Below are 54,733 nucleotides of genomic sequence, written 5' to 3' on the forward strand. Positions count from 1 at the left end.
ACATCGCGTTGGAACTGCGGCGCTGGCAGGCCTTGCAGCTGCGCGGTCAGCTCGTCCGAGCGCTTGCCCGGTGTCGCTGGCACGGCAGGAGCTGGAGCTGCAGCTGCAGCTGTCGGTGCTGGGGCCGCTGCAGGCGCGGGCGGCGCGCTGGTGGAGCCGCTGTTGCCGGGCAGCCGGTTGCCCGGGAAGATGTTCGTAGGGGACGGGTAGCTGGGCTTGTCCTTGTCCACCTCGCCGCCTTCAGCGAAGAACATGGGCGGCTCGCCCGGAGCCTGGGCCGGCGCTGGCAGGCCACGCCCGGCGGCGGGCGTGTGGGTGGCCGCCTTCATCTGGTCCAGCGCCTGCACGCCAATGGCATGCACCTGCTCGGGCGGCATCTTGAACTCGCCATTGCTCAAGTTCACGTCCACCGGATCGCCCTTGCCCATGGCGGCCAGGGCCTGCTCGCCGATTGCCTGGGTGCTGTCGGACGGCATGATGTACGTACCGTCCTGCACCTGCTGCTTCACCTGGTCGGAAGTTCCGGTACCGGGGCCGCGCACGGGGCCGGCCGACTTCTTTGCCGGGACCTTCTTGTCCGCAGCTGGTTGAAAGCCTCGCATGGAGCCTCCTTCTGTTCACGTTGAGGGGCATTTTTCTGGCGCACCCTCACTTCGCAAAGCCCTATGCAGGCTCAGTAGTTGTAGTTGTGGTTCGTGCTTGTGCTCTCGCTCTGGCTGCGGCTGTAGCTATCGCTCTGGCTCCCCGATCCGCTGACGTTGGCCGAGACGTGCATGGCGCTCATGGCGCCGGCCGCCAACTGCGCCGCGTATTGGCCCATGGCCTTCGCCGCTTCGAGGGCGATCTGGGCCTGCTGGTGTGCCTTGTTGATGTTGGCGTTGTACTGCCCCATCTGCATCTCCGAATAGGCAATCGCCATGCGGGTGTTCATGTCCGCAAAGCGCGACTGCATTTCGGTTTCGCTGATGCTGGCCTGGGATGCCGCCCTCCAGCCGTCCACCTGGGCCTGGAACACCTGTGTGCCGTACTGCACGCGGTTCAACCCGGCCTGCAGCTTGGCCTTGAACGAGTCGGTGTCCGCCTGGTACTTCTGGATGTGGACCCGCGCTGCCTCCATGCGGAGCTGCGCGCCCTTGACCTTGATGTCCGCCTTGCTGGCCAGGCCCTGGATGGTCGATGCGTAGGCGCGAGCGTTGGCCTCGAAAACGCCGGCCTTGCCCAGCTCGCCCTTCACCTGGGAGTCGTAGGCGTCGAACTTGGCTTTCTCCGCCCCCACCTGCTCCGCATAGGCCTGCACGTCTGCGCGGTAGGCATCGAACTGGTTCTTGATGACATCGGCCCGGACCTGGGCGCCGCGCATCAGGCTGGAGAACACTTCCACCGAGGCCTGCACGGCGCCGATCTTGGCCTTGAACACCTCGACGCGCTGCTGGTTGATCTGGCCCAGGGCCACCTGGCCGTCGATGGCGGTCTTGTAGGCCTGCAGCTTCGCCAGCGCACCATCCAGCCGCGTGCGGTACACCTGCGCCAGCGTCTGGAAAGCCGCGTTCTGCGCATTGAACAGGCCGATCTGTGCATTGAACACGCTGATTTGCGCCTCGGCCTGGAAGCGGGCCACCTCGAACAGGCGCTTGCAGGCGTTGTCGTAGATGCTCGCGGTCAGCTGCTCCAGGGCAATGCCTTGGGTCACGGCAAAGCGGATGCTCTCGATCTCCCACTTCGCGGCCTCCACCAGGATGTCCCGGTTCAACTCGGCCGCGCGCATGCGGCCCTGCTCGCGCGCCACGCTGGCCTGCTTGGCCAGCATGCCGGGCGGCATTGTGAAGTTGCGCGCGGCCCATGTGTCCACGGCCTCCTGCACCGCGCGCTGCGTCTCTGCGCTGTCGCGCTCGCGTGCCCGACCGAACAGCGCATCTTCCACGGGCGCCGGCAGGCCGGTGCCGCCCGCGATCATCGAGCGCACCTTGGCCTCCAGCTCGGGCAGCAGCTCCGAGTCGTACACGGGCTCGGTCCAGTTGATGAACACATTGGGCGCCGTGAAGTTCACCGATGGAGCCTGGCCGTCGAAGTCGGGCAGCTGCGGGAACTCAAACGCCGGCAGCGTGATGCGCTCCAGCGCCTCCATTTCGGGGATGGTCACGCTTGGCGCGGCCGGGATTTCCACCGTGGTATCGATGGCCGGGCGGGCAGGCACAGGGATCGCGGCCATGCCTGGCGCGGCAGGCAGGTTCAGCGCCGGCATCTGCGGGGCGGGCGGCAGAGCGTCCATGTCGCCCACGTCCAGCTTGGACAACAGCGAGTCGATACTGGGGGCCAGCGGATCTGCCGGCGTCTGCAACGCCTCGGGCGTGAACGTTGGCTGCTGGCCGACCTTGATGGACGGGACAGGCGTTGCAGGCGGCGGCAGGATCGACGGCTGGGCCACGTCGCCCATGCGGATGTTGGCCATCGAGGCCAGAGAAGCCTGCAGCATGCTGCTGTACTGCTGCGCCGTACTCTGGAGGGCGCCCATGCGCTCGGTGACAACGTTCACCGCTGTCTGCATTGCGTAGACTGGTTCAGTCATCAGATGCTCCTTGTGCTGGCGGTGGCGATCACCGTCCAGTCGTTGATGTAGGCCTGCTGGCCGGTCAGACGCAGCGTGTAGGCGAAGTGGCGGCCCTGCAGGCCGCGCCCGAACTCGAAGCGCGCGTTGGTCAGCGCATCGGCCACCGGCCGGGCCTTGAGCGGGTAGGTGAAGGTCTTGGGCGTACCAGTTTGCGTCTGCGTCACCCCCAGCGTTGCGGTACCGCGTAACTCGTACTCAATGTGCGACTCCACGGGCAGCGCCAGCTGCTTGCCCGTCATGTCGATCAGGCCCGTGCGCACCTCGGCCACCATGGTTTCGTCGGCGCCGTCCAGCGCATAGACGCCATCGGGCGCGGTCGCATACAGCGAGCCGTCGATCACGGCCAGCCCTGTGAACCCGAACGGCGCCCAGCGGCTCATTGCCCAGTTGCGCGCGTCGGCGGTCCAGGCCTGGCCCTGCAGCGCGCCCTGGCTCACCAGCTCGTCCCAGCCAACGGCCGGCGCGTCCATCACCAGGTCGCGGCCCTGCAGGCGGCCGAAGGCCTCGCCGCTGGCGCTTGCCTTTTCGATGAGCAGCACGGAACGCGCCTGCGTGTGCTCGATCACCGCATCCGAGACTGCCGCGTGCTCGGATACCAGCGCCAGCACACGGGCGTGGCCGAGAGCCAGGTCCGTGCCGCGTGCCTGCTCGGTCACTCGCGTGGTCTGCAAGGCGATCAGCGCGTCTCTGGCGCGGGCTTTCTCCTGCACCAGTTGGCGGGCCTGGCGCTGGTCCACCAGCATGTCGCTGGCACTGGCACTTTCCACCAGCAGCGTGCGCATGGCGCCGGCCAGCTCATCGGCGCCGTGCGCGTGCTCGTCCAGCACCAAGCGCAGGCCACTCACCAGCACATCCGCCCCACGAGCATGCTCCTGCACCAGGCCGGCAGCCTTCACGCTCTGCAGGTACTGCTCGCTGGCGTGCGCGGTTTCGGCCAGCATGCCGGTCACACGGTCCACATACTGCTCAGAAGCCACGGCGGTTTCCACCACCATGGTCATCAATCCATACAGCAGCATGTCCCGGGCGCGGGCCGTGCTCTCGGCCACGGTCTTGATCCGCACCCAGGTACTGTCGCGCGCCACCGCCGTGTCGTTCATGTCGTCGCGGTACTTACTCATTGATTACCCCCAGGAAGTGATGCGCACTCTGGTGGTCAGCCAGGCGCGTGTAGCCCGTGCGCCAGCGCTGCTTCGGCGCCTCGGCATCCGCTTCGTCGCAGTTCGCGTAGGCGGCCTCACCAGCCGCGTTGTGGATGGCATCCACGTAGAAGACATTCCCGGCCTCGTCCGGGGACATGACGAAATACCCGGTGCGCGGGTCTTTGTTGACGCGGCGCGGTTGCTCAACGATGGAGATCAGCAGCTCGCCGTCATTGGTGGACTTGCTGCCTTCGGTGATGTTGTATGTCTTGATCTTGGGTGCGCCGCCGCCGCCGCTGTGCTGCCAGATATGGCGGTTCGGGTGCACCAACCAGGTGTAGTCTTGGGGCAGCGAGCCCATCCAATCGCCCTGGTCAGCGAAGTCGGAGCACCCTCCGGGGTTGTAGTTGTAGCCTCGCACCCATATAGGGTTTCCGTCCTTTGGGGAGGGGTTCACACCCTTGGCGGTATACATGTTCCCGTCGAAAGGTGTTCCCGACCAGGCCCACACAAAGTCATAGGTGTTCATGCGGTAGCTGTTGGGGTCGCGCACCGCGCCGAGGGACACCGATTCCGACTTGCTCCCCCCGGTCGTCGTCTCACGCTTTGCGTGGAATACAGCGCTGCGCTCCAGGAAGGGCACGCAAACTGCCACGGTCATGCCATAGCCCCCGGTGGTGCTGGAATTGGTCTTGTGCTGGAAATAGCGGTTTCGCCAAATTCCACCCGAGGTGGCGAAGATGTAGTCGAAGGCGAAGTGCGGTTGCGAGTCGTAGCCCAGGTCCGTGCCCACGATAGTGGTGACGGTCGTCGTTTCAGCCGCCGCCTTGCGCTCATCAATGTCGGTCGTGTAAAAACGGCCCAACAGCGAACTGCTGCCGGTGGTCTGCGTGCTGGTCCATGACCCGACGGTCATGCACTCCTCGAAGTTGTCTTCCACCTCTTGGACAAAGCCCCGGTCATCCAGGAAATACTTGACCACCTTGAGGTCATCGCCCACGTAGTAGCCGTACATGATCGTGTCGCAGCGCGGGGGTGTGCTGGGCGGCGGCGATCCCTCCAGCCGGCCGAAGTCGTGAGAGATGCAGCCATCCATCCAGGGCTCGGGAAACTTGATCTGAGGATGCGAGCGCGGCGATCCTCCGGCCCACACGATGCCGCTGCCCGATCGCACCAGGCTGGCCGATCCGCCCGAAAGTGGCGGGGCCTCCAGGTTGTCCCAATAATCGATCTCGCCCGGTACCGGACTGTTGGAGCCCATGGCGCCGCGCGCGCGGGCCAGCACCGCGCTGGCACCCACCCGGCGCAGCTTGTACTTGATCGCCAGGTGCTCGGGCCTGTTGCTCAGTTGCCGGTACAGGGCGGACAGGTAGGCATTGAGCGCGCGCGCGTCCTCAGGATCATCCACATGGAAGTCCGTGGGCAGCTTTCCACCATCAGGAAGCGCGCCCATGCTCAGGCGCAGCTTGTAGGCATGGCCGCGCTGCAAGCCATCGTCCCCGAACTCGTAGCAGGTGTTGAAGGCCTCGCTACCCCGCTTGTTGAAGGCCCAGCCGCAGGCGCTGGAGTAGGCCAGGCAGTCGTAGAACTCGCGCAGCTCGCCCAGCTTCACGATGGCGCCCGCGCGCCGCCAGGCCTCGAAGGCCTTCGGCCCCCTGGGGAAGCTCTCGCCCGATGGCATGCCGCCGAAGCGCTCCAGCAACCATTGCAGCTCGGCGTCCCCCACTTCCTCGACATACTCGCGAAATGCTGGCGTCGTCGTGGCCGGCACCAACGGCAGCGGCATCGCATAAGCGCCCTGGGTATTGAGCTGCACCAGCCACGGCTTGCCGTCGCCGCCGATGCAGACCCCATGCGTCTCCTGAAACTTGTAGTCGTACTGGATCTGGCCCTTCTCGGGCGGAGAGCCCGTGTAGCAGGGCAGCATCACGTTGCCCAGTTGAAGGCGAACGCGGTCGGCCACCTTCGCGGGCAGCACCATTTCAATGCGCTCCATGGCGCCCTTGGGCAGGGCCTCCAAGTCCTGCCTGCCGTAGCCGCCGACCACCTGCACGACCGTGGCCATGCTGCCCGAGAACCAGGAGGGGCGCAGTGCCGCGTACTGGGTGAAAAGCGCCGATGTCTCCCCCTTGGGCTTCAGCTCCGCATGCCACTCGGCGTACTCGATGGCAAAGCGCTGCAGGCGCTGGCGCTGCGAGACTGGCGCCTGCCCGTTGGACCCCGGCTTGTATTGCGCCAGCCGGCGCTGGGCCATGCTGGTCAGGTCCATCACCAGCCCAGCCCCGGCCTGCAAGACGGCTTGCCGCACCACACCCGAGAACAACATGGGGATGCGCATGCCAGCGCGACCGTCGAACTCCGGGGCCTGGGGCTCCGATTGGACCGGGTTCTGCACGATCACGCGCAGCACCCCGCCCATGTCCGTGGCGATGGCCACGCCACCGCCAGGCAGCGCCCGCACCAACTTCAAGCCGTCCAGTTTCCCGGTGCTCTTGATGTTCGTGAGGCGGCGCACCAGCGATTCGACAGCGGCGGCATCTTCCTCGCTGCGAATGTCGCCGTGCAGGCCGTAGGGGCGCGGCTGGTGCATGCGCTCAGGTCGTCAGATTGATGCGGTAGCCCAGCTCGTACACGTCGCCGTTCTGAAACGTGCGCGCGGCCGCATACAACGAGGCCGACACCAGCGCGCCCGTGGTGCCGCCGCGCTGGTTGCTGGTCAGCAGAGCTGCGCCGGTCACGTTCAGCGTGCCGGCCGTGGCGATGGTCAGCGAGGCCACCGTGGCCATGTTGTCGATGCTGCCCGTGTTCGTGTTGGCCGCAGTCCAGGCCGGGCGCGTGGCACCCGTGTGGCCTTCGGTCATGCTCACGATTTCGCTGGCCACGGCCGCGAACGATGCTGCGGTCCAGTTGGGTGCGGGCGCAGTGTTGCCCGAGAAGATGGCAAGGTAGTAGCCGGCCGGCTTGGGCGTGCTGCCGAACGCCACGTTCAGCATGTGCGCGAAGCCTTCGGTCACGATCAGGTTGTCGCCCTCCTTGGCCCAGGCACCGCCGTTGACGCGGCCGAAGTATTCGCCGGCGGCCATGGCGCCAAGGCGGGGCAGGTACAGGCCCTGTGGGGTGATGTCAAAGCGCTGGGCGCCGATTTCGCGCTCGGCTTCGCGGCGCAGGTGGGTCTTGGGCATGGGTGCTCCTTGGTGGTTGGACCAAGGCGCACTCATGCGCGCCGAAACGAAGGCCTCAGATTACGGCCGTTGTCAGGCGGTTCGCAAACACTATGCTGGTCCCCTTTGCACCGGCAATCCCGGTCAGGCGCTTGCCCTGGGGTTCCACGACAGAGCCATCTGCCGTGCCCATGACATAGCCGTTGCTGGCCAGCCAGGCCACCACGGCAGATCCCCCGCCCGAGGCCTCGCCGGCCGTCTCCGCGTCCAGAGCCACCGCGCTGCCCGGTACCGGAGCCTTGCTGGTCTTGCGCACCAGCTGCAAGTCGGCTGGCGCCGCGCCCGCCAGGAACGCCACATGGTCCACTTGGCCGACCCACAGCCCGCCGTCCACAGGCTGCAGGAAGGTGATGCGCTGGGGCATCTGCACGAACCCATGGCGCGGGTCGTGGACGTGGTAGGCCAGGGCTTCCGAGAAGCGCAGCACATTGGCCCGCGCGCTCACCAGCCGGCCGCGCCAGTAGCCGAAGTGCGGCCCCGTGGGCATGGGCTCCATGTGTCGGAACTGCGCCCCCGCGCCCAGGGACGGCAGCAGTGCGATCGACACCTGCGCGAGTCCGATCGAATAGTCCTCTCCGCGCAGCAGCTCGCCGCCATCGGGCCGCGTCAGGTACAGCCGAGCGCCGGTCACGGTTGCGTCCATGCACAGCGGCAGGATCACATCGAGCGCCCCGCCCGGCCCGACCTTGCACTGGGTCATAGGCGACAGCGGCGATTCCATGGCTCCGCGCAGCCAGGCCACGGCCACGCCATAGGCCCCAGCCGCGAGCGAACCCGCGCCGGCAGTCACCATGGGCGCGGGCGGCGTATCCAGGGCGAATCGCTGCGCCGCCTGGCCGTCGAACTGGAAGATGCCGGCCGTGCCCGCCACCAGCACCAGGTTGTTCAGCACCAGGTGCTGGGCTGGGCCCGGACCAATCTCGGCCAGAGGTGCTGAGTCCCAGCTCGACGTGTCCACCTTCACCCACTGCCCGGCCTGCACCGCGAACACATCGCCATGCAGCGGGCTCTGCCAAAGGCTGTCCAGCGCCAGCCCGGACACCTTGCGCAGGCCAGGCCGCATGCTCGCGCGGCCGGTGTGGCTGATGGTCACGTTGACGGCCTCGCGCACATACACGCGCCGCTCAGCGCCTCCGACTTGTAGGGCATCGTCCCGGGCCGATGTGTTGTCGATGCCGGCCAGGGGATACAGGGGGAATGGTTTGACGTTCATATGTGGACTCCTTTTCGGAATTGGTCGCTGTTGCCGTCTGGCCGGATGTAGTGCACGCCAGGCCGCACGTTCGGCGTGCCTACCCGCGTGTCCACGAAGGCTGCGGGCTTGGTGAGCTGCCAGCCGATGGATTCTTCGCCCAGCCGGCGCACGCGCATGCGGTGCTTGAAGTTGCGCGGGTCGTAGTCGCAGATGAACGAGTCCCAGCCTTTGACCTGGATCTCGCGAACCTTGTGCGATACCCAGGCCTTGCCAATGCCCAGGGCATCGAATCCCACCTGCGGGTGCAGGTTGGGGGGACTGACGTAGAGGCCGGTTGGCATGTTGTTGCCCAGGTGGTCGGACGCCCCCATGCGCTCGGCCAGGTAGCCCTGGGGGCTCACAGTCCGGTGGCGGTGCGATACCTCGGTCACTCCGTAGCCTGCGGCTGCCAGGCCCACCGGCTTCAGCGTCTGCGGACCCACATAGGGCGGCCGCGTCACCTGGGCCGTGCCGAACCCGCTCCCCTCGAATGGCTGGTCCTGCTCCACCGTGATCGTATGCGGGAGCACGATGAAGCCCAGGCGCATCGAGGACCAGCCCGTGACCGAGATCTGCTGCAACCGATTGAAGACATTCGGCCGCCCGTAGGCCGTGCTGATGCTGCTGTTGTGGAAGCCCATCGGGTACAGAATGTTGCCGCGCTGCTGGGACACATTGGGCATGCCCAGCCGCGCGCCGTCATTGACCGGACGCAGCATGCCCTGACTGGTGAGGTGGTTGCGCATTGCCTGAGCTGGAGCCTCCATCACTGCATAGATGGTGTGCGGCGTTATGCGTGGCAGGCCCCAGGATTCCATGCCATTCGGCCCTTGGCCGTCCACGACCAGTTGGCCCATCGTCGGCACCTGGATGGTGCGGTCCTTGAGACTCACGAACGGTTCGCCCACGAGCAGATCCCAGTAACCGGGCTCCACGCGGATGGTGTTGGCCGTGACCACCGGCTGGCCGACAAAGCCAGGCCCAATGCCATAGTTGTTGGGCCTGTCCAGGTTGATATACCCCTTGAGGAGGTTGGGCGCCGCAACCTGCTCCGGCGGGATAGGAATGCCATATCCGTCCGACAACTCCTGCTGGCCGTTGGAGTTAGTCACGAACTTGCGCAAGTCGATGTATTGAGTTGTCACAGGGTCGATGCCGTACTTGCGCACCGTCAGCTTGTCCCCGATCCGCATCATGTTGAACCCGGGGACGATCACCTGCTGCTGCCTATCGGCGACGCGGGCCTTGCCGAACAGCGCCGTGTTCGCGCCGTCAGCGGCCACGGCGCGCCACTGGAGCCGCACCAGCGCACTGCCCCACTCGTCCATGGTCCCACCGCGCACGCGCAGCTCCGGCGTGCGGTTGCGCAGCTCCGGCATCCCGACGAAATCCCGGTGCGTCCACCGCGTGGTCACCATGTTCCGGTGCGATACCACGATGGGCAGCCCCAGCTTGCTTTGCCCGCGCACCGCCCCATCCATGCCGGGCACTTCGACATAGCGGGTGTGCAGCCGCAGGCTGGGCAGATCAATGCGCGGCGGCCCGATGGAGTAGCGGGATTCAAAGGTCAGCGTGCGGATGCGGAACGCCACCATGGGGAAGCCCATGGACTGCGAATCGAAACCCTGCGCGTTCCGGTACCGCCGCGTGTTGACCACCTGAGCGGCGCCGAAGCTCGTAGCCACAAGGCCGCGCGGCCGCAGCGGAAAGGCCTTGTTCCAGACGACCGCCCACCGTGGGATCAGCGGAGGCTCCAAGCCATCGAGGAACAGCGGGCGGATGCGGTGTGTCACGCTGCCCGTCTTCTGGTATTCGGGCAGTGCTGGCGCAGCGATCCCCGAAGGCTCCAGCAGCCGCGCCTTGTTCCAGACCACGGGGCGCCCGTACAGCGCCGTGTTCGTGCCGATCCCGCGCATGGTCTTGTTGCGGTTCTCGATCGCTGTCCAACCGCCCCACTTCGGCGGTGCCAGCCCGCCCTGCTGGTCCTCGAACTGCACGATGTACTGGCGCAGGTGCCACACGCGCGGCAGTCCCCAGCGGTCCTTGCTGTCCACCTCCGTCGTCATCCCCTCGGGCCGCAGGTGGCGCCGGTACAGGCCCACCGTAGCCAGACCATAGGCCGCGCCGAAGGTCTTGGGGAAAATCTCCTGAGCCTCGGGAATGATGCGCGTCAGCCAGCGCGTGGCCTCGAAGCCCTCCGGGCCGACATGCTGCGTGCCGCCCACACGCTGGCGCGACATTTCCACAAAGTCGATGCCACGCGGCTCAATGTAGCGGCGCCGGAACGACAGCCACGCATCACCGAAGGCCTCGCGGCTCCAGCCTGCAGGACCGATGCCGCGCAGCGTGTGCTCCACGCGCGGCGCACCGTAGGTGCCAGCGGCGATCCCAAACCCCTCCAGTGGCACCTTGCGCCAGCGGAAGTCCACACCAGGCTGGCCAACGCGCAGCGTCTCGAAGCCGCCGATGTCGAACGCGCGGCGGCGCAGCCACACCGTGGGCTCGGGCACTGGCGGCGCAGCGACGCCACTGGGCGCGAAGCTGGGCGTTCGCCACAGAACGGGCGATGGGATGGCCTCAAACGGCGACGGGATGCCCTTGGGGCTGATGCGCTTGAGCGGCCCGCCGATGTCGTGCGCACCAAACAGTGATGCATCGAACGCCTTGGGCGTGATGTTCGGCGACTTGTTCCTGATGGCGGCCAAGCCCATGCCTGGGGCAGCGATGGCCAGCGGCCCCAGCAAGCGCCGCACGTTTGCCAGCAGGGCCCAGGGGCTCGGCTCATGCGCATCGAAGCCTGGCACGTTGATCTTGAACGTGCGCAGGCGGATCGCCACGTCGCCAAAGACTGCAGACACCGGGGCCGAGATAGGCCACACCTTCTGCGCGCGGTCGCGAACCCGTGGGTAGCCGGTCGAGTAGGCATCGATGCCGGCCGGCCTCACCAGCTTGGTCTTGAAGTCCACCACGGGATAGCCCATGGCCGACGACAGCCAGCCCACGGGGTGCGGTGGGAACTGCACCAGGTGCGAACCCACCACCGTGCCGAGCATGCCAATCGGTCGCAGGATCTGTGGCGACACGGCCGGCCGAGGCACGTCGATCGGCTTGATCGCCTCCGGCCGCGCGTGTTGGTCAGCCCGCGTGTTCACCACCTTGACCGTGCCAAGCGCTGGTGGGGCCAGCCCAGCGGGCTTGATTTCCTTCAACCCGCCGATCACGTAGGCCGCGCCGAATCGCTCGCTGGCGAAGCTGTTCATCGGCACGTACTGGCGCCAGTTCCAGATCCGCAGCGTGCCGAAGGCCTGTGCATTGAACCCGCCAGGACGAATCGGCACCGCCGTGTTGCGCACGTTTGGCGCAGGCACTGCTGCCGACACCCAGCCGGCAGGCTTCACCACAGGCAGCGAGACCTGGCCGAATGCAGCGCTGTCCCAGCCCGTCAGCGATACCTGCTTTGCCTCCTGAGGCAGCGCCCATGCCGCGCTCAACGTGCCCTTGGCCGGCAGGTACTCGTCCTTGCCAACCCAAGTCGCATCAAGTCGCCACTGGGGCGGCGCATATTGCCAGTCGAGGAGGGTGTAGTGCTTCGACCCCGATGCGAAGGTGAAGATGCCGCCAGCGCCCTTGACCAGCTGCTGCTGGATCACCAACGGGTTGGGCACCTCGTGGATGCCGATACCCAGTGGCGCCACGTAGCGGTTGTGCGACCAGGTGCCGATGATCGAACCGAATGGCGCGCCGTAGGGTTCTGCTCCCTGCCATGAGACATTAAGCCGGTGCTGGGCGCCGACGTAGTCTCCAGGATGCAGGACGGATCTTGGCGCAGGCACGCCAGGCGCCATCACCGATGCTGCCGCGACGAACTGCTGCTTGATCGCACCCGCAGTGCCGAACGTGACCTTGGAACCGATACCGCGCGGATAGACCTCCATGTCGAGGCCCGCGCCCCAAGACACAGCCAGCGTGCCGATCACCGAGGGAGACGGCTTGGCGCCCTGCCAAGTGACGTTCAGCGTGCCATGCGGCACGGGGTAGGGATCGCCCAGCAGCACGCGCTGCGCCAACGGCGGCGGCACGTAGCCATCCACCAGGATCACGGGGGCTGATAGGGGCGGAGCCTTGTATGCCATGGGTGTCGTCAGCTCACGTCCGTGGGGAAAGCTTCCACGAACTGCGTGAAGTCCGAGACATAGCGCCCCACGCCTGCCGTCACGCGCGGCATGGCCACGCTACCGCGCCAGAAATCGGAAGATGTCTGATTGCCCAGCAGTCGCAGTCCGCTCTGGGCTGTGACATTCACAGTGTCATCAATAACGGCTACCAGCCGGCCCCCGATAAACAATCGCCCTATCGATCCCTTGCGCGAGTAGGCAATGTGCTGCCACTTCTTGAGCTTGATCGAATCAGCTGCCGATACTGCGACCGTCCCAACATTGTGAAAGCTCAGGAATCCATTCGGCCTCACGAAAAAACACCATCCCCCCGAGGAAGACCAGTTCCCCATTGGACTGTAGTAGTACCCGCTAGGCATAAGCGCAAGGTTGATGAAACACTCGACCGTGAAATCGTTCAGGCCGAAAGCCCACTTGGTGCTTGCAGGCGCCTCCATGAACCAGCCTGGATTTCCGTCAGGATTTTCAACTCGCCCCACCCCTTCAAATGGACCGTCACCCCATAGTGCCGCACCATTTGAAGCCCAAATCATTCCAGTGGTATCACTGAAAGAGCCATTCAAGTACAGCAGCGAGATCACTTTCGCATAGTCGGCATCGACTGCTGGCGGCGTCGTGTACGGTCCATGGGTAACCGGCGCGAAGCCATCCGACAGGTAGGTAAGCCCGACTTTTCGCGCGCGCGGAAGTCCCATGGACCAATCTCCATTGGCCGCGGCTGCTTTTTTATTAAGAATAGCCTGAGTTGCCCAGTCAAAAGCTGCGATGGAGCGGACGCCTGTACCTGAAACCGTGATCGCGTTACCTGCCAGGCTGCTGAAAAACCCTTCCATACATCACCCTATTGGCTCGGCTTCCACTTTTGAATAGAAAAGATCATTCAGCAACTCACCCGCCTCCGTATAAAACTGAACATCAAACGGACCTGCATTGTCCAAAAGAAGCGTGTAGTTCCCTGTGGAAGCATCAGAGTAAGTTTGCGCCATGAGTTCACCACTGGTCCGCTGAAATGCCCGAACCATCCTTTTCACAGGAAGATTTGCAACGTCACGAACCGTTCCGACTATACGGTGAGGTGTGGTGTCAATAAAAAGACACGATGCAGAATTTGCAGTGCTTGTTGTGAGCGCAAGGTTACGCAATGCGAGATTTTCGGCGGCATCCGTCACCATCTCTTTTCCAGAAAATTTTATCTTTGACAAAGACCTGTTCAGGGACGCCGAAAATCCATGAAATACATAAAAATATTCATCAATGGTGTTTGGCGGAATTACTATGTGATGTGCCGGGCTCAACCCTGCTGCAGCCACGCCTGAATTTGTTATCGTGTCCGTTGTAGAGTCAAAGTAGCTGATTAACGTATCGGAACTAGAAGCAATATAAATGATTGTTTTCCCGTCTGGATACCTCACAGCTCGATTCGTCCCATACGTTGAGTTGCCGCCTCGATGGGCTGTATTTGTGCTCACTGTTGTCCGCACTCCTGTCGCGGGATCGTATTTGGAGACACAATTTGTAGAATCATTAAATGCAACGAACTTACTACTGTCGTGAGAAAAGCATCCTTGATATATGCTTCCAGAATTGGTGGTGGCGTTTACATAGCTCCAATCCGATGTCTTGTATATTCTTAAATATGGATTTGTGCTATGAATCACTGCCATATACTTACCATCGGGAGAAAAATCTATGTAGTAAGCAGTTCCTAGGCCAGTGGTATTGACTGTTTGCAGCGTACCAGCCTTATTAAATACATATAGATATGGCGATGCCCCGCAAATGGCATAGAACTCATTACTCACTGCACCGTGAGATATTGATCCTGCGAAGACTACCGACGAAGTGGTATAGGATGCTAGGTTTCTTGCATCTGGATATATCCAGTAGTTATTGGAACTCGTTTGAGACAAGCCCAAGGCATAAGTTCTATCAGGCGATAGAATCAACCCGTTTCCACCGCTTGCAGAACTAAGTAAAGCCAATGGAAAAGAATCATCCCTAGTTACAGGCAGTCCCTGACGGACTTTTAGCGCACGAATAGGCGTTGCTTCGCCATTAAAGAACCCAAGCAATCGTTTAGGCATTTGCCACCTCTCCCATTGGAGTTTCATTGGGCCAATAGCCCTTCGCCGCGTGCCATGCCGCGTACTGGTCGAACAGATCCTGGCCCGCGCCCCTGGCACGCACAAATTTGCCGGCGTGGCCCTCGGCGCTGTAGTCGGGTCGGGTGCGGTCAGGGCGCTCCGTTTCCTCGGCGAACATCTGGAAGGGAGGCAGTTGAACCAGACGCCCCCAATCGAACGCTGGAGGCTCGTTCATGGTGATTGGCACCGAAGCGATGCCTTGAACGCTCGCCACCTGAGTCGGCGGCTTGGTGGTGGACGCAGGTGTGGTCATAGGCTCATGCTCCCTTCCAATGAAAAAGGCGCGAAGCCCTATGCGGGGTCCGCGCCTCTCGGTTTCCTGCCAGGTCAGACCTTGAAAATCTTGTTCACGCCGTTGTCCCAGGTGACGATGATGTCGCCGCCGTTGGGGGTGATGGGCAGGCCTGTGGCGGTGTCGATGAACGCGATGAGCGGGCTGGTGGCCTCGGTCGCCGTGTCCGAATAGATCACGATGGCCTCGATGGACGGCCCGGACACGCTGGTGAAGGTCACGTCTGCCGCGTCAGCCGCGCCGCCCGTGGTGGTCTTGCTGGTCAGCGTGACCGGGCCGGCGATGCGCGAGGAAATCGGGATGTCGGCCAGGTACTGGTGGACGGCAGTTTGCGGCGTGTAGGCGCCGGTATCGACCAGGATCACCTTGATGGTGTCCGTCATCCAGTTCAGCTGGGCCTCCAGGAAGCGCTGGCGCGCTGCGTCATACAGGGTATTGGCCATGAGAGTGCTCCTTGCCCGTGCTGGGCGAAGAAGCGCACTCATGCGCGCTGGGATTGTTGAGGGGGTGGACGATGGGAACCTGCGCTGGCGCCTCGATCACGATGCGCGCGCGGCGGCCGGACTTCTCGACCAGGGTGATGCGCGCGGCGCCGATGAGGGCCGAGTCGCCCGCGCTCAGCTCGATAGTGCGTCTGCTCACGGCAGGTACCCCCTGATGTAGTGCTGCACGTCCTCGCGTGTCTGGCGCCGCATGTCGCTGTCGGGCAGCGGGCCAAAGTAGGCTGTGAAAGCGCGCTCGGCCAGCATCGAGCGGTCGAGGTCGAACAGTTGGCTGTCCGGCACGCTGAAGGCCTTGTGCAAGACCCACTGGATCAGGTGCTCATGGTGGGCTTCATGGATTTCGGGAGCGGGCCATACCGCGTCTGGATCGTCGGGCGCTATTGGGGCGGCCAGCGGCGCGAGCGGCAGGCGGTATGCCTCCAGATGCAGGGTTTCGCCGTCCTCGACCTTGCCCACCATGCGCAGGCCGGTGTCGGTCTGGACGGCGATGCAGCAGGGGCGCGGATCGTCGCGCCAGCCAGGCAGCTCTGCCTCCAGCCACTCGCGCGACTTGATCGTGACGGGGCGCACCGCGCCCGCGGCGGGCTTGATGCGCAGGTCAATCAGCTCGTAGAGCGAGCGGTGCAGCGGATAGGAAACCTTCGTAGCCGCCAGAGCGATCTGGCACAGCGCCGGGTCGCTCTCAGCCACCAGCAGGCGGCCACGCACGCAGGCCTGGGCCTGGGCGTCGTTGAGCCAGTCAATCACGTCCGCATTCTCGACGCGATACGGCTCCGCCACGTCCTTGGCCAACACCCGGAAGCGGCGGATCAGGTCAGCCAGGTTCATGCGGGCATCCCGTACTGGTCGATGAAGCCCTTTGCCATGTCGCGGGCCTTCGCCGCGCTCAGGTTGGCGGGAATCTTCTGCTTGTAGTGCTGGTCGGCCCAGCTGATGACCGCGCTGCGGTCCATGCTCTCCAGCGATTCCAGCAGCGCAAAGCGCGCGTCGGCCTGCTCGCGCTGCACGTCCAGCTCCTTGGCCTGGGCAGCCAGCATGGCGGCCGTGTCGGCGTCGGGCTGGGCCTGGGCGCCCTGCTCCTGGGCTGGCTGCGCGGGCTGGGTAGGCTCGGCGGCGCTGGGCGCCTCGGGCTCGCCTTCCTTGAACACGTCCGAATGACGCAGGAAGCGCTGCGCCAGAGTCACGGGCACCAGACGAGTCTGGCCTGGCGTGAAGGTCAGGCCAGAGCTGTAGATGCGGTCCAAAAATGGGTTGTCGGTGCCCGTATAAGTCACCGCAACGGCTGGGAGATTGGTCATTTGGTGTTCCTGGAAGTGGAGCCAAGGGCGAGCCGAAGCCCGCCCCGCCCTGACAGCGCTTAGTTCGGGCCCAGGCGCTCGCCGTGGACGATCACGTCAATGCGCGCGGCCTTGGCGTTGGCTGCGCCCGCCTGCGTCCAGACCAGGAATGCCTCCTTGGCCAAGCGCACGGGCGCCTTGCTGCTGGCGGTGCGGATGCGCGCGGGCGTCGCCGCGTCCAGGCCGGCGCCGAAGTAGGCGGCGTCCTGGGGCACTGCCTGGCTGTCCACTCCATCGACGTAGATGAAGCCCAGCGAGCCGGTGGCGCCCGCGCTCATGCCCGTGGACACGACCACCTGGGCGTCTTCCAGCAGGAAGCCCTCGGGCAGCTTCTCCAACACCACCACGTCGCCCACGGCGATGGCCGTCCGGGAATCGGAGTTGATGATGGCGCCGGCCGCGTTGGCGGCCAGGATGGTGCGCAGGGTGGTGAGGTTGCCGTAGGGCGTGAAGCCGCCGAACTGCTTCTCACCGATGAAACTTTTCTTGATGGTTGCCATGCTGGCCTCCGAAGGAATGGGGTAGAGAGACAAGGCCGGCCATCTGCGGGCCGGCCTTGGGTCAGGTCGTCAGCCGCGCGGCTTCATGATGGGCACAGCGGTGTCCAGGACGGTCACGCCGTGGTCGGTCAGCTCTTCGTGGTCGCCGTGATCCACCATGAAGCGGATCTTCGAGGCGCCCCAGATGGCGCCGATCAGCATTTCCATCTTGTCGCCGTGATCTCCTGGTTCTTCGCTCCAGAAGAAGGGGATGCCCGAATGCTCGGAGGCACCGAAGGCCATGGCCAGCGCTTGGCCGCCCAGCAGGAGGCCACGATCCACCGCCCACTTGTCGCCAAAGGAAGCGGGCACGCGGCACACCGACTCGTCTTCCTTGTCGTAGGCCGCGCAGTAGCGGATTTCGTCGCCAGCGTAGAAGCGGATGGCCTTCGGGTTCTTGAGGATCAGGATGCCGTTCCAGAGGCCGGCATCGCCGAGGAACAGCGGATGATCCTTTGCCAGCCGGGCACGAGCATGGGCGTTTGCCTGGAATGAACGGAAAGCCGGGTGCGTCGAGAAGCCGCTGTACTGCGCGGGCGTGGCCAGGAGCACGCGGATGGGGCTGTCCGTCGCCGCTTGGTCGTTGTCGAACTCCACCGGAGGGGGAGGCAGTGGGACGTTGTCGCCCCACATGCGCACCGAGTCCAGCACTTCCATGCTGAGCGTGTCGGTGGTGGCGATGACAAGCTCGCCCGAATTCACCTTCACCTCGGCAATGGTGCCCGCGCCGGCCACCAGATGGCGGTTCCTGGTGGGCGCCTTCACGCGGTTCACCATGATCTTGTTGTAATCAGGGTGCGTGTTCACAGGCACGGACCACTCGATGCGGTGATCCTGGAAGCCGCGCGCGCCGGACAGGTGAACCAGGATGGACTGGTCCATGTACTGGTTCATCAGCTTCTGCGCCTTCGGCCGGGCCATGCGGCGCTGGTCGAAGGGCGTGCGGAAGGTCGTCATGGTGTTGCCCATGTCGATGGGGAAGCGCGCCTGGTTGATGCGCAGCTTGTCCTCGCTGTACGACATGCCGATGCCCTTGCCCTCGGCGTAGTCGCTGCCCATGACGGGGTAGCCGCCGATGGGGTTGTCCAGGTGGAAGGTGATTTCGTCACCCTTGAATTTCGTCAGGTTCTGGGCCTGCACGATGGGCATGCTCGTCTTGGACTGGTTGCCTTTGGCTGCCGCGACGGCTGCACCCACCTGGGGCATGGCGCCCGTCAGGTGGCGCATCTGCGTGTTGCGCTGGCTGCAGGTGTTGAACACACCCACGGCCTGATGGATCATGTTGCCCGCCTGACCCGCAGGCGTGTTGGTCTTGCTCTCGCTCATGGCGATGACTCCTTAGATTCGACGGTCGAGCCATGCCTCGATCTGCGCGGGCGACATGCCTTGTGTCGCCGCGAGCATTTCGGGGCCGGACATATCCGCCGTGCGGTCCAGGCCGTTGGCAGCCTCGCCGCGAGCGCCGGGGATGCCGGACAAGCTCACGGGGGGGTCTACTTCGGTCTTGGCTTTCGCCACGGCGGCGCTGGCAGCGGCCTTGGGGTCGGCAGCTGCGGTGGTGGTGGGCTTCGGCGTGGTCGCCGCCTTGAAGGCGTCGAACACCTCCACGATTTCTTGGGCCGTGCCGCCTGTCTTGGCGTCGAAGAGACCCCAATAGGCGTTGCGCACTGCACTGGGCTGGGCGTTCACCCAGGCCTCGAACTCGCTGCTTTGGGCAATCGAATCCGCGTCCGGGTGCTTGGTGTAGATGGCGTCGTAGTGCGCTTGCGCCTCGTCCTTCGCCTGCTTGGTGGCCATGGGTGCCAGCGCGGCAGCTACCCGCGCCTCCACCTGCTGGGCCACCAGCTTCTCGATGCCCTTGGCAAGCGCTTCCTCCGAGAAGTCGCCAAACAGGCTCGCGTCCGTGCCGGCCTCGATGGCAGCCTCTGCAGTGGCCACCATGTTGTCGGTCTTGGTCGCGGGCTTGCCGGCGTCTGCTCGGGCCTGCGCCTGGGACTGCAGGGCTGCCAGCTGCTGCTCGGCCGCCTCCGCCTTCTCTTTCCAGTGCTTCTCGCCGTTGCGGGCGTCCACCAGCTTCTGGTAGTCGATGGTGTGTTTGCCATCGCGCGCCAGCACCACGGATTTGGCGGGGTCTTCCGCGTCGGTCGTGGCGCCAGCTTCCTTGCCGGCTTCGGCGCCCGCGGCGGGCGTGCCGTTGTTGTCGCCATCGGCGGGCGCGTTGTCGTCCTTCGCAGGGGTGGCGCCGGGCTCGCCACCGTTGTCCGGCTGGTTGCCGGTATCGCCCTCGCCGCTGGCCAGCGCCAGCAGTGCCTGCTCAGGCGTCAGTGCGCCGTCGATGTTTGAATAGTCGAAGTCCATTTCGATGTCGTCCTGCTTTCCCGCCACATGTCGCCGTGGCCGCAAGGGGCAGCAATCCGGTGCGTGCCTTTGGGGCGCGCTCCATCTGCTCACATTTCCGAAGCGCAAAAGCGCCATCGGGACTCGCATCGCGGCATGCGCGGTGCTTGATTCGCAGTGTTGAGAGGAACGAGAAATTCCCTAAGCCCTATACCGGGCAGGCGTGAAAAAGCCGCCTCGGTGGGCGGCCTGTGTTGGGGGTGGCGCTGGGCCTACGGCATGGCCACGTCGATGTCACTACCGTTCGGCTTAGGCCACTGCGCGGCGTTGGCCATGCTCTTGTCGATCACCACCAGAGCCTCGCCCGTGGGGTCGTTGGTCAGGGCCACCGCGCCCACCACGTCGCCCGGTCGGGCGGGCTTCACGTCCAGAAACTGGATGTGCTCGCCCTGCCCCACGCGAGCCGTGGACACGATGTCATCGGCCTGCAGCCGGATGGTGGTGCCGGCCTTGTGCTCGCCGCGCAGCAGGACGGCGTGGCTGTATTGGGCGATGGTCTGGCGGGTGGGCCATGCGGTCTTGGTGCTCATGCTCATGCTCCTTGAAGGTTGTCGGAGGTGGTTGCAGTCTCGATGCCGTCCTGGCCGGTTTCGGGCTGCCGGGCCACGGGTGGAAAGTTCGGGCTGGTATTGGTCCGCACGGGTGCCGCCGCTTCTGCCTCGGCCTGAGCCAGCGCCTCGGCCTCGGGATCAACCGCCGCGCCCACGGCGCCCTGGCCCTGGATGTACGGGTCTTTGATGTTCATGGCCGCCGTCTGCGTGGGCGTGGGGAAATTCGGGTCATCGCCGCCCGGGTTGGGTTTCTGGTAGCCCTGCCCCTGCATGATCGCGTCGGCGATGGGCGCAACCATGGGCATCTGGGCGATCTGGGCCGCGCCCTGCATGGCGCTGAATGCGGCCTGCACGCCGGTCTGCACTGCCTGAGCCATCAGCTGCTTGACCTGCGCCTCGGTCAGCCGCTCCTTCATGTCCAGCTCGCGCGCCTTCAGCTCGTTGCCCGCATCCTTCAGCGCCTGGGCCACGGCTTCCTGGATGCGCTTCTCCACCTGCTCGGGCGTCTCCTGGGCGCCGGCCTGCTGCAGCGCCTCCACCAGCTCGCGCTTGAATGGCACGTCCATCAGCGAAGCCATGAGCGGCATCACCACGGCCTGGAACTGCGGCGGCATGGACTTGGCCACCTCGGACATCATGTTGAGCTGCTGGCCGCGATAGGTCGGGCTGCTCGGCACGTCCTCCAGCCCCACCATCAGGCGCGTGCGCTGCAGGTCGTTGGACAGGTAGGGGTAGCCTGCCTCGTCTTCCTCGGGGTGATTGATGACGATTGTGCGCTCGGGGCGGATCGCGTCGCCCTCGATCACCACGGTGGTCTCGGTCTTGCCCATGTCCTGCACGATCATGGCCATCAGCATCTCGCCCACCATGGTGCGACCGCGCTTGAAGTTCCCCATCATGTGGGCGAGCGACTGATTGGCCTGCTCCACCTGTGTCCTCTCCTGCACGCCGCTGGTGGCTGTGCCGCGCCGGCCGCTGAAAGCGCCCGCAGCTGCCGGGTTGACGCGCTCGATGGCCTGCCGGGCGTTTGCGAGCATGTCCAGCTGCTGGGCGTTCATCTGGAAGTCGCGATCCACCTTGAACACTGCGCCCTCCTGGGCCATGGCCGCCGCGTCGAGCACGATGTCAGCATCCAAGCGGCCTACCGTGCGGCGAAATTGGTCGTCGGTCATTGCCACTGCGCCCTTGGTGCGGGTCACGCGGTAGGCGCTCATACCCCAGCGCAGGCGGGCATTGCCGGCATTGAGCGTGTCCTGCTGGTCCAGCATGTTGCGGATGTAGCCGAAGGGTGCGCGAGTGCTTTCCTCGCGGAAGCCCCAGAACGGGGCATAGGGAAAGTAGCGGTGCGAATAAGGCGTAGGGCCGTCGAACAGGCGGTGCGGGCCCAGCCAGTAGCTGCGACGCACGCGGGCCACCACGGCGCGGCGGTACTGAACCAGGTCGTTGGCCACCGCATGGACATGGGCGGGGTTCCTGTCGTCGTACTCCACCACGCGGCCGTCTGGGCTCTTGAGCACCACAACATCCACCCAGCGGCGGTACCACATCTCGGTGGCGCACACCTCCTTGTTGTAGGGGTTGTGCCAGCGGTCCTCATGGATGGTCCATTCACGGGCCACGTCGAAGGCGCGATTGAGGCCCGTGCTCTGTCCGCCGAAATCCTCTCCGCTATACAGGGTCCACCAGCCAGTACCGGCCTTGCCGAACATGCGGATGAGTTCCGTGTGCTGGGGGAACACGCGGGCCAAGCGACTGGCGTGCATCCAACGCTGGCGGCGCAGCCATCGAGCGTCCGTCATGTCGTCGCGCTCACTGGCCCAGTCCCAGTGGATTTCGTTGCGGCTGATAGGCAGGCACTGGTAGGGATAGGCAAACGGGTCGTCGGCCTTGCTGACCTCCACAAAGCCCAGGCCCACGCCGATCTGCGGGTAGAAGGCCTTGCCGCACGCGTCGTCCGCCTTGCTTTGGCGCTCTGCCTCGTTCAGCTTGAAGCTGATGGCGTCGGCCACGTCCTGGCCGCCCGGCTGCCCGTTGGCCGTGACGCGCCAGTCTGTGCGGGTGGCTTCCTCGTAGCCCCGGATGCCCTCCAGGGCCGCGCCGATCAGGTTCTCCTTGGACACGGGGATGCCCTGCTGGCGCTGTGCCTCGATCAGCTCGGTCTTGAGCTGGTTGCCCTCGGCGTAGTCCATCTCCTTGTCAGCGATGGGGCGCCACTCGCGTGGCTGGTGATCGATTTCCTCGTGAATCTCGCGGTACTCGTCCACGGTCAGGGCGCCATCAGGGGTATCAACCGGGTCGATGTAGGTGTTGTCGTCAAGCATGGTGATGTCCTCAAAAGCAGATGGGCACGGGCGCCTCGGTGTAGCCACGGGATGCGGTGACAAGGCTGGTCAGCATCCCCAGTTCCTTGGCCTGGGCGTACTGGCGATAGGCGTCCGCGCCCTCGCTGCAGCCGTTGCTCTTGTCGGGTGTCTCGTCCCTGTAGCGCGCGTCGGCCGTGCTCCACTTCTTGCGGTAGTGGGTCAGGCGCTCGATGCCTTCCTTGGTGCCGTCCAGGTCGAACCACGCGGCTTTCAGGTGCTTGCGCGTGGCATAGATGCCGGTGATCAGCTGGCTGACCTGGGGCACGATGAAAAAGGTGTGTCCAGGCAGCAGCTGCTGGAGCTGGTCCTTGACGGAGCGGTTGTAGTCGCCCTGCCGCTTGTGGTTGGCGTCGTGCGGCAGGAAGTGGGCGCCGTAGAGGAAGCCGCGCCGCTGCAGCTCCACTGCGTAGTGGCGCAAGTCTTCGCCGTGGCCCTCGTAGTAGCCGATGAAGCGATCTTCCTGGCCCAGCATCTGCATGAACCAGATCGCCGTGCCGTCGGCGTTGCCGATGTCCCAGAACGTGTAGACGGGGAGGTCGAGCGTGGGCACATCCTTGATGCCGCCGCGCTTGCGCAGGGCCATCAGTTCCTTGGCGTAGTAGTTGCCCGCCACCGACTGCTGGAAGGCCTCGGCCGGCGTGCTGGGGTACTCGCGCCACATGCGCTCCTCGGCCCCGGCGAAGTCGTTGCGCTGCTTCTCCGCGTACCAAGCGCGCTGGCCGCCGTCGATGGTGCAGTCCATCAACAGCTCGATCTCATTGAAGTAGTCGATCAGCTCGTTGCTGACGGCCACGCCGGCCGGGTCCATGGTGTAGCTCGGGTCTTGCCACCATGCATAGAAGTGAAAGCGGTACTGCGCCCGGGTCAGCACGGCCTTGCCCGTCACCAGGGCCTGGGCGCGCTGGCACATCTTGTAGAACTCGCCGTCCGTGCCCTCGGCCGTGCTCTCCACCACGATGATCCCGGACAGCGGCACGGCCTGGAACGAGCCTGTGACCACTTCCTCGGCCTTCTGCGGGAACTTGGCGCAGATCTTCCCGAACTCGGACACATGCAGGCGGTGGATGGTGCCGCCACGCACGGACGTCGCCACGCGCATGCTGCTGTTGTTGTGCGCGAACAGCAGTTCCTTCGTGCTGGCCCGCGCCAGGGGGAAGCGCTCGCGGATTTCGTCGGGCAGGTGGTCGTATGCGAACACCACCTTGTCCCGAAAGATCGCCTCAGCCGTCTCTCGGTCCTGCGCGATCATGCCGCAGCGCTGGTTGGCGTTGAACAGGGCATGGTCGAGCCAGAGGATTGCGATCAGCGTGGTGAAGCCCAGCTGCCGCGCCTTCAAGATCAGGTTACGGTGCCACAGGCGCTTGATGAAGCGGCGCTGCGCCCGGTTGGGCCGGAAGGGCTGCACAAAGCTCTCGTCGTCCTCGCCGTCGCCCTTGACGATGATCTGGTACAGGGCGCCCGAGAACAGGCGCCATTCGGGGTCAGCCAAGCACCGTGCCAGTTCTTCCTCGTTGGCAGGCATCTGCGGCGGGGGCTCGACCAGGATGTCGCCCTGGGGGCGCTTGGTGGCCTTGTCCCAGGCCTCGCCCAGCTGCTCATCCAGGTCGCGGCGCTGGTCCACATGGAGGATGACGGCATCATCGTCGTCCAGGCTGCCGGGCTCGGACATTGCGGCGCGCGGACGGCGGTCAATGGTGCGAGCGCGCTGAGGGTGCTTAATCGTCATCACTCACCTGGGCGCGCGGGCCTATCGAGTTGGGGCCGGCGTCAGCAGATGGCGCCTCGGGGTCGTGCTGCACAGGGGCGAAGCCATTGGAGTTGCCGCCAGCGATGCGGTGCAGCAGCGCAGTGAGCGGGTCCACCTTCTGCTCGTTGTCCTTCTGGTACAGGCCTAGGTGCTTCCACAGCTTCTCGGCAAAGGCCTCCTTGCTGTGCATGAGCACCTGCATGCCGTCTTTGGTGCGCTTCACGCCAGCGAACAGCTGCGCGGCGGCCGGGCTCAGGTAGCGCGTGTCCTTCACCACGTCACGGGCGAAGCCATCACCACGGCATTCAGCGCACGCAGGGTGTGGCGCCTTCAGGGGGTCGTAGCCGATGCCGCCGCGCTCGTCGAATTCATCCTCCTTGGGCAGCCGGCCCATGCGCTGGTCCAGCATGAAGCGCTCGCGGTCCTTGTTGAACTCGGCCACGGTGCGCTGGTACTTGAAGCCCTCGCCCCAGCAGTGGCGGCAGCAGCCCACACGAACCTCGGTCAGCTCGCGGGCATCAGCGGTGGCGATCATCCAGGCCTGCAGCAGCACGGCATCAGCGCTGATCTGCGTGCGTGCCTGCTGTGCCTTCCTGGCTTCGGCCAGCGCCAGCTGGATGTACGGTTTTGACAGGTTCTCAGCGCCCATCTGCCTCGCGGTGTCAGGGCTATATCCGGCGCGGACAGCGGCCTGCGTGGCGTTTAGGTCAATCAGGTACTCATCCACAAACCGCTGCTGTTTCGCAGTCAGGCCCAGCTGTGCCGCTTCCTCGGTGCTCTGCTTTTGGACTGTGGCGCGCTTCTTGGCCGGTGCCTGGGCTCGCTGCTTGCGGGCGGGTGCGGCAGAGCCGGCCACCTTCTTGGCAGGGGTAGCGGGCTTGCGCGTCGGCTTCTTTCGGGGCGCAGGCTTCATGCCTGCTGGGTCTTTGGGCATGCGCGCCAGTGTTCCGGCGCGTGATGCATTGGCCTAACCCTATGCTGGGCACAAAAAAACCGCCCGAGGGCGGTGTGTTGAGTTGTGGGCCGGTCAGAACGGCACGGTGTCGCCGCACTTGGAACACTTGGTCTGGTACGGTGCGCCGGGCTGCGGGTCCGCCTCGGCGCTGCAGCCGTTGTCAGGGCAGCGGGTGATGGCGCGGAGTGGTGGCGCGACCCCCTTCAGGTTCGCGGCAGCCCAACTGCGCACTTCGCTGTACAGCTCGGTGTGGCCGCAGGGGTTGGCCCAGGTATGCACCGCCAGCTGTTGGCTCCCGTCCCAGCTGGTGGCCCAGACAGGCGCGCCGCGCGGGCCGCCACAGTGGATGCAGCGCCATGGCAAGGTCAGGGACAGGGACAGGGTGCCACCGTGCTCGGCGCATGCAGGAATCACGACAGATTGGCATTCCATCCGGGCAGCCAGGGCCTTGCGGTGGACCTGCAGATCCTCCAGCTCGCGCTGTGCCATGTCGGCGCGGTCCTGCTCGCGCTGATGGGCCTCCAACATGGTGGGGCCCGTCTCCAGGGCCTCGGTGCTGATGCCCTCGCAGGCGTTCCAGCACGCGGCCAAGCGGCGGAAGTTCGCGCGCTGGCGCTCCGTGGTCATTTCGCCATTGGCCAGCAGCGCCAGCCACCAGCGGCCGCCATCGGTCAGCATGGTGTGCTGGTTGGCCTCGCCGCCCTCGCGGAACAGGATGCGGCCGGGTGTGTGGGTCGTGCTCATGGTCGCGGCCTTCACAGCAGGTTGCCCAGCTCGTCGGCCAGCTTGGAGGCGCCGGCCAGCAGCTCATGGATGGCAGGGCTGTCGGTGTGGTCGCAGATCACGTCCCAGCCGCCGTTGCCGTAGACCAGGGACATGCTGCCCAGCTTGTCCCCGATCTTGCCGTCCACGGGCAGGTGGCGCACCACCACCATTTCCTCGTCGCACTGGCCGATGTCGGCCATGATCGCGTCCAGCTCGCGGCAGCTCTTGACAGGCCATTCCTCGCCATCGAACACGCTGACGCAGTAGGCGCCGTCAGCTGCGGCCAGGATGTCGCGCACCGCACGCCGCACGATGGCGCGCTCGATCAGGACGCGCTGGCGGATGGCCACGTCCTTGACCCAGTGGAATTGCTTGAAGTGGGCGCTGTCGTCGCGCTCGTCGTACACGGCGCGGCCGGCTTGGTTCTTGATGCTGGCGAGCAGCTGCATGGCGGTCATGGTGGACTCCTGGGTGTTGGTGGTGGCGGCGGTCATTCGGCGGCGTAGGTCAGGGTGCAGAAGACGGGCGCGGTCAGCGTCAGCCAGTCGGCCTGTGGCGTGCTGCAGTCCCAGCAGCCGCGCTGGTCGTCCCATGCGCTGGCGTCCGGGTCGCAGGAGCCGTCCGGGAAGCCGTCGAACATGGCGAAGGTCAGGCTGCCGTCATCGTTGGCAGGCACGGCGATCAGGTGGCCGTCGATCAGCACCATGAAGCCGACGCCATCGGAATCCTTGAGGGCCGTGCGCTCGGGCTTGTCTTGCAGCAGGGCGATGGCGGCGGCAGTCCAGCCGGCGAATGTCTTGAGGTCGTGGCCGGAAATGGCGGTCTGCACTTGCTCAGGGGTCATGGTGATTGGGGTCATGTCAGGTTCCATCTGGTGCGTTGCTGATGGCTCTATTTTGTAGCTACAGAATAAACAGAGCAACAGATGCCAGACTGGCGTGAAGGGTTATTTTGTAGCCACATTTCAAATACAATGCCGCGCATGGAACAACCCATCACACCCCGAAAGAGGGCGCCCGGCGCTGGGCGCAAGCCGCTGTCCGACACTGGACAGAAGACCATCCGCGCCCGCGTCACCCCTGAGCAATACGAAACCTGGGAGGCCATGCCCAACGCTTCGCAGTGGCTGCGCGGCCAGCTGGATGCAATCCGGGCCGCAGAGCCTGGCGAGAAGGCCTGACGCCTAGGACGCTGCAATCCAATCCGTCTGCGGGCTGTCGCCACCTTTGTTCGCGGCCCTGTGCGCTTTCAGCTCGCGCTCCAACTTCTCGACCTTCGCGGCCAGTTCGGTGGCGAGGTACAGGTGCTGGTTCGCGCTGTTGATGAGGATTGCTTGCCCGGCCGCGCCCATGCCCAGCTGCGCCAGCACACGATCCTCCACGGGCGTGAGCGTCAGCACGAAGTCCCCGATGTCATACTTCACGTAGCCCGTGGGCAGCACCGTCTTGCTGATGACGCGAGTTGCCGGGTAGACCTCCACCAGCTCGTAGACCCCGCGCAGCAGGCGCTTGAGCTTGCCGTCATCCACCAGGGTGCGCAGGCGGTCGTCCACCACGGCCATCTTCAACCCCGTCAGCTCGGCCACCGTCTCGCGCGTAGCGATCTGCTCCAGGCTGCGCAGCTCGCGCACCGCGTCATAGATGCGGTCTGTGCTGGTGATGGGCTTGCCGCTCTTGGGCTCAGATTGCATCACTCCCTCCTTCTCGCCACTCGGGCAGCTTTTTGGGCCACTGGCCCGATTCCTTGATCTGTGCACGGGTCTGCGCGGCCCAGGCGCTTCCCTGGGCATGGTGGGCGTCCCGGCCGCCCGGCAGCAGCCGGTACTGGTCGAAAGCCACATGGCAGCCCTCGATGTCTGGGCGCGTGCAGCACAGGGGCATTCCGCGCCGGTCGTCCACCTTCATGCGGGCGCCCTTCCCCTCGTTTTCGTGCGCGTGCTGGCTGTAGCCCTCGATGCGGCAGTGCGCGCAGGGCAGCGCGGCCACCAAGCGCCGGTAGGGCTCGCTGCGCAGCGGGTTTTCCTTCTCCAAGGGCGCGGCGCGCATGTAGTCCATGTCGTTGGCCGCCACCATTTCCACGTTGTCCGGGCTCGGGCTGGCGCAGGCGATGGCGCGGGCGGCGCGGTCGGCCAGCCGCTGCTCGCGCTGGGTGTGGAAGTCGCTGCCGGCGCCGGCCGCCGCCGCGCGCCTGAAGCCTGTGCGCTTCATGGGTGTGCGGCCGGTCAGCATGGCCAAGTTCCCATGCGGCGGCGCGCGGCAATCTCGTCCATCGCCTGATCCAGCAAGGCTTGCACGTCGGCGCTGACGGCTCCTGGCTGCACGTTGACCCACCAGAGCCAGCGCAGGAATTCGTTGCTCGCGTCGCGGAAGATGAAAAAGCGGCCCGTGCAATGGCGCCAGCAGGCGCGAACCCACGCGGGCAGCCAAAACAGTTCCAGCACGCGCGTCTTGAACTTGGTCATTGGGTCGCCCTCCCCTCGGCGCGGTTGCTGGCCTCCTTGGAGCGCCAGATCTCTACGTGCAGCTCGGCCGCCTTCAGCTTGAAGCGGAAGGTTTCCTCGGCCTCGATAGCGATGCGCAGGCCGTCCAGCAGTTCGATGTACTCGGGGTGCGAGTAGGCGTAGGCTTCGCGGTCGGCCACCGCCTTGCCGTCCGAGGCGCGCATCAGCAGGGCCTTCTTGGTTTTGCGAAATTCCTCCAGGTACAGGCGCTGGGCCTTGGCCTTGGCGAAGCGCGGCGCCGTCTGCAGCATGTAATCCACGGCGGCCTGGGGGTCGTTGGGCACGTACTCGCTCATGCTGCTGCCCCGGTTTCCGCTGTGCGGTAGGACCAGCCCTGCGCGTCCCTGGCCACCGTCGCGGCACTGTCGTGCGGCACGCCGACGAGATTGCCGAAGTCATCGGCCACGCAGTCCAGCTCCAGCAGCCGCATGCCGTTGTCGTAGTCCTCGGCCCAGAAGATGCGGCAGCCCACGGCCAGCGGGAACACAAAGCGGTCGGTGCTCATGGCGTCACGCATGCGATTTCCTCCACGGTCACCACCACACGCGGCGTGTCGCTGTAGCCCTTGCGGCAGTCGCGCAGCCAGCAGACCTGGCTGTCGTCCTTCCAGGCCACGCCGTTCAGGCCGTCCTTGATGGCCTTGAGCACGTTGTCCAGGTCGGGCTTCTTCGTGTGCTGCTCGGTGCCGGCGCGGGCGGCCGCCTGCCGCTTCTTCGACCAGCTGGGCGGGATCGGGAAAAGCGCCGTCACGGACAGGGACACCGGGCCGTCGATCAACGAGCGCCCTGCCATGGCCTGCTGGGCGAAGAGCGCCACGCGGGCCTCGTAGTTCTCGGTCTTGGCGGGGGTGTAGAGGCGCGCGCGGCCCTGTACCATGGTGGCGCGGGGCCGGGCCTTGGCCACGGGGTCGCCGGGGATTTCGAAGGTCAGCATGCAACCTCCCTGGCACTTTTGTGTGCCGCGATTTCCTTTGGCGTGGCGTAGCGTGTGTAGCCCTTCCACTTCTCTGCAATAGCCTGGTCGAATGTTTGGAGCATCCAGGGTCCTGGCGTGGAAAACTCGTATTGCTCGGCCGTCAGTGCCAATGCGGATCTACCCCGCTCAACAACGCTTCCATCGGCGTTTGACAGGTACGCCTCGACGACGAACCGCACCCAGTTGCCGTCCCTCCCGAGAGTGCAGCCGGTAATGTGGTCAACCTGCTTTGCGCCAGCTGCGAATTCTTCAAAGCTCAGCATGCGGCGCCCTCCTTCGTGGTGGCCAGCGCCAGCCGGTGCTTCGCCCACTCGCCCGCGATCCAGCTCACGCCCTTGGGCGTGAACTTGGACTGGTTGTAGGCGTGGCTGGTGTCGCCGTGCTCGGCCACCCCCGCCTTTGTCTCGAAGCGGCCGGCCTGGATGTGTTGGGCATGGGGCACCCACTCGCCGCCCAGGAAATACATCACGCCCGTGTCCTTCAGGAACTGGCGGAATTCGGGCTCCTTGGCGCCCAGGAGCTTGCACACCTGCCGGAAGCCCTTGCTGCCCGTGGTGGCCTGCACATACTTGTCCACGAAGTCCACCTTCGGCGCGGCCAGCGCCAGCTGGGCCTCGGCCTTGATGCGGGCTTGCTCGGATTCCATGGCCAGCTGCAGGATGTCCAGGCGCGACAGCTCGGCCGGCTTCGGCCCGGCCTCCAGTTGCTGCCAGCGGACCACGATCGCATGGCGCATCTGCACGCTGTACCCGGACACGAGGGTGATGGTCAGCTCCTTGGGCAGATGGGCCACGCGCTGCAGGCGCTGGTAGCTGTCGGGAAGTTCTCCCCAAAACTGGGGCGATGTCAGGCCCAGCTCCTGCAGCATGTGCTCGATGTCGCGCAGCACATGGTCGTGGCGCTTGCCGGTCAGCTCCGCAATCTCGCGGCTGCTCATGGTCTGGGTTTGTGCGGTCTGCAATTGCATGTCGTTTCTCCCTAGTTCAACGCATCAGGCCGGCGAACACGTTGGGCGCGCCGCCCGGGGCCGTCACCACGTTCTGGCCGCGGCGGCACTTGCTCACCGTGGTCATGCTCACGCCCAGCTCGGCGGCCAGCGCAACGCCGGTCTTCGGGCTGCTCTGCACGTACAGCACCTGCTCGGCGGTGAGCTTCGCCCGCTTGACGTTGATGGCACGGTTGGCGGCGATGTGCTTGGGGGTGCCCTTGTGGCGGCCGATGCGGCGGGCGAACTGGCCGCGCAGGCGCTCGGTCGTGCAGCGGATGCACTCCGGGTTGCAGCACGTAGGGTGCGGGCACACCACGTAGGCGCGGTGCGTGGTCGGGATGGCCTTGCCAGTCGTGATGTGCCAGATGGCACGCGGGCCGGCCTGGGTGGTCATGCCGCCGTTCTGGCGCGTGTGGTCCGGCGCGTAGATGTTGGGGCGGCCATCGGGGCGCACCGATCCGCGCCAGAGCCAGTGCCCGTCCTCGGTGATGACGCAGCGGCCTTTGATTTCCTCAATCGTTCGCATCGTTCTCCCCCTCCTGGTCCTGGTCTGGCTTCTTGGTGGCCTCGGCGCCCAGCGCCTGCAGCGCGTGGCGTAGCACGCCAAAGGTCACGGTCTGGTCGCCGGCCTCGGCACGGGCCTTGATGACGCGCGCCCAGTCCTTGCCGTCCCCCACGGGAGTAATGCGGGCCTCCACACGCGCCAGCTTCGGAGCGGGTAACAGCGCATAGCCATTCAGCTCGGCGTGCGTCTTGCGCGGCAAAATTGCCTCGCACAGCTTCACCAGCTCGGGCAGCGAAGGCGAGAACTGCGGGCTCTCGGCCATGGCGCGCTTGGCTGCCGTTTCCACCACGTCACCCGGGAAGCGCGACAGGTCGGCGTCCCAGACCAGCATGGCGGCCAGCGGCCCCTTGTCCTTGCCCTTGTTCGGGCCGTCTTCGACGAGCTGGCCTGTGTGAAACTTGGCCAGGAACTGATTGCCGTAGGCGCCGTGCAGCACCACAAACAGCTTGCGGACGGTGGCCGATGCCTCGCGTGGGCCGCGCGTCTGCGCTTCGTGGACGCTGTGCGCCGCGATGTGTGCGAGGTTTTTCACAGTTCCATCCCGTCGTAGATCGCGGCGGCGGCGCCTGCGTATTTGGCGGGTGGCGGCTGCTGGCCCGGCGCACGCCCGGCAGGCTGCCCGTGGTCCTTCTGATACCAGCCGGCATTGAAGCCCTGCCAGCCGCGCTCAACGGCGTAGCGGATGGCGTCCTCAGCTGTGATGCCAGCCTTGCCGGCTTCGCGATGGATCGCGTCGATCACGGTCTGGCTGATCGGGCCGGCACGACGCGCCTTGCGCACGTCCTTCCATTCGTTCACCAGTTCCTCGGGTACACCGGGGATCGTGGGCCCGCTGCTGCGCTTATTCTCTGTAGTAGTCTTGTGTGTAGTCTCTGTTCTATTACCGGATTGCGCTTTCCGCAGTTCGTCGGACGACGATTTCGCTCTCCCCGGACTGCGTTTGGCGCAATTACCGGATTGCGCTTCCCGCACCTCCCGAAATGCGTTTTCGTCGTTCGCGGATTGCGCTTTCGTCCATGCTTCAAACGCTGCGTCTATGGCCTCGGGAACCAGGCGGAAATAGACCTTGTGCTCCAGGCGGCGATTCGTCTCGACCAGGAAGCCAGCGGCCTTCAGGACCGCGCGCGCCGTGGCCTGCTCGCGGTAGGACAAGCCGGTTTCCTCCGCCAGCTCGGCGGAGGTTTTGTAGGTGCCAAGTTCGCTATCGGCGCCGCGGTCGTGCCAGTAGTGCAGCTGCGCGAACAGGATGGCCGCATTGACGCTTCCGAGAAAGCGCGCGATACGCGGGTAGTAGGCGACAGGACGGCCCACCGTTGACAGGGCATAGAACAGGCTCATTCCGCCCCCCGGTCAGCATCCGATGGACGCTTGCGGCGCTTGCGCGTCGCCATCTTGGGCTCCTGCTCTGCGGTAGCCAGCTTGGCGCACAAGTCATTGACGGTGACATATCCGGGGTTGGCTGTCAGGCCGTATCGGATCTTGTTGATCGTCGACACAGGTACACCTGAGAGCTTCTGCAACGCCTCGACTTGAGCCTTAGACAAGGCCATCAGACGTGCTCGCACGTCCTTCATGCTGGGCAAAGTAAGTTCCATGCCCCAAGTCTATCTAAATTTGGACTATCGCCTTGCTAAATGTTCAAATTTGGACCGCGTGCATAGCGGAAAATTTCGGTCTAATATCCAAATATGGAACAACCGACAACCCCCCTCACACTGAAAAGTAACCTGTGGGCCTCCATTGAGAAGCTCATGTTGGCCCAGTGGGGCAAGCCCAATGTCAGCCGCCTAGCACGCGAAGCAGGCCTGGGTCATGGCACGGCCATTCGTCTGCAGCACGACGATGGGGTCACGTCCATCGGGCTGGATAAGGTGGAGCGCATTGCGCGAGTCTTTGGCGTTGATCCCTGGAAGCTGCTCGATCCAGCATTTGATCCAGACGATCAAGCACAGAGCATCAGTGCCCAAGGCCGAGAGCTGGCCCTAACCCTCGACCGCATCAGCGATCCAGTTGCAAAAGCGAAGTTCTACGCAATGTGCGTCCAATTTCTTGAGTTCTCGAACCCGCCCCTCCAGCAAACACAATCGACTGGCGGCGCGCCCAAGTAACAGCACACTTCACATCTGTAAAAACACCCAAAACGCCACCGACCTGCGCGAGTCGAGCGGCAATTTCTCGCGCCTTCTCCAGTTGCACCGCTGACACCACCAGCCCAAGCGGCATCACAGCGTGGTTCACCAGCCGATCCCAGGCCACCCGGTCAACTTCCAGCCCCACTCGAGCGTCCAGTACGCAAGTGAAGACGTGCCCCTGCATGCCTTCACTTGCGCGGCGAACGCGGCGGCAATCCAGCAAAACGCCGCGCCACGTCACAAGCATGACGCCCGCCTGGATATCAATCCCCTCAGTCTCCATCGCCAGTTCTGATTGCTTCACTGTTGCCTCTTGTAGGTTCGCGCCTACGCCTGCGGTTTGTACTAACTGTAATTACGTACAGTATTCCACATTTTGCAGAATCGCCGGCCTCGCCAAAAGTCCAAATTTAGAACACTTTTTATTTATCAGTCCAAATTTGGATTATAGTTCACCCATCGTAGCAACAACACGCCGCGATGGGCGCCAGGTGATCGAACTCAGCGCTCCTGCTCTTGCAGCTTGGCAGGCTGGGTAAACAAAGCACCTCCGCAGGCGGCAGCGGGCAACAAGAGGTCGTCGGCGCACTACTACTGAGACAAGCCACCAGCCCTCGCAGGCCGGGTAAGTGCTTGAGGATCTGGGAATTGCCTGGGGACCGCGGCCAATGGGGCCAGGAAGCCAGGACCGCCCCGCGAAGTCCAACCCTGGGGCTGAATACGGGGGTGAGGCATGCACTGGGATGCCAAGAACAGAAAAGCCCAGATCCATCTTTGGAGGCCCAGCCTCCCCACCCGGCCCAGCCGGGGAAAAACCGCAGCGTCTTGTCACCAGGGCGCTGCGTTTTTTTATGGCGATTCGGGGCGCCCTCTCCCCGCTTTCAAGGAAACCACATGTCAACACTTCTCGCCGCCCAACTGGCAAAGCTGTCCGAATTCGATTTCATCGTCGTCGTGGATGCCAGCGGCTCCATGACCACCGATGACGTGAAGGGCCGCACTCGCTGGCAGGCCGTGCAGGAAACCGCAGAGCAGTTCACCCGTGACCTGGCCAAGCTGGACAGCGATGGCATCGGCCTCGTGGTGTTCAACGGCCAGGCCGTCGATTCGTTCGATGGCGTGGATGCGAGCAAGCTGACCGAAGTGTTCGCGGCGCGCTCGCCCCGCAGCTCCACCCCGCTGGCGGAGGCCCTGACGGCCGCGCTCAAGCTGGCCGGCAAGTCGGACAAGAAGGACTTCGTGATCGTCTTCACCGATGGCGTGCCCGATGACAAGGCCGCCGCCGCCAAGGTGATCGTGGATGCGTCCAACAAGCTGCAGAACGACGATGAGCTGACCATCCTGTTCGTGCAGGTGGGCCACGACCGCGCGGCTACCGACTACCTGCGCGAACTGGACGACAACCTCAAGGGTGCCAAGTTCGACATCGTGGATGCCAAGACCGTGGCCGAAGCCGAAGCCTTTGCCAGCACCGCTGACCTGGTGCTGGCCGCCATCGACGGCTGACCGATGGTCGATCTCATTCTGCTGACGTTCTGCGTCGGCATGTTCGCCGCTGGCTTTTGGGCCGGCGCCAGGTACAAGCGGCCCGCTGACATGCTCAAGGCCATGAAGACCTGGTTCAACTGACTCCCGTGCCCTGGCCAAAGCCAGGGCCATCACGCCGGCTCCCTCCTTCGGGCGCCGCCGCGATGGCGCGACAGGTAGTTGCCCACCTGCGCAGGAAGGTCCGTCCTTTCGGTTGTTGTGGAAAAAAAGCCGGGGCGTACACGGCAGCCATCACCAACCACACCCCAAACCGCCTCCAGGCGGTTTTTTCGTTTCAGGAGAGCAGAGATGCAACGAGTGATCCCCACGGAGCCCTTCAACGCTGACCCCGACGCGCGCTATCTGCGCGAGGCATCCCGCCCGGGTCCAGTTGTCGAGCCGGACCCGGCGCCCACCCCCGGCGGCTGGCTGCTGCTGTGCCTGGCCGTGCTCGTGGCCCTGGCGCTCAGCGCCTGCGCCGATGCTGGCGCGGCCCAGGAAGCCCCGAGCGTTGCGGACCTCAAGCGTGCCGCCGCCAGTGCGTGGAATTGCCCGGGTATGCACGCCGAGTGGATTGACGAACAGACCGTCCAGTGCCTGAAGGAACGCCCGTAATGAAGCTCCTTCACATCGCATTCCTCTGGCTGTTCCTGTGCGCAGTCTCGGCCCTGGCTGCCGCAGTCATTTCCATCAATACCCCTCAGCCATTTTTTTGACCATCTGGAGACACCGCAGTGATTCAAACCGAAACCACCTCCCCCCTCCTGCAGGTGCAGCCCGGCACCGCATCGGCTGGCGCGCTGCTGATGAGCGACGCCAGCATGGACAAGCTGGAACGCCTGTCCCACATGATGGCCAGCGGCAGGGCCACCGTGCCCGCCCACCTCAAGGGCAGCCCTGGCGACTGTTTTGCCATAGCACTGCAATCCATGCAGTGGGGCATGAACCCTTTCAGCGTCGCTCAGAAGACCCACATCATCAACGGCACGCTCGGCTACGAGGCACAGTTGGTCGCAGCGGTCATCAACAGCAGCGGCATCGTGCTGGACCGCTTCAACTTCGAGTGGTTCGGCGCCTGGGACAAGATCGTGGGTCGCTTCAAGGAAGTCGAATCGCGCACCAAGAAGGACGACAACGGCCACCCGAAGAAGTTCATCGTTCCCGCGTGGAACCAGGCCGATGAGCAGGGACTGGGCGTGAAGGTATGGGCCACGCTGCGCGGCGAAGCACAGCCGCGCGTGCTCACTCTGCTCATGACCCAGGCCCGCACCCGCAACAGCACGCTCTGGACGGAAGACCCCAAGCAGCAGCTGGCCTACCTCGCGCAAAAGCGCTGGGCACGCCTCCACACGCCCGATGTCATCCTGGGCGTCTACACCCCCGACGAGCTGCAGCAGTCTGGCGAAATATTCATGGGCACGGCCGAGGAAGTGCCGGCCGGCGAAGGCGCGCCGCCAGCTGCCGAAACCGCCACCCGCGTGGAGCCGGCGCAAACCACCAACTTCTACCCGCAGGCCGACTTTGACCGCAACCTGCAGCAGTGGGTAAACGTGGTCACTGCAGGCCGCAAGACCCTGGAGGCCATGCTGATCTTCATCCAGTCCAAGGCCAAGCTGACGCCAGTGCAGATCACGGCATTCACGGACGCGGTGAAGCAGGCACAACAGGCCGGGGCGCAGGACGTGGAAGCCAAGACAGCGAGCGGCCCTGTCGTCACCGACATCACGCCGACCCTGGAGGCCATGCGCAACGCGCAGACCCAGGACGCCCTCATCAACATCGCCGCCATGTGCGACTCGGTGAACGACCCGGACCTGCGCAAGCAGCTGGACCAGACCTTTGACGCACGCATGGCGGAACTGAAAGCCCAAGCATGACCTTCACCGTAGTTGACCTTGCACAAGGCACCCCCGAGTGGAAGGCGCACCGCGCCAACCACTTCAACGCTTCGGACGCGCCTGCCATGATGGGCTGCAGCCCGAACAAGACGCGCGGCCAGCTGGTCAAGGAATTGGCCTGCGGCATCGAGCGCGATTTCTCCGACTACGTGCAGGAGCGCGTGCTCGACAAGGGCCACGTCTTCGAGGCCTACGCCCGGCCCCTGGCTGAAACCATCGTCGGCGAAGACCTATACCCTGTGGTGGGCACCAACGGCCGCTACAGCGCCAGCTATGACGGTCTGAGCATGCTCGAAGACAAGGGCTTCGAGCACAAGTCGCTCAATGCGGCCCTGCGCGAAGCCATGCATGAAGGCTGCACTGGCGAGAGCCTGCCCCTGCCCTATCAGGTGCAGATGGAGCAACAGTGCATGGTGTGCCCCACGCTCGAAAAGGTGCTGTTCATGGCCAGCGACTGGGACTGGCAGGGCAACCTGATCGAAGAACGCCACTGCTGGTACTACCCGAACCTGCAGCTGCGCGCCCAGATCGTCACCGGCTGGGGCCTGATCGAGCAGGAAGCCGCCGCTTATGACCCGGCCGCAGAGGCAGCGCCAGAGGTGGTAGGCCAAGCGCCCGACCAGCTTCCCGCGCTCCAGATCAACGTCACCGGCATGGTCACGGCGTCGAACCTGGAGGGCTTCAAGTCCGTGGCGCTGCGCACCCTGGGCGGCATCAAGACCGTGCTGAAAACCGACCAGGACTTTGCCGATGCCGAGAAAACCGTGAAGTGGTGCGGTGGCGTGGAAAGCAGCCTCGCTGCCGCCAAGCAGCACGCCCTGAGCCAGACGGAAAGCATCGACCGCCTGTTTCGCACCATCGACGAAATCACCGAGCAGACCCGCGCCGTGCGCCTCAAGCTGGAGAAGCTGGTGGACACGGAGAAGAAGGCGCGCAAGGAACAGATCGTGATGCTGGCGCAGCGCTCCCTGGACGAGCACATCGACGCGCTGAACTACGAGCTGCAGGCCACCTACCTCATCCACCCGCATGGCGTGTTTGCGCCGGTCATCAAGGGCCTGAAGTCGCTCGACAGCATGCACGAAAAGGTGCAGGCCGAGCTGGCGCGCCAGATCACGGATGCCAACGCCAAACGCGACCGGCTCAAGGAGAACCGCGACCACCTGGAGCACACAGACGGCAGCTGGATCACGCTGTTCCCCGACTTCGCCGCCGTGGGCACCAAGGCCGCCGAGGACTTCCAGGCCCTGGCCGCGCTGCGCATTGGCCGCCACCAGCAGCAGGAGGCCGCGCGCCTGGAGGCCGAGCGCGAGCAGATTCGCCAGGAGGAAGCGGAGAAGCTGCGCCGCGAAGCCCAGGCCCGTGAGCAGGAAGAGACAGACCAGATCAACGCGCAGGCAGCAGCAGCTGCAGCAGACGCCGCCGCCGCCAACGATGCGCAGCTGCTGCCGCTGATCGACCAGTTGCCCCTGGGCGCCCCGCCTGCTGCCCCTGCCTGCGCCCCAGCCCCAGCGCCAGCGGCGGCTGACGCGGCCCAGCGCCTGCCCATCGAGCAGCGCGTGGAAGCTGGCCAGACCATGACGCTGGGCGCCATCAATGCCCTGATGGGCATCTTCGATGTCAAGGCCACCACCCTGGCGGCCCTGGGCATCGCTACGGAGAAACACCGCGGCGCCGTTCACATGGACGCCAGCGACTTCGCCGGGATGTGCAGCGCACTGATCGAGCACATCGAAAGCGTGCGTGAGCACGCAGCCAAGCAGGCCGCATAAGCCTTTTCTGAACCACCCCAGCCCGCCACTGAGCGGGCTTTTTTTTGACTCAAGCACACCATGAACTCGAAACACAACCCCGTTTCCTCTGCCCTCGCCGCCCTGGCCACCATGTCGATGCTGGCCAACTTCGCAGCGGCCGAGGCAGCGATGCCGAAGGCCGCCAAGCCCGATGCCGATCCCGCCGCCCGCCCCGGCCGCCCTGAAGCCATGTCCCTGGAGGAAATGCTCGCTGGCCTGCTGGGCATGCCCCCAGGGGGCGCACCGGCTCCCAGCCCCATCGCGCAGGTCTGCGCTATCCCGCAGGACATCGCGGAGCGCTGCGGCATGCACGACGCGGGCTTTGATGCCCACGGGCATACCGGCCGCACCGTGACCCTGCTGGCAGCCGTGCTGTCCAACCTGCGCGAGCTGCGCTGCGTGTGCGACGAGGCCGGCCGAGCCCAGGTCGCCGTGGCCGAGAGCCACATCACCGCCGCCGTGGCCGCCGTGCAGACCTCGCTGCGCACTGCCTCGGGCAGCCAAGCCGCAGCCCCCGGCGATGCCTCCAAACCCTTGGTCTAAGGAGCCCACCTCCATGGCAACGAAACGCACCGACCCGGCCGCCTTCTCCGACAAGGAGTACAAGGCCATACCCATGACCCCCGTGCAGTCCAACCAGATTGCGACCATGGGCTACGACGCGGCACGCAAGACGCTGGCGCTGACCTTCACGCGCGGCCCAGGCCACGTCTACCACTATCCGAACGTGGCGCAGAAGACCCACGACGAGCTGATGGCCGCCGAGTCCAAGGGCGTGTTCTTCGGCCAGCACATCAAGCAGCTGCCGTTCGACAAGTTCCCGGCCCCGGAGAAAGCAGCATGAGCGAGGCTCACACCTGCGCGCACGTCTTCGAGAAGAACGTGTTGCACATCCATGTCCAACCGGCAGCACCCGATGCGCAACAGGCGACGCACCGCCAAGCGGGCAAGTACACCTGCAGCTGCGGCGACTTCCAGCTGCGCGATCCGAACTACACGCCCCAGGCCTTCGCCCAGACGCTGCACGGCATGGAGTACCCGCTGCGCATCCCGCAGGCGATCACCGAGGCCGCGCGCGCCAACGGCGTCGTGATCGTCTACGGCGCCAGCGATGACCTCATGGAGCTGGAGGGCGCGATCCGCGACGAAATCTGCTGCTACGACGGCGGAACAGCATGGGTGGATGCCAAGGGCGTTCTGCCCGAATGGGACCAGGTCCGGGAGTACGGCAGTGCGGAAGACGCGGCCGAATGGGGGGTGCGCAAGAAAGCCGTCAAGGCGATCAAGGCCATCTTCTCGCCCAACGAGCCGGCCGGCGCTACCTGGGCCTACGAGACGGCGATCCCGCACGTGACCTTCGACGTGATGGAGGACGGCGGCATCTACTGCCGCGCCATCGTGTTCAAGCTGGCCGACCTGGACCAACCCATCGTGCAGCACCTGCCGGCCGACGACACCGAAGGCGGCGCACTGTAGGCCGCCCCTGCTCACGCACCCGCCCGCTATCGCGGGCACTTTTTTGTCCCAAAGGAAGAAGGCATGTCCTCCACCATTCCCACACCTGCCAACGGTTCCTCCCCCGGCGCCAGAACAGCGCCAGTCACCAGCAGCCCCACGCCGGCCCAGGTGGCCGCCAATAGCTCGGCGTCCTCCCTCGTGAACGACCCCACCGAGGTGCTGGGCGAGTTTGACGGCGGCCAGTTCATGCTGATGCTCTCCCGCGCTCTGGGGTCCGTGAGCGCCGCTGTCGTGGACAACGAGCGCAAGGGAAAGATCACCATCGAGCTGGACATCAGCAAGATCAAGAAGACTCACCAGGTCACGATCAAGCACGCCATGAAGTTCTCGCGCCCGACCCTCGACGGCGAGGCGAGCGAGAAGGTCTCCCGCGAAACCGTGATGCACGTCGGCAAGTTCGGCAAGCTGACCGTGATGCCTGAGGCCCAGATGGACCTCATCCCCCGAGGCGCGTAGCCGCCTCGCCCTACCGCCTTTCCCCAGCCCTGCTCGCCGCTCCTAAAGCCGCGAGCATTTTTTTCACCCAAACCAAGGACTTTTCATGTTCGACCAATCCGCAATCCAGCAGCTGACCCAGGCCGAAGCCACGGCACAGAGCAACGAGTCGGTGCAGCACGCGCTGACTGCCGGCCAGGCGCTGGTGGCCCTGCACGACGAATTCAACCTCACCAGCCTGGAGTCCTATCTGCCGCTGCGCCGCCGCGCTCGCAACAGCATGAGCACCTCCTACGTCGAGGACTTCTCCCGCTACGTGCGTCAGCACCGCGAGAACGGCTGCACGATCTATGTGAATGCCGAGGGCATGACCGCCAAGGCCGTGCTGAACCAGGGCACTCCAGCCGCCCCCGGCCATGGCGACAACACGGCCCTGGTGAAGCTCAAGGCCACCGCCCTTTACACCTCGCTGCGCAACCTGGTCAGCCAGAACCGTGGCCAGAAGGCGCTGGCCGAATGGCTGGAAGAATGGCGTGACCAGGTGATGCCGCTCGACAAGGACCTGGCGGACTTGAACATCGGCCATGTCGTCGCCGGCATCCGCAGCGTCAGCATCGAGCAGATCAACAAGTCCACTTCCACGGTCGAGGCCCTGTCCGCAGAGCGCAGCGAAATGGAAAGCGTGGCCGCGAAGACGGATCGCACTGACGCAGTGCTGCCGGCCTACCTGAAGCTGACCACCAATCCCTACAAGGAGCTGGGCGCGCGCACGTTCTACGTCCGCGTGTCGATCCTCACCTCGCAACGCGAACCCACCTTCGCCCTGGGCATCCTGGGCCTGGAACTGCACGAAGAGCAAATGGCCGAGGAGTTTGCCCATGTCGTGCGTGCCAGCTTCGCGCCTGTCGCTGATGCCGATGGCGTGGTCACCGAAGAAATACCGGACGTCCTGATCGGCGCGTTCTCGGTCAACGGATAGTCACCAGTCACCCACCACCAGAAGCCCGGCCCCATGCCGGGCTTTTTCATGGGCCATCACCAGAGGGCGCGCCGCGCCCTGTGCTGATCGCCTCTCAAGGAGCCTCAATGCAAGACCACTACGAAACCCTGGGCGTGGCGCGTGATGCCACGGCCGACGAGATACGCGCCGCGTACCGCAAGGCCGCGAGCAAGGCGCACCCCGACCGCAACGGCGGCGACACCGCGCGCATGCAGGCCGTCAACGCGGCCTATGAAGTGCTGGGCAACGCGGACAGCCGAGCCGCCTACGACCGGGGAGAGCACGACACCAGCCCGGACGCCATCCCGCGCGCGATCCTGCGGGAGATCTTCGGCAAGGCCATCGAAGAAAACGCACCCGACGTGCTCAAGTTCGCGCACAGGGCTCTGGACTCGGCCAAGCAAGGCGCGAGGGAGCAGGCCGCCCAGATGCGCACCGGCATCCGCCGTCTGGAGAAGCAGCGCAACCGGATCACGGCCAAGACCTCGCGCGACGCCTACCACGCCATCCTGGAGCGCTCCATCGAGAACCTGCAGAACCGGCTGGAGGAATTCGAGCACACGCTGGAGCGCGTGCAGCGCGTGCGCGAAATCCTGACCGCCGAGTACGAGCGCGGCACCGAATGCCCAGAGCCCAGCCAGAGCCCAGAGTTCGGCACCGTCCGCATCGACAGATCTCGAAGCGACTTCGCCGACGCTTTTCGCTTCTTCGGTCAAGGCCTGTAGGAAACCATCATGGACTGCAGACAAAAAGACGCCGTGACCATGACCTCCGCCGCATAGGCTCGCGTGCGGGCCTATCCATTGTGATCAACCCATCACCATCATGAAGACCAAGATCAAAGCCTGGAACGCTGCAGAGGTGCAGTTGCTGCAGGCCATGTACCTGACCACCGCTGCTGTCGAAATCGGGAAGATGATCGGCCGCAATGCCAATGCCGTGATGACCAAAGCCAGAACCCTGGGGATTCGGAAACGGCACCATTTAAAGACCCAGACGGAGCTGCGACCCTGGACTGCAAGCGAGGACGAAGTCATTAAGTCATCGCTCAATAAATCGGTGGCTCAAGTTGCCGAAATGCTGGGACGCACCAAGGCCGCTGTTTACGTGAGACAGATGCGACTGGGAGTTCAGCGCGGAAAGAGCAGGGGCCATATGCCTATCGGAGCGGAGACTCTCAAGCGAGGTAAGCGCGTAAGAAAAATCTCAAATACTGGAGTGCAGCGGCTCGATTGGAAGCGTGTGGACGTCATCGAATGGGAAGCCAAGAATGGTCCGGTTCCCGAAGGAATGATGTTGGTCAACAAGCGCGGCATGCCGCGCGCGGTTGAAAACCTTGAACTCGTTTCTCCTGCCGATTTGCCATTCACTGCTTTGCGCCATAACGGTTCGCCGGAATTGCGAAAGCTGTTGGACCTCAAGGCGCAGTTCGGGCAGGCACTCAAAAATATAGAGAAGCTGAACCCACAGGAGGTCCAGCCAAAAGAAAAGAGCAAAAGGAATCCGGAAGGAAAGTTCAAAAAATGGCGCGGGGCTCCTGCCTGGACATATGCAGACGATGAGTACCTGAGAGCGAATTCTGCGAAGCCCATAAAGGAAATCGCTGCCGCGATGGGGCGCACAGAACTCGCTGTCCAGACCAGAAAAAGCCGCATCGGCGTCGCGCGTGAGCATTGCATTCCCTGGACGGAATCCGATGAGGCGCAATTGGCCTCAATTTATATGACGAAAAGCTTGGCCGAGATTGCCAAAATAATCGGCCGTACCGAGAGATCAGTTGGCTGCAAGGCATACAAGATGGGGCTCAAAAAATGGACCAAGAAATCAACCAAAGCTCTGCCGTGACTGATATAGATGAAGTCACGCAGCAACTGTCTGCGGCCCTGGCCGTGTTGCGCCGAGGATCTGGTTTGTCACTGGCCCGCGCGCGCGTCATCACCGCCACCGCATCCGCCCTCATCGACACCATAAAGATCGAGGCCCAGCCATCCGCTATTGACCGGGAGAAGTAATGAGCACGAAAAACATCAGCCATCTGCGCGAGCACTTGTTCAACCAGCTCGACATGCTTTGCGACTTGAACAAGCAGGTGGATCTGGAGCGCTCCCGCATGGTGTGCGAAACCTCCAAGCAGATCATCGAGACGGCCAGGGTCGAAATCGAATTCGCCCAGGTGCTCAAGGGCGCGTTGACCGTGCCGTTCATCGAAGACCAGCCCGGCGCCAGCGAGCGACCGAACACGCCGCAGCCGCGGCCGGCGTTGTCGCACCAGCCCCACGATGATGACGACACGTTCCCCGTGCCGCCCGTCACGGCCGCAGAACGCACGCAGGGCGCGCTGAACTCTGGCCCAGCTGCCGATCACCCCTGGCGAGGCCTCGGCGCTCGTCGCATCCACACCGTGGGACGCTGATCATGACCAGCACCACCAAGGCTATGCGCGACTACCTGGCCGCGCGCTACGAACTGCCGGACAGCGAGCTGGATGTAATGGCGGCCGACCTGGCAGCCGTTGCCCAGGCCCAGCAGCAGCCGCTGACGCTCAACGGGCACCAACTGCTCGACGCGCTCAACAGCATCGCGCCACAGCGTAGCGCGCCGCAGTTGGCGACGACGGTGTGCATCAGCCCGGAGCCCACGTGCACCGTGGGCTACCACGTGCCGCCCAAGCTGTACTGCTGGCTGGCCGACTACCCGAAGGCCGGCAGCATCCAGCTGTTCGACAACGGTGACCAGCCGCAGCGGCCCACGCAGGACGTGGTCTACATGGCCACCAAGCTCATCGAATGCGCACGCTGGGTGTACAGCACCCCCGATGCGCGAAAGCAACCCCATGCAAGACGGCTGGCCAAGGTCATCCTGCGCCTTGCCTGCCCGCTCATCAGCGCCCATGCGGACACAGCGCAACGCGCCTGAGTCCATCAATCGCCGGCGCCGCCCGGCATGACCTTCATAACCCGCTTCGGCGGGTTTTTTATTTCCCGCTCGCCAATGAAAACAGCCAACAAGCCCTACACCCCTCCCAGCAGCAGCTACCAGGGCACGGAGCTGAAGCCGCATCCAGGTCTGCCGGCCTCGCGCTTCCATGCATTCACGCTGCCCAGCCGCATGGGCGACTGGCTGCACTACCCCGATGGCCGCGTGGAACCCTTTCCCCCGAAGTGATCACCATGACCCAGCAACAAAACACACCCAAGCGCTGCGGGAGCTGCGGCGCACCGATCCCCCCTGACTTCAAGGAAGACCAGGGACAGGCCCTGCCCTGCGGGCATTGAAGGAGAGAACCATGCAAAACGAGAATCCAAAGGCAGCACCTCCGACTGCGGCGACCCAGGGCGAAGAGTTGAACGCTGCAGTGGTCTGGACTCGCGCCCAGCAGCCTGCCGCTGCAGCGCCGGCCATCAGCGACGAGGACAGGATGACGCTAGCCGGCGCGCTGGGTCTACTGCGCGGCCACCGTTACCACGGGAGTGCCGATGCGCTGCAGCGCGTCCTTGACGCCAACGCCGCAGCACCGGGCGAACCCGAGGCGGAAGAGCACTGGTGGAGCGCATGCGAGGCCGCTGGTATCCAGTTCGACGGCTCCAGCTACGGGCGCGGGTTCCGCGACGGGAAGATCGTTGGCGCCGACTGTGCAGCACCTGGTGGTTTCATCGATCCGACCTCCTTTGAAGGGCTCATTACCGCTGTGCGTTCGCTGCCCACCACCCGCGCGACAGAGTTCGACGGCGAGGAATCGGACGGCACGCCCCAGCGTTGGCGCAATCGACCTTTCGTGTCGCGCACCAAGCTGGAGCGACTGCTGCGGGAGCGCGTGGCAGCACCTGCTGGACCCGCAATGGATGCAGTCCTGCAGGCGCTGCGCGACTATCACTATGCCCTCGACACCCGGAAACATGGCGGCATTGCAGCCAGCAATGCCATTCATGCCATCGAAGCTGCGTTGGGAATGGAATGGAACCAGGGCACGGAAGCGGCAGCCCGTGCACCCCAGGGCAAGGAAGGCGCGGCGCCATGAGTAAATCCGAGATCGAAGAGGCGTTCCACCTTGCACAGGCCGTATTTGCCGCTGGCTTGCTCGCCCGCACCATGACGGCGATGCAGGCTGTGCAGGATGCGGCCACGCAACCTGAGCACGATGGTCCGATCACGATCCCAGCTGCGACCTGGCGGGCCTTCGCCAGCGAGCACGCCAGTGTGCTGCAGCAGATCCAGCTGCAGGGCCTCCAGGCCCCGGATCTGCCCCACTGACCCCTACCCCATCAACCACGCCCCGCCACCGAGCGGGGCGTTTTCATTGGAGAAACAACACCCCTTTGCGTGCGGCAAAGGCCGTGATTTCACTCCCAAATTCGATGCATTCCATGAAACACACAGTTACAGAACCTGCCACCCCAGGAAATACCTTCCACCCTCTGGGCGCGGAATGGGTGCTCGCCACGAAATTCGCGGAAATGACTGGCGTCTCTCCGATGACCGTCCATAACCGCCGTCGAGCCGGAACCTGGCTGGACGGTATTCATTGCGGTGTCGTGGACAGGCACCTCTATGTAAACATCAAGGAAGCAGACCAGTGGATAAAAAAGCAGCTCCAACAACTCCGGCGGGCATAACAATCCGGGAAATGGCAACGGGGGCGCGAATTCAGATCGCGTTTTCGTGGCACGGGCAGCAATGCAGAGAGCTGTTGCCACCTAGCCCGGTCAACAAGGGAAGCATCCTGTATGCCGCCAACCTTCGTGCGGAGATCCGCCGGAAAATCAAGGATGGAACATTCGCCTACGCTGAATACTTCCCGGACAGTGCCAAGGCCAAGGCCCCCGACCCCCATTCCTGCTTGATGGAGGAGCTACTGGGGAAGCAGCTGGAGCTCTACCGCAAACAGGTGGAGAACGGGCAGATGTCGCCAGCGACGTTCCGTGGCTACGAAAAGAGCATCACCGGCGAACGGATGCGACGCTGGCACAGCAACAAGCTGCGCGAGATCACGCCCTCCGCTCTTCGGGAGTGGATCAGCGAGATGGACTGCACAAGCAAGGCCATACGGAACATGCTGATCCCGCTGCGCAGCGTCTTCGAAGATGCGCTCAACGACGGGCTCATCGAGTTCAACCCCTTCGATCGACTCGCGCTTACCAAGCTCATCCGCCAAACGAGCAGGGCCAGCGACTATGTGATCCAGCCTTTCACCCATACAGAGCGCGCGCAGATTCTGCAGGCGTGCCGAGAGGATGAGCGGCCGATGATCCAGTTCTGGTTCAACTCTGGATTGCGCCCGGGCGAGCTGCAGGCCCTCGAGTGGAAACACATCGACTGGGAGAAGGCAACTGCCCGGATCGAGCAGAACCAGGTCGTGGGTGTGCTCAAGGCACCGAAAACGGCGGCAGGCATCCGCAGCGTGGACCTGAACTTCGAAGCCATGGAGGCGCTGCGAGCGCAGAAGGCATTCAGCATGCTCCGCGGCGCACGGGTGTGGCTCAACCCCCGGACGCTGGAGCCCTGGACAACGGATGCCCAGGTGCGCAAGACAGTCTGGATGCCCCTCATGCAGCGTTCCGGCATCCAGTACCGGAACCCCTATCAGGTGCGGCATACCTACGCATCCTCCGTTCTGACGGCCGGCGCTAACCCCTGGTATGTCGCCCAGCAACTGGGCCATGAGGATGTGGAGATGGTCTTTCGCACATACGGGAAGTTCATCCGCGAGGACTACCAGAAGCCCCGGGCGCCCCTCCAGGTCGTAGGCTGAGCCCGTGTGAATCCAGTGTGATTCCGGTGTGAATTTCAGGGCAACACAGGGCAACAAGCGGGCAAAAAAAAACGCCACACAGCGGGGTTTCCGTTGTGTGGCGTTGTCTTGGATGGTGGAGCTGGCGGGAATTGAACCCGCGTCCGCAAGCCTTCGCCGGGCAGATCTACATGTTTAGCGTTCTGTTTTGAGTCTCGCCTCCCAAGTCGCGCAGGCGCACGCTACCCGGGATGCCAGCTTCCTTGGATCTTGCCACGTACTAAGAAGCCCAGCACGCAGCCAGCTGATGTAAATTCCCTTGCAGCCGGGAGGTATTGCTACCCCCTTGCCCAGCCCATCAGCGTGCTGTTGCAAGGCTCACCGGATTTAAGCGGCGAGTGCGAAACGTTCGTCGTTTGCAGTTAGTTTTTTGAATGGAGATTTACGAGCGTCACTCAAGCTCGACATGCACCACACCGGTCCCGAACCCACGTCGAAACCAGGACAGCCCCAAGGCTCCTATCTTAGCCTCTTTCCAGCAGTTTCAAGAGCTCCAGCGGAGAATAGATTTGCGCATCCGCCTGCCACTGCAGCGTATCGCCCGCTGCGCCAAGGTAGCCGTAGCAGGCCGCCACGGTCTTCATGCCTGCGGCCTTGCCTGCAACGATGTCGCGCTCATCATCACCTACATAGACAAAGCACTGCGGAGGCAGGCCGATACGCGCGGCAGCTTCCAGCAACGGTGCTGGATGGGGCTTTGCGTGGGGCGTGGTATCACCGCTGACGATGGCACCAGCGCTCGCGAAAAGCGGCATCTGCTGCGTCAGCGGGTCGGTGAAACGCATGGATTTGTTGGTGACCACACCCCAGGGCATGGATGCCGCCTGGAGCTGCGCAATGAGCTCCGGGACACCATCGAACGCATAGGTGCGCTCGGTCATGCACTGCTCGTAGTTGCGGAAAAACTCCTCGCGCATCTCCGGAAACTCCGGCGAGTCAGGCGTGAGCCCGAAGCCCACTCCCAGCATCCCCCGTGCCCCGGCGCCCGCCATGGGCCGATACCGCTCATAGGGAAGCGACTGCAGGCCACGGTCAATGCGCATCCTGTCTGCGGCCGCACCCAGGTCGGGTGCACTGTCGATCAAGGTGCCGTCCAGGTCGAACAGAACTGCTCGGACTTCTTGCCACATGCGGCTCACCCTTCTGCCCGGCGCGTTGCCAGCATGTAGTTCACCGACGTGTCCGCACTGAGCCAGTAGCGCCCGGTGATGGGGTTGTGCTGCAGACCCTTGCTGGCCTGCAGGTCAAGGCCAGCCTGACGGGCAAACATGGCGAGTTCGCTGGGCTGGATCAGCTTGGCGTACTCATGCGTCCCCTTGGGAATCATCTTGAGCAGGTACTCCGCCGCCACAATGGCCAGACCAAAGGCCTTGGCACTGCGGTTGATCGTGGAGAAGAACACCCAGCCCCCAGGCTTGACCAGCTCGGCGCATGCCGCGACCACGGAAGCGGGATCGGGCACATGCTCGAGCATCTCCATGCAGGTCACCACGTCAAAGGAGCCCGGCTGCTCCTCGGCCAGACGTTCCACGCTGACTTCGTGGTAGTGGATGTTCGGAGTACCCGTCTCCAGCGCATGCAACTGGGCCACGCGCAATGCCTTGGTGGCCAGGTCGATGCCCACCACCTCTCTCGCCCCCTTGCGGGCCATGGAATCGGCGAGGATGCCGCCGCCGCAGCCGACATCAAGGACCCTGCGGCCCTTCAAGGGAGCTTGCGCATCAATCCAGTCCAGGCGCAACGGATTGATCTGATGCAAAGGTTTGAACTCACTTTCCGGGTCCCACCAGCGATGGGCCAGGCTGGAGAATTTCTCCAGCTCCGCCGGGTCGGCATTGACGTTGATTGCGTTGCTCATGGCTCGATTGTCGGTGATTGCGACGACCGTTCGGCCATAAAAAAAGCCCCGTTGCCGGGGCTTTTGCGGGAAGCAATCGAAAGATTACTGAGCGGCGCGGGTGCCGACCACTTCGATTTCCACGCGACGGTTCTTTGCGCGGCCTTCCTTGGTCTTGTTGTCGGCGATGGGCTGCTTTTCGCCCTTGCCTTCAGTGTAGACGCGGTTCTTTTCGATGCCCTTGGACACCAGGTAAGCCTTCACAGCTTCAGCGCGGCGAACCGACAGCTTCTGGTTGTAGGCGTCAGAGCCAACGGAGTCGGTGTGACCGACGGCGATGACCACTTCCAGGTTGATGCCCTTGACCTTGGAGGCCAGGTCATCCAGCTTGGCCTTGCCTTCGGGCTTCAGAACCGACTTGTCGAAGTCGAAGAAAGCGTCAGCAGAGAAGGTCACCTTGGAAGCCACGGCCGGAGCGGGAGCCGGTGCCGGAGCGGGAGCTGCCGGAGCGGGCGTTGCGGCAGGAGCCACAGCGGCTGCCACAGGCTTCAGGGCACCGTCGCAGTCAGCTGCTGCAGTGGCGGGCGTCCAGTTGGCATCGCGCCAGCACAGTTCGTTCGTGCCGTTCTTCCACACCAGTTCGCTGGTGCCGTTTTGCCAGTTGTCGATGGTCTTGCCACCGTCAGCAGCCTTCACTTGTGCGCCAGCAGCCGTTGCGAGGGCGGCAGAGGCAAACAACATCGCCACTTTGTTCAGTTTCTTCATGGTTCTCCTCTTGGGGAAAAAGCCGCAGCAGGGCTGCGAATCTGTGGACGTTATCAGTGACCATCACCAAAAACGTTGAATTGATTGTGCCATACGTCACAAGCAGACGGACCGCCAAGCGGGCGCCAACAAGTAGGACAGCGGCGGAATTCCAGGGTTATGTTGCTCGGCTGCTACACGTCATTCGACCTAAAATGGGCCTTTTCCCGCCGTCAGAGTATCGCCACACATGACCCAGTTTGCTAAAGAAACCCTGCCCATCAGCCTCGAAGAGGAGATGCGTCGCAGCTATCTCGATTACGCAATGAGCGTGATCGTGGGCCGGGCGCTGCCCGATGCGCGAGATGGTCTCAAGCCTGTGCATCGGCGCGTGCTGTTCGCCATGCACGAGCTCAACAACGACTGGAACCGGCCTTACAAGAAGTCGGCGCGTATCGTCGGCGACGTGATCGGCAAGTACCACCCGCACGGAGACAGCGCGGTGTACGACACCATCGTGCGCATGGCACAGGATTTCTCGCTGCGCCACATGCTGGTCGACGGGCAGGGCAACTTCGGTTCGGTGGACGGGGACAGCGCGGCGGCGATGCGTTACACCGAAATCCGCCTGTCCAAGATCTCCCACGAGATGCTGGGCGACATCGACAAGGAGACGGTGGACTACGGCCCGAACTACGACGGCAGCGAGCGCGAGCCGCTGGTGCTGCCCGCGCGGCTGCCCAATCTGCTGGTCAATGGTTCCTCGGGCATTGCCGTGGGCATGGCCACCAACATTCCTCCGCACAACCTCAACGAGGTGGTGGATGCCTGCCTGCATCTGCTGCAGACGCCTCAGGCCACCATCGACGAGCTGATGGAGATCATTCCCGCGCCTGACTTCCCCACGGCCGGCATCATCTATGGCATCAACGGTGTCAAGGAAGGCTACCGCACGGGTCGCGGACGCGTGGTGATGCGCGCCAAGTGCCACTTCGAGGACATCGATCGCGGCCAGCGCCAGGCCATCATCGTTGACGAGCTGCCCTACCAGGTCAACAAGAAGACGCTGCAGGAGCGCATGGCAGAGCTGGTGCACGAAAAGAAGATCGAAGGCATCAGCCACATCCAGGACGAGTCCGACAAGTCGGGCATGCGCCTGGTGATCGAGCTCAAGCGCGGCGAAGTGCCCGAGGTCGTGCTCAACAACCTGTACAAGCTGACCCAGCTGCAAGACACCTTCGGCATGAACATGGTGGCGCTGGTCGATGGCCAGCCCAAGCTGTGCAACCTGAAGGATCTGGTCGAGGTCTTCCTGCAGCACCGCCGCGAAGTGGTCACGCGCCGCACGGTGTACGAGCTGCGCAAGGCGCGCGAGCGCGGCCATGTGCTGGAAGGCCTGGCGGTCGCGCTGGCCAATATCGACGACTTCATCGCCATCATCCGCAACGCGCCGACGCCGCCTGTGGCCAAGGCCGAGCTGATGACGCGCAACTGGGACAGCAAGCTGGTGCGCGAGATGCTCACGCGCACCCGCACCGATGGCGGCGTGGTCAACGCCGACGACTACCGCCCCGACGGACTGGAGCGCGAATTCGGCATGCAGGCCGATGGCCTGTACCGCCTGTCCGAAACCCAGGCCCAGGAAATCCTGCAGATGCGCCTGCAGCGCCTGACCGGCCTGGAGCAGGACAAGATCGTCGCCGAGTACAAGGACGTGATGTCCGTCATCGAGGACCTGCTGGACATCCTGTCCAAGCCCGAGCGCGTGTCGGCCATCATTGGCGACGAGCTCAAGCAGATCAAGGCCGAGTTCGGACAGAGCAAGGTCGGCGCCCGCCGCAGCACGGTCGAGTACAGCGCGCAGGACCTGTCCACCGAGGACCTGATCACGCCCACCGACATGGTGGTCACGCTCAGCCACACGGGCTACATCAAGAGCCAGCCACTGTCCGAGTACCGCTCGCAAAAGCGCGGCGGACGCGGCAAGCAGGCCACGGCCACCAAGGAAGACGACTGGATCGACCAGCTGTTCATCGCCAACACGCACGACTACCTGCTGTGCTTCTCCAACCGCGGCCGCCTGTACTGGCTCAAGGTCTGGGAAGTGCCCGCAGGTTCGCGCGGCTCGCGCGGACGCCCCATCGTCAACATGTTCCCGCTGCAGGATGGCGAGAAGATCAACGTGGTGCTGCCGCTGACGGGCGAGTACCGCAGCTTCCCGGCCGACCACTATGTGTTCATGTCCACCAGCATGGGCACCGTGAAGAAGACGGCGCTGGACGAGTTCTCCAACCCGCGCAAGGCCGGCATCATCGCCGTGGGCCTGGACGAGGGCGACTTCCTGATCGGCGCAGCCCTGACCGACGGCAAGCATGACGTGATGCTGTTCAGCGACGGCGGCAAGGCCGTGCGCTTCGACGAAAACGACGTGCGCCCCATGGGCCGCAACGCGCGTGGCGTCAAGGGCATGAACCTGGAAGAAGGCCAGAGCGTGATCGCCATGCTGGTGGCCGAGGACGAGTCGCAAAGCGTGCTCACGGCCACCGAGAACGGCTACGGCAAGCGCACCTCCATCGTGGAGTACACGCGCCATGGCCGCGGCACCAAGGGCATGATTGCCATCCAGCAGTCCGAGCGCAACGGCAAGGTCGTCGCCGCCACCCTGGTGCATGCCGATGACGAAATCATGTTGATCACCGACACTGGCGTGCTGGTGCGTACCCGGGTCTCGGAAATCCGCGAACTGGGCCGCGCCACCCAGGGCGTGACGCTGATCTCCCTGGACGAAGGCGCCAAGCTCGGCGGCCTGCAGCGCATCGTTGAAAACGATGCCAACGAAGTCGAGGACGAGGCCACAGGCGAGGAGGCCACGGGCGGCGACGAAGCCGCTGCCGAAGGCACGGGCGAGCCCGCCTGATGACCCAGCCGCCGCTGGGGCTGCCTCCCGCACCGGGAGCGCAGTCCCAGCGGCGGCCCAGATTTTTGACAGTTGCAGGCACCGCCCGAACTGGCGCCTGCGCGTGACTTGACAGTGAACTCCATGAACCGCCCTTACAACTTCTCCGCCGGCCCCGCCGCCATTCCCGCCGAAGTGCTGCAGCAGGCAGCCGCCGAAATGCTCGACTGGCACGGGTCCGGCATGAGCGTGATGGAGATGAGCCACCGCGGCAAGGAGTTCATCTCCATCTATGAACAGGCCGAGGCCGACCTGCGCGAGCTGCTGGCCGTCCCGCCCGAGTTCAAGATCCTGTTCATGCAGGGCGGCGGCCTGGCCGAGAACGCCATCGTTCCCCTGAACCTGTCGCGCGCAGGCACGGTGGACTTCGTGCTCAGCGGCAGCTGGAGCCAGAAGTCGGCCAAGGAAGCACGCAAGTACGTGGCCGACGCGCACATCGCGGCCAGCGGCGAGGAGGGCAAGTTCACCGCCCTGCCCGCCCCCGAGAGCTGGCAACTGAGCCGCGGCGCCAGCTACGTGCACATCTGCAGCAACGAAACCATCCATGGCGTGGAGTTCCAGGAGCTGCCCGACCTGAAGGCGCTGGGCTGCGATGCTCCGCTGGTGGTTGACTTCTCCTCGCACGTGGCCTCGCGCCCCGTCGATTGGAGCCGCGTGGGCCTGGCGTTCGGCGGCGCGCAGAAGAACCTGGGCCCGGCCGGCCTGACCCTGGTCATCGTGCGCGAGGATCTGCTGGGCCACGCCCTGCCGGCCTGCCCTTCGGCCTTCGACTACAAGACTGTGGCTGACAACCAGTCGATGTACAACACGCCTCCGACCTGGGGCATCTACATCGCGGGCCTCACGTTCCAATGGATCAAGCGCCAGACCGAAGGCGGCCTGACCGGCGTGGCTGCCCTGGAGGCGCGCAACATCGCCAAGGCCGACCTGTTCTACCAGTACGTGGACCAGTCCTCGTTCTACGTGAACAAGGTCGCTGCCAATTGCCGCTCGCGCATGAACATCCCCTTCTTCCTGCGCGACGAATCGCGCAATGACGCCTTCCTGGCCGGAGCCCGGGAACGCGGCCTGCTGCAGCTCAAGGGCCACAAGTCCGTCGGCGGCATGCGTGCCAGCATCTACAACGCCATGCCCATCGCTGGCGTGCAGGCGCTGGTGGAGTACATGCGCGAATTCGAACAGCGCAACGCCTGACCGACCCACACTCCCGCCCATGAGCACCACACCCCAAGCCTCTCCCGATCTGGCGCATCTGCGCGTGCAGATCGACGATATCGACCAGCAACTGCTGGACCTGCTGAACCGACGTGCCCGCGTGGCAGAGCAGGTCGGCGAGGTCAAGAAGCGTGAAGGCACGCCCTTCTTCCGCCCGGACCGCGTGGCCCAGGTCATCCAGAAGATCGAGTCCGCCAATCCCGGCCCGCTCAAGAACGGCCATGTCTCGGCCATCTGGCGCGAGATCATGTCGGCCTGCCTGGCGCTGGAGTCGCCCCAGCGCGTGGCCGTGCTGGGCCCGGCGGGCACGTTCTGCGAGGAAGCCGCCATCCAGTACTTCGGCGGCGCGGCCGATTTGATGTACTGCAACAGCTTCGACGAGGTGTTCCACGCCACGGCCGCAGGCAGCGCGCAGTACGGCGTGGTGGGCGTGGAGAACTCCAACGAAGGCGTAGTCACGCGCTCGCTGGACATGTTCCTGCACACGCCCTGCCACGTGGTGGGCGAGGTCAGCCTGCTGGTGCGCCACAACCTGCTTCGCAGCAGCAACACGACCGAAGGCATCGAGGTCGTGGCAGCCCATCCCCAGGCCCTGGCCCAGTGCCAGGGCTGGCTGGCCAAGCACCTGCCGCATGCCGAGCGCCGCCCGGTGTCCAGCAATGCCGAAGGCGCTCGCCTGGCAGCGCTGCACCCCAACATCGCCGGCCTGGCCAGCGAACGCGCGGCCCAGCAATTCGGCCTGCATGTGGTGGCGCATGCCATCCAGGACGATGCCTACAACCGCACGCGCTTCGCCGTCATCTGCCTGCCGCACACGCTGGCCACGCCCTCGCCCAGCGGCCAGGATTGCACCAGCATCATCATCTCCGTGCCCAACCGCCCAGGTGCC

At 64.5% G+C, this 54,733-nt stretch carries 62 protein-coding genes and 1 other RNA gene (2 of these 63 only partly in view); 22 read left to right on the plus strand and 41 right to left on the minus strand.

Going from position 1 to position 54,733, the window contains the following annotated elements; all coding sequences use genetic code 11:
• The 24 genes from A4F85_RS04570 to A4F85_RS04680 form a co-directional block, all read right to left on the minus strand.
• On the minus strand, positions 1-602 hold the beginning of the coding sequence (locus A4F85_RS04570; protein WP_156516930.1) for a Nif11-like leader peptide family natural product precursor. The gene continues 1,279 nt to the left of window position 1, outside the view; the window shows 602 of its 1,881 coding nt (coding positions 1-602); it begins with the start codon at positions 600-602; the stop codon falls past the left edge of the window.
• A gap of 71 nt (positions 603-673) precedes the next feature.
• A complete protein-coding gene (locus A4F85_RS04575; RefSeq protein ID WP_063325782.1) occupies positions 674-2,566 on the minus strand; it encodes a hypothetical protein in 1,893 nt (630 codons plus the stop codon).
• The gene (locus A4F85_RS04580) at positions 2,566-3,729 is read right to left on the minus strand and encodes a hypothetical protein (protein ID WP_156516931.1); all 1,164 of its coding nucleotides are present in this window, start codon (positions 3,727-3,729) and stop codon (positions 2,566-2,568) included. Before A4F85_RS04580 ends, A4F85_RS04575 begins: the two co-directional genes overlap by 1 nt.
• The gene (locus A4F85_RS04585) at positions 3,722-6,340 is read right to left on the minus strand and encodes a hypothetical protein (protein ID WP_063325784.1); all 2,619 of its coding nucleotides are present in this window, start codon (positions 6,338-6,340) and stop codon (positions 3,722-3,724) included. Before A4F85_RS04585 ends, A4F85_RS04580 begins: the two co-directional genes overlap by 8 nt.
• Positions 6,341-6,344: 4 nt before the next feature.
• The gene (locus tag A4F85_RS04590) at positions 6,345-6,932 is read right to left on the minus strand and encodes a hypothetical protein (protein WP_063325785.1); all 588 of its coding nucleotides are present in this window, start codon (positions 6,930-6,932) and stop codon (positions 6,345-6,347) included.
• A 55-nt stretch (positions 6,933-6,987) separates the two neighbouring features.
• On the minus strand, positions 6,988-8,184 hold the full coding sequence (locus A4F85_RS04595) for a hypothetical protein (RefSeq protein WP_063325786.1): 1,197 nt from the start codon (positions 8,182-8,184) through the stop codon (positions 6,988-6,990).
• Positions 8,181-12,305 (minus strand): hypothetical protein, encoded by a 4,125-nt coding sequence (locus tag A4F85_RS04600; protein WP_063325787.1) that lies wholly within the window; start codon positions 12,303-12,305, stop codon positions 8,181-8,183. Before A4F85_RS04600 ends, A4F85_RS04595 begins: the two co-directional genes overlap by 4 nt.
• Before the next feature lie 41 nt (positions 12,306-12,346).
• Positions 12,347-13,213, minus strand: a complete 867-nt coding sequence (locus A4F85_RS29250; protein WP_082848107.1) for a LamG-like jellyroll fold domain-containing protein — start codon at positions 13,211-13,213, stop codon at positions 12,347-12,349.
• Positions 13,214-13,216: 3 nt separating this feature from the next.
• A complete protein-coding gene (locus A4F85_RS30275) occupies positions 13,217-14,464 on the minus strand; it encodes a YncE family protein (RefSeq protein ID WP_156516933.1) in 1,248 nt (415 codons plus the stop codon).
• On the minus strand, positions 14,457-14,777 hold the full coding sequence (locus A4F85_RS04610; RefSeq protein ID WP_063325789.1) for a hypothetical protein: 321 nt from the start codon (positions 14,775-14,777) through the stop codon (positions 14,457-14,459). The genes A4F85_RS30275 and A4F85_RS04610 overlap by 8 nt, the downstream gene beginning before the upstream one ends.
• A gap of 74 nt (positions 14,778-14,851) precedes the next feature.
• Positions 14,852-15,259 carry a hypothetical protein gene (locus A4F85_RS04615; protein WP_063325790.1) on the minus strand — a complete coding sequence of 136 codons (408 nt, stop codon included), beginning with the start codon at positions 15,257-15,259 and terminating at the stop codon, positions 14,852-14,854.
• Positions 15,240-15,458, minus strand: a complete 219-nt coding sequence (locus A4F85_RS30280; protein WP_156516934.1) for a hypothetical protein — start codon at positions 15,456-15,458, stop codon at positions 15,240-15,242. The genes A4F85_RS04615 and A4F85_RS30280 overlap by 20 nt, the downstream gene beginning before the upstream one ends.
• Entirely contained in the window at positions 15,455-16,147 is a 693-nt protein-coding gene (locus tag A4F85_RS04625; protein WP_063325792.1) for a phage adaptor protein, read from the minus strand. The genes A4F85_RS30280 and A4F85_RS04625 overlap by 4 nt, the downstream gene beginning before the upstream one ends.
• Complete coding sequence (locus A4F85_RS04630; RefSeq protein ID WP_156516935.1) at positions 16,144-16,617, minus strand: hypothetical protein; 474 nt, start codon at positions 16,615-16,617, stop codon at positions 16,144-16,146. Before A4F85_RS04630 ends, A4F85_RS04625 begins: the two co-directional genes overlap by 4 nt.
• Before the next feature lie 59 nt (positions 16,618-16,676).
• Positions 16,677-17,156: a hypothetical protein gene (locus tag A4F85_RS04635; protein WP_063325794.1), complete on the minus strand. Its 480-nt coding sequence runs from the start codon at positions 17,154-17,156 to the stop codon at positions 16,677-16,679.
• A gap of 69 nt (positions 17,157-17,225) precedes the next feature.
• The gene (locus tag A4F85_RS04640; protein ID WP_063325795.1) at positions 17,226-18,521 is read right to left on the minus strand and encodes a phage capsid family protein; all 1,296 of its coding nucleotides are present in this window, start codon (positions 18,519-18,521) and stop codon (positions 17,226-17,228) included.
• Positions 18,522-18,533: 12 nt separating this feature from the next.
• A complete protein-coding gene (locus tag A4F85_RS04645; protein ID WP_231890442.1) occupies positions 18,534-19,580 on the minus strand; it encodes a hypothetical protein in 1,047 nt (348 codons plus the stop codon).
• 224 nt (positions 19,581-19,804) lie between these two features.
• Positions 19,805-20,122, minus strand: coding sequence for a hypothetical protein (locus tag A4F85_RS04650; RefSeq protein WP_063325796.1), 318 nt, complete (start codon positions 20,120-20,122; stop codon positions 19,805-19,807).
• Between the two features lie 2 nt (positions 20,123-20,124).
• Positions 20,125-22,464, minus strand: a complete 2,340-nt coding sequence (locus A4F85_RS04655) for a portal protein (protein WP_063325797.1) — start codon at positions 22,462-22,464, stop codon at positions 20,125-20,127.
• 10 nt (positions 22,465-22,474) lie between these two features.
• Positions 22,475-24,232, minus strand: a complete 1,758-nt coding sequence (locus A4F85_RS04660; protein WP_331710717.1) for a terminase — start codon at positions 24,230-24,232, stop codon at positions 22,475-22,477.
• Positions 24,222-25,187, minus strand: a complete 966-nt coding sequence (locus tag A4F85_RS04665) for a terminase small subunit (protein ID WP_063325798.1) — start codon at positions 25,185-25,187, stop codon at positions 24,222-24,224. Before A4F85_RS04665 ends, A4F85_RS04660 begins: the two co-directional genes overlap by 11 nt.
• 93 nt (positions 25,188-25,280) lie before the next feature.
• The gene (locus A4F85_RS04670; protein WP_063325799.1) at positions 25,281-25,952 is read right to left on the minus strand and encodes a hypothetical protein; all 672 of its coding nucleotides are present in this window, start codon (positions 25,950-25,952) and stop codon (positions 25,281-25,283) included.
• A gap of 11 nt (positions 25,953-25,963) precedes the next feature.
• Complete coding sequence (locus A4F85_RS04675; protein ID WP_063325800.1) at positions 25,964-26,467, minus strand: hypothetical protein; 504 nt, start codon at positions 26,465-26,467, stop codon at positions 25,964-25,966.
• The gene (locus A4F85_RS04680) at positions 26,464-26,832 is read right to left on the minus strand and encodes a hypothetical protein (protein WP_197485445.1); all 369 of its coding nucleotides are present in this window, start codon (positions 26,830-26,832) and stop codon (positions 26,464-26,466) included. Before A4F85_RS04680 ends, A4F85_RS04675 begins: the two co-directional genes overlap by 4 nt.
• Before the next feature lie 123 nt (positions 26,833-26,955).
• Between A4F85_RS04680 and A4F85_RS04685 the strand changes: the two genes are divergently transcribed.
• The gene (locus A4F85_RS04685; protein ID WP_156516937.1) at positions 26,956-27,153 is read left to right on the plus strand and encodes a hypothetical protein; all 198 of its coding nucleotides are present in this window, start codon (positions 26,956-26,958) and stop codon (positions 27,151-27,153) included.
• A 3-nt stretch (positions 27,154-27,156) separates the two neighbouring features.
• On the opposite strand, the gene A4F85_RS04690 is transcribed toward A4F85_RS04685, so the two are convergent.
• The 13 genes from A4F85_RS04690 to A4F85_RS30285 all read right to left on the minus strand — a co-directional run bounded on the left by A4F85_RS04690 (position 27,157) and on the right by A4F85_RS30285 (position 33,437).
• Positions 27,157-27,663, minus strand: coding sequence for a hypothetical protein (locus A4F85_RS04690; protein WP_063325803.1), 507 nt, complete (start codon positions 27,661-27,663; stop codon positions 27,157-27,159).
• Positions 27,653-28,201, minus strand: coding sequence for a hypothetical protein (locus tag A4F85_RS04695; protein WP_063325804.1), 549 nt, complete (start codon positions 28,199-28,201; stop codon positions 27,653-27,655). The genes A4F85_RS04690 and A4F85_RS04695 overlap by 11 nt, the downstream gene beginning before the upstream one ends.
• The gene (locus A4F85_RS04700; protein WP_063325805.1) at positions 28,195-28,434 is read right to left on the minus strand and encodes a hypothetical protein; all 240 of its coding nucleotides are present in this window, start codon (positions 28,432-28,434) and stop codon (positions 28,195-28,197) included. Before A4F85_RS04700 ends, A4F85_RS04695 begins: the two co-directional genes overlap by 7 nt.
• Positions 28,431-28,769: a hypothetical protein gene (locus tag A4F85_RS04705; RefSeq protein ID WP_063325806.1), complete on the minus strand. Its 339-nt coding sequence runs from the start codon at positions 28,767-28,769 to the stop codon at positions 28,431-28,433. Before A4F85_RS04705 ends, A4F85_RS04700 begins: the two co-directional genes overlap by 4 nt.
• The gene (locus A4F85_RS04710) at positions 28,766-28,990 is read right to left on the minus strand and encodes a hypothetical protein (protein WP_156516938.1); all 225 of its coding nucleotides are present in this window, start codon (positions 28,988-28,990) and stop codon (positions 28,766-28,768) included. The genes A4F85_RS04705 and A4F85_RS04710 overlap by 4 nt, the downstream gene beginning before the upstream one ends.
• Positions 28,975-29,406, minus strand: a complete 432-nt coding sequence (locus tag A4F85_RS04715) for a RusA family crossover junction endodeoxyribonuclease (protein WP_063325808.1) — start codon at positions 29,404-29,406, stop codon at positions 28,975-28,977. The genes A4F85_RS04710 and A4F85_RS04715 overlap by 16 nt, the downstream gene beginning before the upstream one ends.
• Positions 29,400-29,711, minus strand: a complete 312-nt coding sequence (locus tag A4F85_RS04720; protein ID WP_063325809.1) for a hypothetical protein — start codon at positions 29,709-29,711, stop codon at positions 29,400-29,402. Before A4F85_RS04720 ends, A4F85_RS04715 begins: the two co-directional genes overlap by 7 nt.
• Complete coding sequence (locus A4F85_RS04725; protein ID WP_063325810.1) at positions 29,705-30,415, minus strand: phage antirepressor KilAC domain-containing protein; 711 nt, start codon at positions 30,413-30,415, stop codon at positions 29,705-29,707. The genes A4F85_RS04720 and A4F85_RS04725 overlap by 7 nt, the downstream gene beginning before the upstream one ends.
• 16 nt (positions 30,416-30,431) lie before the next feature.
• Complete coding sequence (locus A4F85_RS04730; protein WP_063325811.1) at positions 30,432-30,962, minus strand: hypothetical protein; 531 nt, start codon at positions 30,960-30,962, stop codon at positions 30,432-30,434.
• The gene (locus A4F85_RS04735) at positions 30,949-31,533 is read right to left on the minus strand and encodes a hypothetical protein (protein ID WP_231890443.1); all 585 of its coding nucleotides are present in this window, start codon (positions 31,531-31,533) and stop codon (positions 30,949-30,951) included. Before A4F85_RS04735 ends, A4F85_RS04730 begins: the two co-directional genes overlap by 14 nt.
• The gene (locus tag A4F85_RS04740) at positions 31,530-32,339 is read right to left on the minus strand and encodes a hypothetical protein (RefSeq protein WP_063325812.1); all 810 of its coding nucleotides are present in this window, start codon (positions 32,337-32,339) and stop codon (positions 31,530-31,532) included. The genes A4F85_RS04735 and A4F85_RS04740 overlap by 4 nt, the downstream gene beginning before the upstream one ends.
• Positions 32,336-32,596: a hypothetical protein gene (locus tag A4F85_RS04745; RefSeq protein ID WP_063325813.1), complete on the minus strand. Its 261-nt coding sequence runs from the start codon at positions 32,594-32,596 to the stop codon at positions 32,336-32,338. The genes A4F85_RS04740 and A4F85_RS04745 overlap by 4 nt, the downstream gene beginning before the upstream one ends.
• Positions 32,597-32,999: 403 nt before the next feature.
• Entirely contained in the window at positions 33,000-33,437 is a 438-nt protein-coding gene (locus tag A4F85_RS30285) for a hypothetical protein (RefSeq protein WP_156516939.1), read from the minus strand.
• A gap of 590 nt (positions 33,438-34,027) precedes the next feature.
• Between A4F85_RS30285 and A4F85_RS04755 the strand changes: the two genes are divergently transcribed.
• The 18 genes from A4F85_RS04755 to A4F85_RS04840 all read left to right on the plus strand — a co-directional run bounded on the left by A4F85_RS04755 (position 34,028) and on the right by A4F85_RS04840 (position 47,053).
• Entirely contained in the window at positions 34,028-34,639 is a 612-nt protein-coding gene (locus tag A4F85_RS04755) for a VWA domain-containing protein (protein WP_063325815.1), read from the plus strand.
• Between the two features lie 330 nt (positions 34,640-34,969).
• Complete coding sequence (locus tag A4F85_RS04760) at positions 34,970-35,275, plus strand: hypothetical protein (RefSeq protein ID WP_063325816.1); 306 nt, start codon at positions 34,970-34,972, stop codon at positions 35,273-35,275.
• Positions 35,276-35,394: 119 nt separating this feature from the next.
• Positions 35,395-36,537 (plus strand): RecT family recombinase, encoded by a 1,143-nt coding sequence (locus tag A4F85_RS04765; RefSeq protein WP_063325817.1) that lies wholly within the window; start codon positions 35,395-35,397, stop codon positions 36,535-36,537.
• Positions 36,534-38,330 (plus strand): YqaJ viral recombinase family protein, encoded by a 1,797-nt coding sequence (locus A4F85_RS04770; protein ID WP_063325818.1) that lies wholly within the window; start codon positions 36,534-36,536, stop codon positions 38,328-38,330. The genes A4F85_RS04765 and A4F85_RS04770 overlap by 4 nt, the downstream gene beginning before the upstream one ends.
• A gap of 60 nt (positions 38,331-38,390) precedes the next feature.
• Positions 38,391-38,894, plus strand: coding sequence for a hypothetical protein (locus A4F85_RS04775; RefSeq protein ID WP_063325819.1), 504 nt, complete (start codon positions 38,391-38,393; stop codon positions 38,892-38,894).
• Between the two features lie 13 nt (positions 38,895-38,907).
• The gene (locus tag A4F85_RS04780) at positions 38,908-39,195 is read left to right on the plus strand and encodes a KTSC domain-containing protein (RefSeq protein WP_063325820.1); all 288 of its coding nucleotides are present in this window, start codon (positions 38,908-38,910) and stop codon (positions 39,193-39,195) included.
• Positions 39,192-39,827 carry a hypothetical protein gene (locus A4F85_RS04785; protein WP_197485446.1) on the plus strand — a complete coding sequence of 212 codons (636 nt, stop codon included), beginning with the start codon at positions 39,192-39,194 and terminating at the stop codon, positions 39,825-39,827. The genes A4F85_RS04780 and A4F85_RS04785 overlap by 4 nt, the downstream gene beginning before the upstream one ends.
• Positions 39,828-39,890: 63 nt before the next feature.
• Complete coding sequence (locus A4F85_RS29255; RefSeq protein WP_082848108.1) at positions 39,891-40,325, plus strand: hypothetical protein; 435 nt, start codon at positions 39,891-39,893, stop codon at positions 40,323-40,325.
• 85 nt (positions 40,326-40,410) lie between these two features.
• Positions 40,411-41,283 carry a DUF2303 family protein gene (locus A4F85_RS04795; RefSeq protein ID WP_063325821.1) on the plus strand — a complete coding sequence of 291 codons (873 nt, stop codon included), beginning with the start codon at positions 40,411-40,413 and terminating at the stop codon, positions 41,281-41,283.
• Positions 41,284-41,390: 107 nt separating this feature from the next.
• Positions 41,391-42,029: a DnaJ domain-containing protein gene (locus tag A4F85_RS04800; protein WP_063325822.1), complete on the plus strand. Its 639-nt coding sequence runs from the start codon at positions 41,391-41,393 to the stop codon at positions 42,027-42,029.
• Between the two features lie 100 nt (positions 42,030-42,129).
• A complete protein-coding gene (locus tag A4F85_RS30290) occupies positions 42,130-43,149 on the plus strand; it encodes a hypothetical protein (protein WP_156516940.1) in 1,020 nt (339 codons plus the stop codon).
• Positions 43,116-43,316: a hypothetical protein gene (locus tag A4F85_RS04815; RefSeq protein WP_063325825.1), complete on the plus strand. Its 201-nt coding sequence runs from the start codon at positions 43,116-43,118 to the stop codon at positions 43,314-43,316. Before A4F85_RS30290 ends, A4F85_RS04815 begins: the two co-directional genes overlap by 34 nt.
• Complete coding sequence (locus tag A4F85_RS04820; protein ID WP_063325826.1) at positions 43,316-43,717, plus strand: hypothetical protein; 402 nt, start codon at positions 43,316-43,318, stop codon at positions 43,715-43,717. The genes A4F85_RS04815 and A4F85_RS04820 overlap by 1 nt, the downstream gene beginning before the upstream one ends.
• 2 nt (positions 43,718-43,719) lie before the next feature.
• The gene (locus tag A4F85_RS04825) at positions 43,720-44,220 is read left to right on the plus strand and encodes a hypothetical protein (protein WP_063325827.1); all 501 of its coding nucleotides are present in this window, start codon (positions 43,720-43,722) and stop codon (positions 44,218-44,220) included.
• 75 nt (positions 44,221-44,295) lie between these two features.
• On the plus strand, positions 44,296-44,469 hold the full coding sequence (locus A4F85_RS30830; protein WP_197485447.1) for a hypothetical protein: 174 nt from the start codon (positions 44,296-44,298) through the stop codon (positions 44,467-44,469).
• A gap of 121 nt (positions 44,470-44,590) precedes the next feature.
• Positions 44,591-45,322 (plus strand): hypothetical protein, encoded by a 732-nt coding sequence (locus A4F85_RS30295; protein WP_156516941.1) that lies wholly within the window; start codon positions 44,591-44,593, stop codon positions 45,320-45,322.
• Positions 45,319-45,555, plus strand: coding sequence for a hypothetical protein (locus A4F85_RS04835; protein WP_063325829.1), 237 nt, complete (start codon positions 45,319-45,321; stop codon positions 45,553-45,555). Before A4F85_RS30295 ends, A4F85_RS04835 begins: the two co-directional genes overlap by 4 nt.
• Before the next feature lie 373 nt (positions 45,556-45,928).
• Entirely contained in the window at positions 45,929-47,053 is a 1,125-nt protein-coding gene (locus tag A4F85_RS04840; protein ID WP_063325830.1) for a site-specific integrase, read from the plus strand.
• A gap of 113 nt (positions 47,054-47,166) precedes the next feature.
• Here A4F85_RS04840 and ssrA read toward each other — a convergent pair.
• The 4 genes from ssrA to ompA form a co-directional block, all read right to left on the minus strand.
• Positions 47,167-47,544, minus strand: a transfer-messenger RNA (tmRNA) gene (gene ssrA / locus A4F85_RS04845).
• Positions 47,545-47,556: 12 nt separating this feature from the next.
• The gene (locus A4F85_RS04850; RefSeq protein ID WP_013801633.1) at positions 47,557-48,222 is read right to left on the minus strand and encodes an HAD family hydrolase; all 666 of its coding nucleotides are present in this window, start codon (positions 48,220-48,222) and stop codon (positions 47,557-47,559) included.
• A 5-nt stretch (positions 48,223-48,227) separates the two neighbouring features.
• The gene (gene ubiG / locus A4F85_RS04855; RefSeq protein WP_012206516.1) at positions 48,228-48,950 is read right to left on the minus strand and encodes a bifunctional 2-polyprenyl-6-hydroxyphenol methylase/3-demethylubiquinol 3-O-methyltransferase UbiG; all 723 of its coding nucleotides are present in this window, start codon (positions 48,948-48,950) and stop codon (positions 48,228-48,230) included.
• A gap of 84 nt (positions 48,951-49,034) precedes the next feature.
• A complete protein-coding gene (gene ompA / locus A4F85_RS04860; RefSeq protein WP_012206517.1) occupies positions 49,035-49,694 on the minus strand; it encodes an outer membrane protein OmpA in 660 nt (219 codons plus the stop codon).
• Between the two features lie 229 nt (positions 49,695-49,923).
• Here ompA and gyrA point away from each other — a divergent pair, with 229 nt between their 5' ends.
• From gyrA to pheA, 3 genes are all read left to right on the plus strand, one after another.
• Positions 49,924-52,590: a DNA gyrase subunit A gene (gene gyrA, locus A4F85_RS04865; protein ID WP_034395021.1), complete on the plus strand. Its 2,667-nt coding sequence runs from the start codon at positions 49,924-49,926 to the stop codon at positions 52,588-52,590.
• A gap of 123 nt (positions 52,591-52,713) precedes the next feature.
• Complete coding sequence (serC, locus tag A4F85_RS04870) at positions 52,714-53,823, plus strand: 3-phosphoserine/phosphohydroxythreonine transaminase (RefSeq protein ID WP_063325831.1); 1,110 nt, start codon at positions 52,714-52,716, stop codon at positions 53,821-53,823.
• 19 nt (positions 53,824-53,842) lie between these two features.
• A protein-coding gene (gene pheA / locus A4F85_RS04875) for a prephenate dehydratase (RefSeq protein ID WP_013801628.1) crosses the window boundary here: on the plus strand, positions 53,843-54,733 show its 5' portion. The gene runs 210 nt beyond the window's last position; 891 of the gene's 1,101 nt are visible here — the first part of the coding sequence; it begins with the start codon at positions 53,843-53,845; its stop codon lies off the right edge, out of view.

The organism is Delftia sp. GW456-R20, assembly GCF_001622915.1.
GTDB lineage: Bacteria > Pseudomonadota > Gammaproteobacteria > Burkholderiales > Burkholderiaceae_C > Comamonas > Comamonas acidovorans.

Bases quoted from the DNA above. Each gene is read 5' to 3' on its own strand.
- A4F85_RS04580 (WP_156516931.1), bottom strand. From the start codon at position 3,729: ATGAGTAAGTACCGCGACGACATGAACGACACGGCGGTGGCGCGCGAC.
- A4F85_RS30830 (WP_197485447.1), top strand. From the start codon at position 44,296: ATGAAAACAGCCAACAAGCCCTACACCCCTCCCAGCAGCAGCTACCAG.
- A4F85_RS04575 (WP_063325782.1), bottom strand. From the start codon at position 2,566: ATGACTGAACCAGTCTACGCAATGCAGACAGCGGTGAACGTTGTCACC.
- A4F85_RS04680 (WP_197485445.1), bottom strand. From the start codon at position 26,832: ATGACCCCAATCACCATGACCCCTGAGCAAGTGCAGACCGCCATTTCC.
- A4F85_RS04585 (WP_063325784.1), bottom strand. From the start codon at position 6,340: ATGCACCAGCCGCGCCCCTACGGCCTGCACGGCGACATTCGCAGCGAG.
- A4F85_RS04835 (WP_063325829.1), top strand. From the start codon at position 45,319: ATGAGTAAATCCGAGATCGAAGAGGCGTTCCACCTTGCACAGGCCGTA.
- A4F85_RS04650 (WP_063325796.1), bottom strand. From the start codon at position 20,122: ATGAGCACCAAGACCGCATGGCCCACCCGCCAGACCATCGCCCAATAC.
- A4F85_RS04710 (WP_156516938.1), bottom strand. From the start codon at position 28,990: ATGCGTGACGCCATGAGCACCGACCGCTTTGTGTTCCCGCTGGCCGTG.
- A4F85_RS04690 (WP_063325803.1), bottom strand. From the start codon at position 27,663: ATGCAATCTGAGCCCAAGAGCGGCAAGCCCATCACCAGCACAGACCGC.
- serC (WP_063325831.1), top strand. From the start codon at position 52,714: ATGAACCGCCCTTACAACTTCTCCGCCGGCCCCGCCGCCATTCCCGCC.
- A4F85_RS04700 (WP_063325805.1), bottom strand. From the start codon at position 28,434: ATGACCAAGTTCAAGACGCGCGTGCTGGAACTGTTTTGGCTGCCCGCG.
- A4F85_RS04655 (WP_063325797.1), bottom strand. From the start codon at position 22,464: ATGCTTGACGACAACACCTACATCGACCCGGTTGATACCCCTGATGGC.
- A4F85_RS04720 (WP_063325809.1), bottom strand. From the start codon at position 29,711: ATGCTGAGCTTTGAAGAATTCGCAGCTGGCGCAAAGCAGGTTGACCAC.
- A4F85_RS04635 (WP_063325794.1), bottom strand. From the start codon at position 17,156: ATGGCAACCATCAAGAAAAGTTTCATCGGTGAGAAGCAGTTCGGCGGC.
- A4F85_RS04775 (WP_063325819.1), top strand. From the start codon at position 38,391: ATGAACTCGAAACACAACCCCGTTTCCTCTGCCCTCGCCGCCCTGGCC.
- A4F85_RS04785 (WP_197485446.1), top strand. From the start codon at position 39,192: ATGAGCGAGGCTCACACCTGCGCGCACGTCTTCGAGAAGAACGTGTTG.
- A4F85_RS04665 (WP_063325798.1), bottom strand. From the start codon at position 25,187: ATGCCCAAAGACCCAGCAGGCATGAAGCCTGCGCCCCGAAAGAAGCCG.
- A4F85_RS04755 (WP_063325815.1), top strand. From the start codon at position 34,028: ATGTCAACACTTCTCGCCGCCCAACTGGCAAAGCTGTCCGAATTCGAT.
- A4F85_RS04670 (WP_063325799.1), bottom strand. From the start codon at position 25,952: ATGAGCACGACCCACACACCCGGCCGCATCCTGTTCCGCGAGGGCGGC.
- A4F85_RS04850 (WP_013801633.1), bottom strand. From the start codon at position 48,222: ATGTGGCAAGAAGTCCGAGCAGTTCTGTTCGACCTGGACGGCACCTTG.
- A4F85_RS04795 (WP_063325821.1), top strand. From the start codon at position 40,411: ATGTTCGACCAATCCGCAATCCAGCAGCTGACCCAGGCCGAAGCCACG.
- A4F85_RS04840 (WP_063325830.1), top strand. From the start codon at position 45,929: ATGGCAACGGGGGCGCGAATTCAGATCGCGTTTTCGTGGCACGGGCAG.
- A4F85_RS04660 (WP_331710717.1), bottom strand. From the start codon at position 24,232: ATGACGATTAAGCACCCTCAGCGCGCTCGCACCATTGACCGCCGTCCG.
- A4F85_RS04800 (WP_063325822.1), top strand. From the start codon at position 41,391: ATGCAAGACCACTACGAAACCCTGGGCGTGGCGCGTGATGCCACGGCC.
- A4F85_RS29255 (WP_082848108.1), top strand. From the start codon at position 39,891: ATGTCCTCCACCATTCCCACACCTGCCAACGGTTCCTCCCCCGGCGCC.
- A4F85_RS30275 (WP_156516933.1), bottom strand. From the start codon at position 14,464: ATGCCTAAACGATTGCTTGGGTTCTTTAATGGCGAAGCAACGCCTATT.
- A4F85_RS04730 (WP_063325811.1), bottom strand. From the start codon at position 30,962: ATGCGAACGATTGAGGAAATCAAAGGCCGCTGCGTCATCACCGAGGAC.
- A4F85_RS04610 (WP_063325789.1), bottom strand. From the start codon at position 14,777: ATGACCACACCTGCGTCCACCACCAAGCCGCCGACTCAGGTGGCGAGC.
- A4F85_RS30290 (WP_156516940.1), top strand. From the start codon at position 42,130: ATGAAGACCAAGATCAAAGCCTGGAACGCTGCAGAGGTGCAGTTGCTG.
- A4F85_RS04615 (WP_063325790.1), bottom strand. From the start codon at position 15,259: ATGGCCAATACCCTGTATGACGCAGCGCGCCAGCGCTTCCTGGAGGCC.
- ompA (WP_012206517.1), bottom strand. From the start codon at position 49,694: ATGAAGAAACTGAACAAAGTGGCGATGTTGTTTGCCTCTGCCGCCCTC.
- A4F85_RS04695 (WP_063325804.1), bottom strand. From the start codon at position 28,201: ATGCTGACCGGCCGCACACCCATGAAGCGCACAGGCTTCAGGCGCGCG.
- A4F85_RS04705 (WP_063325806.1), bottom strand. From the start codon at position 28,769: ATGAGCGAGTACGTGCCCAACGACCCCCAGGCCGCCGTGGATTACATG.
- A4F85_RS04715 (WP_063325808.1), bottom strand. From the start codon at position 29,406: ATGCTGACCTTCGAAATCCCCGGCGACCCCGTGGCCAAGGCCCGGCCC.
- A4F85_RS04675 (WP_063325800.1), bottom strand. From the start codon at position 26,467: ATGACCGCCGCCACCACCAACACCCAGGAGTCCACCATGACCGCCATG.
- A4F85_RS04740 (WP_063325812.1), bottom strand. From the start codon at position 32,339: ATGAGCCTGTTCTATGCCCTGTCAACGGTGGGCCGTCCTGTCGCCTAC.
- A4F85_RS04590 (WP_063325785.1), bottom strand. From the start codon at position 6,932: ATGCCCAAGACCCACCTGCGCCGCGAAGCCGAGCGCGAAATCGGCGCC.
- A4F85_RS04770 (WP_063325818.1), top strand. From the start codon at position 36,534: ATGACCTTCACCGTAGTTGACCTTGCACAAGGCACCCCCGAGTGGAAG.
- A4F85_RS04760 (WP_063325816.1), top strand. From the start codon at position 34,970: ATGCAACGAGTGATCCCCACGGAGCCCTTCAACGCTGACCCCGACGCG.
- A4F85_RS04825 (WP_063325827.1), top strand. From the start codon at position 43,720: ATGACCAGCACCACCAAGGCTATGCGCGACTACCTGGCCGCGCGCTAC.
- A4F85_RS04815 (WP_063325825.1), top strand. From the start codon at position 43,116: ATGGACCAAGAAATCAACCAAAGCTCTGCCGTGACTGATATAGATGAA.
- A4F85_RS04685 (WP_156516937.1), top strand. From the start codon at position 26,956: ATGGAACAACCCATCACACCCCGAAAGAGGGCGCCCGGCGCTGGGCGC.
- A4F85_RS04595 (WP_063325786.1), bottom strand. From the start codon at position 8,184: ATGAACGTCAAACCATTCCCCCTGTATCCCCTGGCCGGCATCGACAAC.
- A4F85_RS04820 (WP_063325826.1), top strand. From the start codon at position 43,316: ATGAGCACGAAAAACATCAGCCATCTGCGCGAGCACTTGTTCAACCAG.
- A4F85_RS04725 (WP_063325810.1), bottom strand. From the start codon at position 30,415: ATGCAATTGCAGACCGCACAAACCCAGACCATGAGCAGCCGCGAGATT.
- A4F85_RS04630 (WP_156516935.1), bottom strand. From the start codon at position 16,617: ATGACCAATCTCCCAGCCGTTGCGGTGACTTATACGGGCACCGACAAC.
- A4F85_RS04780 (WP_063325820.1), top strand. From the start codon at position 38,908: ATGGCAACGAAACGCACCGACCCGGCCGCCTTCTCCGACAAGGAGTAC.
- A4F85_RS04625 (WP_063325792.1), bottom strand. From the start codon at position 16,147: ATGAACCTGGCTGACCTGATCCGCCGCTTCCGGGTGTTGGCCAAGGAC.
- A4F85_RS04640 (WP_063325795.1), bottom strand. From the start codon at position 18,521: ATGAGCGAGAGCAAGACCAACACGCCTGCGGGTCAGGCGGGCAACATG.
- ubiG (WP_012206516.1), bottom strand. From the start codon at position 48,950: ATGAGCAACGCAATCAACGTCAATGCCGACCCGGCGGAGCTGGAGAAA.
- A4F85_RS04745 (WP_063325813.1), bottom strand. From the start codon at position 32,596: ATGGAACTTACTTTGCCCAGCATGAAGGACGTGCGAGCACGTCTGATG.
- A4F85_RS30295 (WP_156516941.1), top strand. From the start codon at position 44,591: ATGCAAAACGAGAATCCAAAGGCAGCACCTCCGACTGCGGCGACCCAG.
- A4F85_RS29250 (WP_082848107.1), bottom strand. From the start codon at position 13,213: ATGGAAGGGTTTTTCAGCAGCCTGGCAGGTAACGCGATCACGGTTTCA.
- gyrA (WP_034395021.1), top strand. From the start codon at position 49,924: ATGACCCAGTTTGCTAAAGAAACCCTGCCCATCAGCCTCGAAGAGGAG.